Genomic DNA, 57671 nt, shown 5'->3' with positions numbered 1-57671 from the left:
GGATGTGGTCTTCAGTGTGCCAGAGCGTCTGTTTACCACGCTCGATATTAGCAACCGCAACTACAAACCGACGGTATTGCTTAACCATATGCCGGGGCGTGAATTTATTGCTGAATATAAAGAACATACCACCTCGACAACCTCGGCTTCCCAAACGTTCCAAGTGACACTGACGATGAAGCGTCCGGCGGATATGCCATTGCTTTCTGGTATCAGTGGGCGGGTAAGAATTAACTCTGGCAATCTGTCAGGGACTGACCACCCGACGATTGTCGTGCCAGTCGAAGCGGTATTTAACCCGGATAGCGCCCAGTTGAATGATGCTCGGGTTTGGGTCATCAAAAATGATGAAGGCCAGATGCACGTTGAGGAACGCAAAGTGCAAGTGGGCCAATTGACAGCGAACGGGATTCAAATCACTTCGGGGTTGGCTGATGGTGAGCAGATTGTCGCCGCAGGCACCGGTGAGCTTCGCCCAAATCAAGTTGTCCGGGCTTGGGTACGTGAGCGGGGTCTCTAATGAAACTGCTTGATAACTACATCAATAATAGTACCCGTATCTGGCTAACAATTTTGTTGCTGGGTATTGGGGGTATTATTGCCTATCTCAATATAGGCAGGTTGGAAGACCCCGCTTTTACCATCAAAACAGCGGTAGTTGTTACTCGTTATGATGGTGCGTCCGCGCAGCAGGTTGAGGAGGAGGTCACGTTACCTCTGGAGAATGCCATTCAGGAACTCTCTTATGTTGATGATGTGACGTCCATTTCCAGTGCGGGTTTGTCCCAAATTACTATCAATATTCGTGCGCAATATGGTGCGAATGAGTTACCGCAAATCTGGGATGAATTGCGACGTAAGATAAATGATAACAGCGTGCGGCTGCCACCGGGGGCCAGTGCGCCGATGGTCAACGACGACTTCGGCGATGTCTACGGCTTCTTCTTCTCACTCACTGGGGATGGCTACAGCAATCAGGATTTACGCAACTTCGCCGAGCAACTGCGGCGTGAGCTGGTACTGGTGCCGGGTGTGGGGAAAGTGGGGATCGTCGGTATCTTACCTGAAGAAGTTCAGGTCGAGATTTCTCGCGCCCAGATGACCGCGGCGGGCATTACGCCGCAGCAGTTATCCGATTTACTTGCGCGCCAGAACGTGGTGTCCGATGCGGGCCAGCTACAGGTGGGCAGTGAGTCGATTCGTTTGCATCCAACCGGTGAATTCCAAAGCGTCCAAGAGCTAGGGAACTTATTGGTTAGCCAGCCCGGCAGCCCGAAAAGTGTCTATTTACGTGATATCGCGACCGTGACACAAGGTTTTGGTCATTCACCGACCAATATTTACCGTGCTAATGGTAAGCCAGCATTGGCGCTAGGGATCTCATTCGCCCCGAATGTCAACGTGGTGAATGTGGGTAATGCCATTAAAGCCCGATTGGCGCAGTTGGAAGGCGAGCGCCCATCCGGCATGCATATCAATGTGTTTTATGATCAGTCCCATGAAGTTGAAGGGGCGGTCAATGGCTTTATTCTTAACTTCCTGCTAGCACTGTTGATTGTTGTTGTCACCCTGTTGATTTTCATGGGGGTGCGCAGTGGCGTCGTGATTGCCATCTCGCTAGCGCTGAACGTACTCGGCACCTTGCTCATTATGTGGCTGTTTAATATTGAGCTACAGCGGGTGTCGTTAGGGGCGCTGATTATCGCGCTCAGTATGCTGGTGGACAACGCCATTGTGGTGGTGGAGGGGATTGTGGTTGGCCGCCAGCGAGGTGAAAGCCTCTCTACGGCGATCAGCAATGTAGTGAAGCGCTCGATGATGCCGCTGTTAGGCGCGACTGTGATTGCCATCTTAGCTTTTGCCCCGATTGGCTTGTCCAACGATGCAACCGGTGAATACTGTAAATCGCTATTCCAAGTGTTATTGATCTCGCTGATGTTGAGCTGGATTACTGCATTGACGCTGACGCCGGTATTCTCCAAGTGGGCATTCCAGAACCAAAAACCGGCGAAAGTGGATGCTGATAAACCCGCCAAGCAACCTTATGATGGCTGGCTGTTCCGCTATTATCGTGTGGTGCTGAATAAATTACTGCAATATCGTGCGGTAACGTTGGTCCTGCTGGCAGCAATGTTAGTGGCCTCGGTCGTGGGCTTTGGTCATGTTCGCCAGAGCTTCTTCCCGCCATCAAACACGCCTATTTTCTTTGTTGATATTTGGCTGCCTAATGGCACGGATATCAGTTATACCGAAGGAGTAGCCAATAAGGTCGAACAGTATATCAAGCAGCAAAAAGGGGTGGCTGACACCATGGCGACGATAGGTCAGGGCGCGATGCGCTTTATGCTGACATATAACGCCCAGCGTCATTATCCTAACTATGCGCAGGTGATGGTTCGGACTGAACAGCTAGACCAAATCCCGGGTTTGATTAATGAAATCGAAGCCTATATGCATGACGAATACCCGCAAGTTGATGCGCAGATAAAACGTATCATGTTCGGGCCGTCAAACAACAGTTCCATTGAAGCTCGCTTTATTGGCCCGGATCCAGAGGTGTTACGCAGTCTGGCCGCACAGGCGGAGAAAGCGATCATTGCTGATCCGATGGCGGATGGCGCACGGCATGACTGGCAAGATCGTAGCAAAATGATCCGGCCACAATTCTCAGATTATCTGGGCCGCGAGCTGGGGGTGGATAAACGCGAGGTTGATGGCACATTGCGCATGAGCTTTGGGGGCTTGCCGGTCGGCTTATACCGCGATGGCACCCGTCTGATGCCGATTGTCCTGCGCACGCCAGATTCCGAGCGGCTCAATGCCGAACGGCTGAATGATGTGATGGTTTGGAGTCAGGCGCGACAAGCCTTTATCCCGATAGATAACGTCGTCACCAGCTTTGAAACCGAGTGGGAGGACCCACTGATTATGCGTTTAGATCGCAAACGGACATTGACGGTGCAGACGGATCCAACTCAGCAGGGCGGCGAAACTTCAGCTGAGTTATTGCGGCGCATCAGACCGGGTGTGGAAGCGGTTCAATTGCCACGTGGCTATGAGCTTGAATGGGGCGGTGACTATGAAAGTACCAAGGAAGCACAACGCGGTATTTTCATCAGTTTACCGATAGCATTCCTGATTATGTTTGTGGTGACCGTTTTGATGTTTAGCTCGGTGCGTAACGCGCTGGCTATCTGGCTGACGGTGCCATTGGCGCTGATTGGTGTGACGGTGGGCTTCTTGCTAACCGGTATTCCTTTTGGCTTTATGGCCTTATTGGGGCTGTTAAGTCTGAGTGGGATGTTGATCCGTAACGGTATTGTGCTGGTGGAAGAAATTGGCTTACAGCGGCAGGAAAAACCGCTGCGTGATGCCATTATTGATGCTTCTACTGCGCGTTTGCGCCCAATTATGTTAACTGCATTTACCACGGTGTTGGGGCTGGCTCCGCTGCTTAGCGATGCTTTCTTCCAAAGTATGGCGGTGGTCATTATGTTCGGTCTGGGCTTTGCTACCGTGCTGACATTACTGGTGCTGCCTGTGATTTACAGCTGCATGAACCCGGAACCTAAAGTAAAGTCACATGATGAACCGGTCAGTGAATAACAGATAGTGGTGTGTTATCGCACCTGAAGTCACCTCCGCAGCCCCATTATTGGGGCTGTTTTTTTTTTGCGCAACACCCAATGACCTTTATTCATCTTGGTGTTGCCAAAGCATTTTGTGCACTACCTCTCTTCCTCCTCACATTGCTGACGTTTTCGTTCCATAATGAAACACCATTGACCTATCATCGTTTCATTATGGAACGTTTTCACATTCGATTCTCAGCCTGTTTTTTGCGCTTATAGTGGTTCTAGTTTCATCAAATTAACCCTAAAAAAGATTCATTCTTACACTATCTGTTACGCTACAGGAGCAAGGTATGCTGAAAGTCATTCAATCTCCGTCTAAATATATTCAAGGTGCCAATGCACTACAGTCCATTGGTGAATTCGCTAAGTTACTGGCTAATAACTATTTTATTATTGCCGATGATTTTGTCATGAAGCTAACGGCAGATGCTGTTGGCACCAGTCTACAAGCCAGTGAGCTAGAAAATCATTTCAGCCGCTTTAACGGCGAGTGTTCCCGTCACGAAATTGAGCGTCTAACGGTTGAGCTGAAAAAAAATCACTGTAATGGTGTGATTGGTATTGGTGGCGGGAAAACCCTCGATACAGCTAAAGCGATTGCTCACTATCAGCACATCCCAGTGATTGTGGTGCCCACCATTGCTTCTACCGATGCACCAACCAGTGCGTTATCAGTGATTTATACCGAACAGGGCGAATTCGCCGAGTATCTGATTTACCCCAAAAACCCCGACATTGTACTGATGGATACCGCGATTATTGCCAAAGCGCCAGTGCGCTTGCTGGTCGCCGGTATGGGTGACGCGCTCTCGACCTACTTTGAAGCGCAAGCCTGTTTCGATGCCAAAGCTATCAGCATGGCCGGTGGAGCGTCGACATTAGCCGCAGTGACTCTGGCCCGTTTATGCTACGAAACCCTGCTGGCAGAAGGTTACAAAGCTAAGTTGGCGGTGGAAGCAGGCGTGGTCACCGAAGCGGTAGAACGCATCATAGAAGCCAATACTTATTTGAGTGGCATTGGCTTTGAAAGTAGTGGCTTAGCGGCGGCCCACGCCATTCATAATGGCTTCACTGTATTGGAAGAGTGTCACCATCTGTATCACGGTGAGAAAGTGGCTTTCGGCACCTTGGCGCAGCTTGTGCTTCAGAACAGCAGTATGGAAGAGATCGAAACCGTGCTTTCATTCTGCCAACAATTAGGTTTACCCATCACATTGGCCGAAATGGGGGTTTCACAAGATATCGAGCGCAAAATTCGTGCAGTCGCCGAGGCCAGCTGTGCCGAGGGTGAAACTATTCACAACATGCCGTTCGCCGTCACAGCAGACAGCGTTTATGCCGCTATTATTGTGGCAGACCGTTTAGGTCAGGCTTTCCTCAATTAACTTGCATGGCAGACAAGCTAATTGATAGACAAGCTAACTGACTGAGTTTGCCGGTGTTTCTCATCATCGGCAACCCTATTTGCCAGGCATTCCCGTTCGCGGAGCATAAAATGAAAAAATTAATTAACAGCGTTGAGAGTGTATTGCAGGAACAAATTAAGGGGTTGGTTGAAGCCCATCCTGAGCTGGTATTGCATCAGGAACCGCTTTTTATCACTCGGGCAGACGCACCGGTGATAGGGAAAGTCGCTTTGATGTCTGGTGGTGGCAGCGGCCATGAACCCATGCATTGTGGTTTTATTGGCGAAGGTATGCTGGATGGTGCTTGCCCAGGTGAGATTTTCACCTCACCGACTCCAGATCAAATGTATGAGTGTGGCCAAGCCATTGATGGCGGGCAGGGCGTGCTGATGCTAATTAAAAATTACACTGGCGATATTCTGAACTTTGAAACGGCGGCAGAGTTGTTACATGCCGGTGGAACGGCGGTTGGTACCCTGGTGATTGATGATGATGTCGCCGTCAAAGACAGCCTGTACACCGCCGGGCGGCGCGGGGTAGCCAATACAGTCATTATTGAAAAACTACTCGGTGCCGCGGCGGTCCGTGGTGATTCACTGGATGAATGTGTAGCGCTCGGCCAGAAAATCAACAATCAGGGGCACTCAATTGGTATCGCGCTCGGGGCCTGTACAGTGCCTGCGGCGGGTAAACCATCCTTTACCTTAGCTGAAAACGAGATGGAATTTGGGGTGGGGATTCATGGCGAACCCGGTATCGAACGGCGGCCGTTTATCTCTTTGAATGATACTGTGGATGCGATGTTCCAGACCTTGATTGACCACGGTAGCTACCAGCGCACATTGCGCCACTGGGACAGACAAGCAGAAGACTGGAGTGAAACACGCCAGACTAAGCAACCACTGGCGAAAGGCGATCGAGTCATTGCTCTGGTCAATAACTTGGGCGCGACGCCGCTATCCGAACTTTATGGTGTCTGGCATCGTCTGGCGGCCTGTTGTAGCGATTTTGGTTTGACCATCGAGCGCAAATTGATCGGCTCTTATTGCACCTCGCTGGATATGCAGGGCATGTCCATCACGCTGTTGAAGGTGGATGATGAGTTGCTGTCATTGTGGGATGCCCCCGTGAATACACCGGCGCTGGTTAAAAAATAATGCATCAGGAGAAGACCATGGGACTTACCAAACAACAAATTGTCAGCTGGTTACAGTTATGCGCTGAGGTTTTTAGCGAACAGCGAGATTTTCTGACACAGTTGGATACCGACATCGGCGATGGCGACCACGGCCTAAATATGAATCGTGGCTTTAATAAAGTGGTCGAGAAACTGCCCTCTTTTGCCGATAAAGACATTGGTTTTATCTTGAAGAACACCGGTATGACCCTGCTTTCCAGTGTCGGGGGGGCTAGCGGCCCCTTATTCGGGACTTTCTTTATTCGTGCAGCCCAAAGCACCAATGCTAAACAAAGCCTTGATCTGCCAGCAGTTTGTCAGATGTTTAAAGATGGGGTCGAAGGGGTGGTGATGCGCGGCAAAGCTGAGCCAGGCGATAAAACCATGTGCGATGTTTGGTGGGCAGTGGTCTCGCAACTTGAGCAAGCTAATCAACAGGATGTGCCGCTGGTGGATGCTTTGCAGCAAACCGTCGCAAGGGCCCAGCAAGCATTGGCAGAGACTATCACTATGCAGGCCCGCAAAGGCCGCGCCAGTTATCTTGGTGAGCGAAGTATTGGCCATCAAGACCCTGGGGCGACATCAGCAATGTTGATGATGCAAGCGCTATGGCAGGTTGCCAGCCACTAATGTGGCTCAGCCGATAAGGTTATCAGGAGGAAAGATGGTCAATCTCGTTGTAGTTTCTCATAGCGCGCTGCTGGCTCAGGGTGTGGCCGAACTGGCACAGCAAATGACACAAGGGGGCTGCCAGTTAGCGGTGGCCGCCGGTGTAGACGATGTGGATCATCCTATCGGCACGGACGCCATTAAAGTGATGGAAGCCATTGAATCGGTTTACTCCTCCTCGGGCGTATTAGTGCTGATGGATTTAGGCAGCGCATTACTCAGTGCTGAAACGGCGCTGGAGTTATTAGACCCAGAGATGGCAAAAAATGTGCAGCTTTGCGCAGCCCCGCTGGTCGAGGGGACTCTGGCTGCGGTGGTTGCCGCCTCGTCTGGGGCCTCATTGAGCGAGGTTCGTGCTGAAGCGATGGAGGCTCTGTCAGCTAAAGCCACTCAACTGGGTGAAAATATCAGCGCACCCACCACCAACCGCACTGCGGTTACCAAAGCGGCCCCCGATGCACAAAGTGTCAGTTGGGTGGTGCGCAATCCTAATGGGCTACATGTCCGACCGGCAGCAAAATTGGTCGAAGTATTAGCGCCATTTACCGCGGATTTACTGCTGGAAAAGAATGGCCAATGTGTGAATCCACGTAGCTTGAATCAGCTCGCTATTTTACAAGTACGCAAAGGCGATACTATCCGTTTGTTAGCCAGTGGTGACCAAGCGGGTGAAGCCTTGGATGCTTTTATGCAACTGGCACATCAGCACTTTGGCGAATCTATCTCCACTACTGACAGCGGATTTACTGGTGTAATGGTTCCTCGTGGGGCTATTACAGCACCCATATTCCAGTGGTTACCCGCTATTCCGGTATTCTTACCGCAGAGCATTAAAGCGGGGCAAATTGCTAACGAGCAACTGCGTTTGCATCAGGCTTTGGCCCACACCATGGCTGATTTACAGCAATTGGCACAGCAAGCAGAACACCAAATTAGCGCTCAGGCAGCGGCTATCTTTAATGCGCATGCCATGCTAATTGATGATGAAGAGCTCTATCTGGCGATGGATCGGCGGATAGAACAGCAGTTGGTGGGAGCAGAATCGGCATTGCAGGATGAGTTAATGAGCATGGCGGCAGACTATTTGGCTCTGGATGATGACTATCTGCGGGTCCGTGAACTGGATATTCGCGATATTCTGAATCGTACTCTCGGCCATTTGACGGGGTTACCGCCAGTCTCCATTACCCTAGACAGTGAGATTTTGCTATTAGCTGAGGAGTTATTCCCTTCACAAATGATCGGGCTGAATCGCCAGCAAGTAAAAGGAATCTGTTTAAGTAAAGGAAATATTTTCTCTCATAGTGCCATTTTGGCCACAGAATTAGATATTCCGATGTTAGTGGGGGCTGCCGGTTGCCTTGAAAGCAGCCATAATGGCCAAAAGGCTTTCTTGAATACCGCCACTGGAGAACTCAAACTCCAGTGAGCGGGCCCACTTAACTCTTTGAAATAGCAGCCTCAATTCAGGGCTGCTATTTGAGGGATTAAGCTACTCGGTGGCGTCAAAATCTGGCTTTTCCAGTTATATTGCTCTTCTATTAGTGTGGCGCCTGCCTGCCGAATGGTCTCCATTTCAAGCTCAGTTAATTGGCAGACATGGTGTATGACCTCCGCTAGATGAGCAGCATCTCCGGGAATATGCAGGAATCCATTAATACCGTGCTTAACCTGCTCACTCAGCCCCCCGGAGTCCGCCACAATTAATAATGCCCCCTGCTTTCTGGCTAACCAGCGCGACTCGATAGGAATTAATCCATTCGGTTCATTTTCGGCAGAAAGAACACACACGCGAGTATTACGCCACTGAATTAGGCAAGCCATCAATTCGCGATCAAACGAATTTATAATTGAAGTAGGAACATCCAACTGGCTAGCTAATGCTGATAATTCCGGCAAAACAGGATCACTCACGATAACGGCATGGATATCTTTACCTAGGAAACTGGCCGCCTGCAGTAACAAATCATAGCGCTTATAATACACGCCTCTCCCTAATGTAATAGCCAGCGGATATTCGAGTGATATTCCATAAGAGGATAGAGTGTTGCGGATCTCTTGCTCACTGCGTATTCGGAACCACGGGTCATTGATATTTATCCCCGCGGGAACCGGTATAAATGTGTTCGGATCAGCCCCATATTGTGAAACTAAATGGTTAGCCAGGAAGTTGCTGATAGTACCGAGTTTGATATTAGCATCAACCTTTGCCCATTGAATGGGTAATGATTCAGCCATAAGCCGTTCTGGATTGGGTAGTGGCATTTCATGATTAAAGGCGGTGCCGTGAGAAACATAAATAATCTTTAAATTTATCCCTTCTGTTGCAGTATGTAAGCTGGCAATTAAAGGCGTAAATGAGAAGGGCAGTTCATGGCAGAATGCCAGGGTAATATCATAATTCTCACTGATATCAATAATTTTTGCGGCGGCGGCGGCCGAAGATATTTTCCAGTTTTGTATATCGCCGAGAAAAGCATCACCGTAGGGCCATAAACATCCCGCTGTATTCTCTAATGTCATGTTGGGTACCGTAGAGAATGTACCGCCCATTTCATGAATCTTTCCTATATAGTGTGCGTGACTATCAGCATCAAAAAAAATATTATATTTACTATATGCAATCTCAATAAAATGTGGTTCCAGCTGGATGTCATGAACAGACAATAGGTCAATAATCTCAGGAAGTGCTTGAATTTGCCCTCTAATATAAGAGCCGACACCACCAACAAAAATTTGAATCCCTTCTGTAGATAGATGAATAATACCTATTTTAAGGTTATTTTTTTTGTGAAGTGGAAATATGTTTCCTTGCATATAAACCTCGAATTTTTAACGAGAAAATATGATGTATATAATTATTAGTTAGTAACCTATCCTTTTCGATACTCTATAATTATTGATAAATAAAAGATCTAAACTACAATTTAAAAACAAATCAATTGCATCTTTTGGTGTTTCTACAATGGGCATACCTTTAATATTCAGCGAGGTGTTAAGCAAAATGGGTATTTTAGTCTCTTCAAAAAAACAGGTTATCAATTTATGGAATTTTCTATTGATATCTTTTTTAACAGTTTGAACACGAGCACTGCCATCAACATGGACAATTGAGGGGAGATCCGTGCGGTATTGTTCTTTTACCTCGGCGATATAGAGCATGTAGTCACTGTCATGATTCAAATGGAAATAGTCATGCACTTTCTCATACAACACCGCGGGAGCAAAAGGTCGGAAATCTTCGCGAAATTTCACATTGGCATTAATGTGATCTCTCATCTGCGAGCTGCGGGGGTCTGCCAGAATACTTCTATTGCCTAAGGCGCGTGGACCAAACTCCGATTCCCCTTGGAACCAGGCAATAACCTGACCAGACGCAATAGAATCGGCCGCCATGGCTTCAATATCTTCACAATAAGTGTATTCAATTTTATCAGTATATTTTTCAAGTTCTGTTATTACGCTAATATCATTATAATTTTTTCCAAAATATGTCGATCCAGAATGTTTAACCCGCTCTTTCTTGAGGACTTCCAGCCAACCATAATAACAACACCCGATGGACAGCCCATTATCACCTGCTGCGGGTTGTATATATAAATTATCGAATTTACATTCATTAATGAGTTTTTCATTCGCTGTGGCATTTAACGCAACCCCACCGGCATAAGCAAAGTTCGCCATAGGATGAAGTTGATAGTAATAGTTGAACAGGTAAAATAAGGCTTCTTCAAGTTTGTTTTGTGCCCAATACGCCAGGTCTGCATAATATTGGAAGTTATCTTGAAAATGTGTCGGATGAGTATTCAGTAATGGGTCGATATTTGCCCACCAATCATTACGCAATATCACTTTCCCTGAATTGAAAAAGAAAGGCTGCCAGTTAATGATATTCGCTCTTCCATAGGGAGCCAGCCCCATTAATTTACCGGCACAGTCCAGCTCACCAAAAATATACAGGGCTATTCCTTCGTAGAATTCCCCAATAGAATTTTCTATTTCCCATGTTGAAACGGGATAGATTTTCCTGTCCTTCCTGTTAACCCAGCGAGAGAAATCTTTAAATATCGGCAACATTTTCCCGCTTTGATAGATATAGTAACTACAGGTTTCCCAGTAGCGATACCGATTATTAAGATGGATATCATCTGTGCCAGAGATATTCGCAATCATGTCATTACAACTATCTATACTGCCACCATGCCCATCAATAACAACAACTCCCATATCGTCATATGGGGATGTGCCTACCGCGCTATAAGCATGAGCTAAATGATGGGAAAGTGTGATAATAGGAACCATGGGAGGCAATGCCCTATTTTTTCGGTGTTCTAATTGTTCGCTAAAGAGTGGGTTATGAGAGTTTTGTTCTACAATTAATGAAAGATCATTATATTCAATACCGGCAGCATCTAAACAGTACTGAATAGTCGTATTATCATTAAATCCATCATGCTTTATTCTTGATATTCTTTCTTTTTCAATTGCAAATATAATCTCCCCATCCTTCATTAGACAGGTTGAGCCATCGTGTGATAAAGCTGTACCAAGGATGTAAATTGGTTTTTTCATAATTAATATCCTTATTAATTTGTAATAAATTTAGCTGGATCGTCAGTTAAGTAAATAAGCGAGTCGACGTGATAAAGCAAGTGTCGTTAATGATGGATTAGCTGCGCCTGGACGTGGAAATGTACTTGGGCCGATAGCAAATAGATTCTTAATATGATTAAATTCATGATTGTTATTTAATATCTCACCTAAAGGTAAAGTGCTACTTTCATGATTTTCTGTACCCAGAGGGCTGATCCAGGTTGTGGGTACATTGTAATTAGCGATCCTTGATGGTGAAAAAAACTGATTGTGAACATCTCCCATAGTACGAGCATGAATAATGAATCCTTCTTCAAAATCTAAAGGTTCAAATGGGATTTTTGTATCCTGACATACTTCACGCCAGAATATATTTAATTCATCCTTTTCTTTTTGTATTAGAGTATTGTCAGCATTGTTGAAATCACACGCAATAGCTAATGGCATGACTTCATCACTTGCTTCTACACTGATACTCCCGTGAATAGAGGGTATCTGCTCACCCATCGTCCATACTTCTAATTCAATACCAAAGTTTGATCTACTGACAGTGAAAAATAAATTAAATCTCTCCCCTGATAAACTAGGACTGAAAAATATAGTGTCTGGATGGCTCTCAATTAATTTCCCAATTTTTTCGGGAACTTTATTGTGTTTAAAAGTGACATTAAACCCTTGCACTATATGATCAACAAGGCCTGTTATTTTTTTCTCTATCAAATTGCCAGAGTCGTAAAGCACTTGAGTGGCTAAACGCGAATTTTCAATTGTACCTAAAGCAAGAACGCATTTATCTGCTAACACATTATATATATTGTTGTTTTTTATGTTTCTTAATTTAGCTCCGATACATTTACCATTTCTAATAATAAGGGTTTCCGCTTCATATTCAGACATAATGAGAGGGCGGCGACTAAATGAGTTATCTTCTTTCCAATAAGATAATGGGGTATAAGCCTCCCAACGGCCAGGTTCCCCGAGTATTCTGGTAACTTGAGGAGTTACCTTAAATTCAAAACCAGCAAAATTAAAATAATAGTCAACATCATAGCTCTTTTCTGCCCATGCTAAGATTTCGGACTGTACCTGTGTATAGAGAGGGGGGCCTTCTAACCAGCTCTCCGTTAAGTCACTGACAATTTTTGTAGGCCAATATTTAAGAATTTCGGCTTCTATTGGTAAAATAACGCCATGCCAATAAAGTGATCGGCCACCCACTCTTCGCCGTAAGCATGTTCCTTTTGAAAAATGAGGTTCACTTAAAGAGCACCATGAGCGATAAGCATATTTGTCTGAGTCTTCATTTTTCCAAAACTCATTAGCTCGTTGATATTCTTCGCCTGCATTTATATGATTGAAATCGTCAGCGGGGCCCGCCTCTATAACAACAACATTTTCAATTTCTCTATTATTTAAATGTTTGGCTAATTCTAAACCCGACATTCCTCCGCCTAATATCAGAATGTTAACTCTATCAGGGAGTTCTGTCACCTTTGCGGGTGTTATCGAATCTATAGTGTTCATTATGCGTCCTCTAATAAAAAGTATTTTATTTGAAAATTAATGGTTTTAAATTAAATCCATATAGTTCACTTTGTAGCTTATATATAAACTCTTGCCATGGGCCTTTAGGAAATCTTGACTGAATAAGAAGTTTATTACTGTTTAAGCGCATTTTAATCTCTGTATCTCCAGCAGCATGCATACGCATCCATTCAAATAACTGTTGTGCAGCATCTTCAGGATCAGTAGGATTGACTTTTATATGGTGATATTCGGAGCCATAAAATTCAGTGAAAGCGGTATATTCTGTCACAGCACAAGGGATACCGGCGATGGCTGCAAGCGCTGGCCCTAAACCGACACTTTCAACATTTTCTACATTCGGGGTAAATAAAACTGCACCCGATAGAGTATGACAAATGATGAGTAAATCTACTTCATCTAAAAACCATTTATTATTTTCATTCTTATAAGTTTGAAGCGGAACTTCATCTAAAAAGATAATGGCGTCATTAAGATGCAAGGCATTAACTTGCTCTTTTAGACAGTTTGCATATTCAGGATCTTCATTTAAATTCCCAAATATAAGTAGCTTCGGGGGCGATGAGTTTTTTGATTTATAGATTTCAATGAGTGCACCAAAAACATTAATTGATATCTCTATACCTTTGACTCTAAATACTCTTACAGGAACAATAATAACCGATGAACCCTTTACTATATTATGTTGATTTAAAAATTCACTGTGAATATCACTTAAACCATATTTATCTATGGAAGGTAATATATTGGGAATGATATCGGCTATCAGTTCCGTGGGATAGTCTCTACATTCATTTCTCAGTGCTTCAGATGCGACTATCCATTTAGTGTGAGTGTTACTCTGCGGTATTGGAGTCAACTTATTAGGTTTTTTTGGATATAATCTCTCGGTATTTTCATAAATAGCATAGCTACCAAAAAGATCATGTTCCCAGAAAATGACACCACCATGGCCTTTTTTTTCAAAATAAATTTTTGCAGCATTATGGATAGCCAGGTTAACTGGGACAGCATCAGAAAGTGTCATATTCAGACAGAAAACCCAGTCAATATTATTATTTTCAAACCAATTAATAAAATAGTCTTTATAGTATTCAGAAAGTAAATTTATTTTTTCTTCAACATCCATTATCTCTGCTTCAGTTAAAAATTCGTATTTGGCTATTTTATTCCTTATATCAATGAAATTACTACCAAAGTTCTCATTACACATTGAGTTTTGATAAAAAGAACTGAGTTTCATCCATGTTGGGTAGTGTGATTCAGCATTACCGTGAGGGAAAAATTTAACTTTATCTGGTCGCCATGAAAACCCAAGATCTGTGGGTATTTCATTTATTATCATATTGTTCATTATGGCTATTTCAGCCGCATTTCTAAATATAGTTAATAAACCACTGGTTGGTAGACCATCTCCAGATATAACTGCCCATTTCATTTTAGCCATTATTTTTTCCTAATATCAATTATCTAGCCGAATTGATTTCTCTGATAAAATATTAATTAACGAAAATATTAATACACAAACAATTAGTATGGCGATAAAAGCTATTCTCAGTGATGTCAAATCTGCGAATAAACCTATTAAAGGAGGTGTGATCAATAAACCCACTCTTGACATCCATGTGGCGAAAGTAATCCCACTTGTTGCATTTATATTAGATAATTGCCCAATAAAAGATATTGTTAATGGAAATATAACAGATATCCCTAATCCAATGAGAGAGAAACCAAGGATTGTAAAAATTGTAGAATGAAAGCTTATTATTGAAATTATTCCAAGTATAGATAATATAATCCCATATTTTAAAATAATCATTTTACCAAACTTATTTGTAAAGTGATCACCGAAAATACGACCAATAACGATACATAGTTGACAGGTGAGATAGGGTAAGCCAGAAATGACTGATGAAACGTTATAAATTTCCTTCATATATATGGCACCCCAGATACTCGCGGTCTCCTCTATACTGCATGTAAATACAAGTATAATTAAGGCTATAATATAAAGTTGTATTTCTGATATTCTTGCCCCTCGTTGAGTCTTTTTGCGAAAAGAAAACTTACTCTGCAAATATTCTTTTTTAAATAATAAAATGTAAATAACCAATGTTATTAAATTTAAAATGAGTAATGTAAGGTTAAATTTTTCCATTGAAGATCCTAACCCAATAGCGGCTACTGCAACGAGTCCTCCCCAGATTGTGCCGATACTACCAGCACCATGAAGCCGATTAATCAAACTTTTCCCATAAGATTGTTGTATATTGAGAGCCTGTACATTGATACAAGTATCCCCCCAAGAGTCAAAAATACCGAATATAAAAAGTAATAATGTTATTTCATACCATGATGATGAAAATGCTACTGTTGATATAAAAATGATTAGAAATAAAAAAGTTATATTTGTTGCTAAATATAATCCAATGAAATTTATAAACTTATTAGCGAACAATCCAAAAATTATTGATCCAGCCGGAATAGCTGAAATCATAATGCCAACCATATAATTACTGAGATTGAATTTTTCTTTTAAATCTGGAATCCATGGAACCAAACTGGCATAAGTAACGCCATGAATGAAAAATAGTAACGATAATATGATACTTTGTTTTTTTTGCATGTTATAAATTTATTTTGTATGAAGTTATAATTAAAGTATATAATTGAAATCAAAACCTAATATATTTCTATATCCTATTTCCATCGATGGTTTCTTTAGTTTTATCGGTGTCACCTGATGCCAAATAGTTGAGCCTTTATCTATATGGAATAACCCCTCACCCGGCTCTAATGTGTGTGATTTAATAAATTCATCTTTTTCTGTACAGTAAAGTTTACTTTCACCACCTTCAATATTATATTTATCAATAACTAATGCGGATACAATATAGTTGCTACCATCTTGATGTAAACCTTCAGGTGAATTGGACACTGAATGTATTGAGCTATCAATAATCAAAGATACTTGATGACAAGTGACTTCAATTTTTTTTAGTTCTCGTTTAGGTTCACATTCACATAGCATTTCTACGAAGTTCTTAATTAATATCCTCAATGTCGGAGATTCGATGGCGGCCCGGTCCATTGGTGGAAAACGGCGTATTAATTGCCTTAAATCTAACTGATGGTCAGCATGTTGAGTAAAATTGGTTAATGCGGGAAGATCAATATTATTTACCGCCCATTTATTATCAATATATTCGACAACGAATTGGCAAATTCCTCTTTTTCTAAAAGCCCTATAGGCGTGAAAGGTTTTTTTATCAGGTACAGATAAAGTAGATATCAGTGCTTGAATACCCTTGGGGGGCAAGTTGTTATCAAGATAGCGTTGGGCTTCCTGAATAATTATTTTCCTATTTTCAAAGCATTTACTGATAAGAAATCTCAATTGAGATAATTTTATATCATTAGTATCCCAAACTAAGTTTTCAAATGACAATTCATTTTGAATTGATTCAATATCCACACCAAATTCATTTATATTAAATTGAATGATTTTATATTTAATTCCCATGATAAAAATATCCTACCTTACTAGGTTGTTATTGATGAGAAATATTAATTAAAATAAATAATACAAAATAATATATATTAATTAAGTTTTTTTATAATGGTGTCTTAAATGTTTTTTTATTTCGCTGTTTTTATATCTCAAAGATCTCTTTTCGGCAAGCTTTTATAAATACCCATTGATATACATGTTTATCAAATTATAGTTTTTTGATGGTTTTTTAGCAGTTAATTTATAGGGATATATTTAATGAGTAACTATTATAAATAACAGGTTCTCTTTATTCATCTGCGTATTTGATGCATTTTAAATTTCTGTAAATCATGTTAAATAGATAAGTAATTATTTTTATTAATTCAATAATAAATTAAACCACACTCATAAAAATGAAATTAATTTTCATTTTTATATTATGCTCTGTTAACACAAAATTTCTCCAGAATGGACAGTAATACTATGCGGATTTAATCTGGTGAAAATTTGTCACTAAGGGGTGCTTCATAGAGGCTAAACTGGCAACGATTCACCGCCCTTGAATTGGTGGATATCGAGTCGGTGGAGTTTTACTTTTCGCCATAATGTTGTGCGGCTTATTCCCAATAAAATGGCCATTTCACTCAGTTGTCCCTGGCAGACTAATGCGGCGCGAATAATAGCCTGTCTTTCTAATTCTTGTAGTGATAAGACTGGCTGAGGTTGCGGCATATCTGGCTCTAATAACAATTTTTCGCCTAACAGATGCTCTGGCAAGTCATTGAGATTGATCCGGTTGTTGCGGCAGGCCATTGCGGCCCGCTCAACCACACTTTTAAGCTCCTGATCATTACCGGGCCATGGGTATTGGCACAATTGGCGAATAACATTTTCGTCTGGCTGATATTGGCAGTGAAAATGTTGACCAAGACTTGCCAGCGTATGCTGAACCAGCAGCGGAATATCTTGCTGTCGTTGGCGCAAAGGGGGGATATGGAGCTCGAAAGATTGCAGGGTATAGAACAGCTGGCGGCGAAAATGCCCTTGTTTTACTAACAAAGGCAGGTCTGCGCCAGTAGCTGTAATGATCCGCACATCCACTGGGATTACCCGATTAGAGTTTACTCGCATGACCATGCCGGTTTTGACAATTTGCAGCAGAGCAGACTGCATTTCTGGTGATAGATATTCGACTTGCTCCAGATATAAGGTGCCGCCGTTGGCTAACTCAAATTTGCTGGGTTGCCCAGATTCGCCTTCACTGGCATCGCAGCCAAGAAATTCCCGCGCCATAAGATTTTGTGGTAATGCCTGACAATTCAATACGATGTACGGGCCGGCTGCTCGATTGCTGGCATTATGAATCGCCTGTCCCAATTGTTGCTTCCCGACACCTTCTTCCCCATGCAGTAAAATGGGATGTCGGCCTTTGGCGGCCTGTTTGCCATAGCGAATTAAACGGCGCATTTCTAGTGACGCGACGGGCATGTCGTCAAAGGTATAACTGGCTCGCCCTAATTGGTTATGAATCATTTGCCGTAGTAATTCTTGCGGATGCAAAAGTGCAATAAAACCACAGCGATCGCCATCGGGAATGGGTTTGAGGGTCAATAGCGCAGAAATAAATTGCTGCTGATTTTCAAAGGTCACCTCCACATGGCTAAGAGGATTGCGGTGCAAAATAGCTTGGGTCAGCAAGGCGGGGAGGGTGAGTAAATCTGTGACGGGTTTGCCGAGGCTGCTGGTTTCATCGAGTTGCAAAATAGCGGCTGCACGGCGGTTAAGATACAGCAGACACCCCCGTTGATCCCAAGCCATTACACCATCTTCAACCCCATCAAGCAGGGCATTGAGTTCATTCAGATGACGGTTAGTTTCTGCCAATAAGGTGTCGGCATGGAGGTAATTGCCAATTTCTCGCGCAATGGCTAGTGTCAGCGGTAAATCACTGGCGGCGTTATCAACCAGTAAACTTCCCAGAACAATCACAGCCCGTTGACGGCCACTATTGTCATACACCGGGGTTGCACAAAATTGCCACGGGTGCAGCGCTTCCTTGAAATGTTGCTGGCCGCTGACCTGTATTGGATGCCCTTCAGCTATTGCCAGCGCAGGGGCATTGGTGCCGATTAATCCCTCAGTCCAATAACTGCCACTATCAATGCCCAATTTTTGTAACTGACTGATGGTCTGTGGATGGCCGCATTGCCACAAGGTGCAGCCACTTTCATCGAGAATTAGCAGAACACAATGGCGCGATTCCATGTATTCATAAGCATCTTCCAGTGCGGCTTGGCCTAACACCAGTAAGTCATTTTTTCGCTGACAAATTGACTGAAAAGTTGCCCCCACCGCCCGGTGAGGAACCCGCCATTGCTGGGCTTGCATCAGTTTTTGGCAGCGCTGCCACGACGCTACTAGCGCCGGAGTCGCAACCGGCTCAGCGCTGCTCATTGAGGAAAAAACCAGAGAAAATTATCTTCGGTAGCGTCAGCCAATTTGGCAATGTCATTGATGCTAATACGTTTATTGTTTTTCACAGGTTAATACTTTCACCGAGTGAATCAGTCGCTGTTAACTCATTCTAACTGGCCTTGATAGATAGCCGCAATGCGCGGAGTCACGTAATGCGTAGTTCTCAAATTATGTAAAATGACCTAATAACCCCTATTTTCCCCTCTTGAAAAGAATTTATCGCCACACTGCAGACAATGATTCAATTTCTCAAAAGATATGGATTATCATTAGCATTCAATTTTACCAAAGGACATTTCATGCTCGGTCGCATCGTTAGCCGGTTTTTATCCTTAGTCGCTGTGTGTCTGACGATAACAGCATCATTTTCTGTTTTAGCTGAGCCGATCGTGGTGACAGATGTTGCCGGCCGACAGGTGACATTAGCTCAGCCGGCTTCCCGCGTGATATTAGCGGATGCCAGGGCATTGATGGCATTGAATATTATCCATCCACAAACCCCGCTCAAAGGTATCATTGCCTGGGATAATTCACTTAAAGTGAAAGCTGCTGATCTGGTAGAGGCCTATGCTAAAAAATTCCCAGAAGTGAACAATATCCCCATATTCGATAATCCCTATGTCACTGATTTCAGTGTCGAACGGGCGGTTTCATTGCGACCGGATTTAATCATCTTTGATACCGGATTGCTGGCAAAACTCAAAGCCAGTGGCGTGTTGGCCCAGTTGGATAAATCGGGTATTCCAGTGTTGTTTATTGATTTCCGCCAGCAACCGCTGACTAACACCATTCCCAGTATGCAACTGCTCGGTAAGGTATTTGGCGAAGAGAAAAATGCCGAAGACTTTATCCAGTTTTATCAGCAACGGCTTAACTTGATTCGCCAACGGGTCGCCACCCTTAAACCAGAACAGCGCCCCAGTGTTTTCATTGAGCGCCACGCTGGAATGACGGGTGAGACGTGCTGCTCAACTTTCGGTAAAGGCAGTTTTGGGCAATTTATTGCCGAGGCTGGCGGGAATAATATGGGTAGCCAACTTTTCCCAGAAATGGGCGGCGAAATTAACGTCGAGCAACTCATTGCCAGCAACCCAGATTTTTATCTGATGACGGGCGCTGATTGGAGTCGGGGCCATAAAGGCTCGGTGGCCGTGCCCTTGGGCTACAACACGGATACTGCAACAACACAAACAAAACTGGCCCATTTAATGGGGCGAACGGGGGTCAGTATATTGAAATCCGTGCAGGATAAAAAAGTGATGGCGGTTTATCATCAGTTCTATGACAGCCCGCTCAATGTGGTCGCTGTAGAAGCTATTGCCAAATTCCTTCACCCAGAATTATTCGCCGATTTGGATCCACAGGCCGATTTGGAAATGATCCATCAAAAGTTTACCGCTATAGATTATAGCGGCGTGTTTTGGGTCACTGCCCTGCGCCCTTGACGCCGCAGCGTTGTTAGCTGCAACACCAATAGCTTTGGGCAGTCAAACAGCTTGCACCCTTGTCGCCGCAGCATGCTGCAATAACTCAGGGTAAGTTATTGCAGCGCTCGCTATGACACTTAACCCCTTATTTTTAGATGGTTTTTACTCCCGCACTTTTAGTTTTAATCACAAATAATAATCTGCTTATCTGCGATAAAATTTATTTACTTGGGAAAAGTAATCATTAAGATTAGCGTTTCCAAAAAAACACGTTCAGACACAACTCCTTTCGCAATAGGCCCAAAATGTTAATGTTTTACCGTTTATCCTTGCTGGCCGTCTCTGTCGCGCTGGCATTACCGGCTGTTGCCGCAGAGAAAAAGGCCTCACCAGAGGCTGATAACTCAGTTGAAGCTAAAACGAACAACAGTGACACACTCTCAGTCGTCGGCAACTGGCTTGATAATACTGATAACAGCACGGTTGTTTTAAATCACCCCGGCGCACGCACTATTGTTACCCAGCAACGTATTCACGAAAAGGGTGCTCAGACGGTGGGTGATTCACTGCGTGGTATTCCTGGTGTCCAAGTGCGCGAAAGTAACGGCACGGGCGGCAGTGATATTTCACTGAATGTGGGGGTTCGTGGCCTGACCTCCCGCTTATCTCCGCGCTCAACTATCTTGATGGACGGCATCCCGCTGGCAGTGGCACCTTATGGTCAGCCGCAACTCTCTATGGCTCCGCTTTCCATCGGTAATTTACAATCTATTGATGTCATTCGTGGTGGTGGGGCAGTACGTTATGGGCCGCAAAACGTAGGCGGTATCATCAACTTTAACACCAAGGTTATCCCGAAAGATTTCAGTGGAGCAGTCAGCGCCCAAACTCAGGGTGCCAGCCACGGCGGTTTAAAAACCTTGAGCAGCGCCTCATTGGGCGGTACCGCAGATAACGGTTTTGGCGCGGCGTTACTTTATTCTGGCCTGCATGGTCAGGGCTATCGCGATAACAATGATAATACTGATATCGACGATTTTATGCTGAAAACACGCTATCAGCTGACAGAACACGATGAATTACAAGCAAACTTCCACTATTACGAAGCACATGCTGGTATGCCGGGTGGATTAACCAGCGCACAATATGCCCAGAATCCTTTCCAATCAACTCGCCCTTATGATCAGTTTGATGGGCGACGCCGTGATATGTCATTCAAATATATCCATCAGGAAGATGATCGCCAATTTGAGTTGCTGACGTATTTCACTAAAAGCTTCCGGGGTAGCAATATTGAATCGGAAGGTACTGGCGCTAATCTCGGCCAACGGCGTATGGTGGCTTACCCGCGCAATTACACCACTTATGCTATTGAGCCAAGCTATTCACAGTTATTTAGAATGGGCAGCAGCGCCCATGAAGTTACTCTTGGTTACCGCTATTTGAATGAAACTGCGGATGAGAAAGCCTATCGCTCCCCTTGGTATAAGCCCGCGACTGTGACGTCGATGCCCGCCACGCCACAATATTACCAGCATACCTCGGGGGGGCACCGAAGCTCACGCCGTGTATATTGATGACGCAATTAACATCTCAAACTGGACTATTACCCCAGGTTTGCGTTATGAGAATATCCGCACCAATGTGGATGATTCTTTTGCTAATACGCACCGCGAGATGCAATACAGTGAACCATTACCTTCACTTAACGTGATGTACCATATGTCCGATGAATGGAAGCTGTTTGGTAATGCCAATACTTCATTTGGTAGTATGCAGTACTTCCAGCTCAGTCGGGGCGGCAAGGGGAATGCACCGGCACCGGGCCTGACGGCTGAAAAAGCTCACAGCTACGAACTTGGTACCCGTTTTGATGATACGGCTATCACCGGCGAACTGACATTTTTCTATATCGACTTTGATAATCAGCTGCAATACATCAGCAATGATATCGGCTGGACAAATCTTGGCGCGACGAGCCATAAAGGTGTGGAATTGGCGTTTAGTTATGATTTGAGTGAACTCAATTCAACGCTGAATGGCGTAAGCGTTTACTCCAGCTATACCTATACCAAAGCGACGACGAACGGCGGTGCTTTTGCCGGTAAAGATTTGCCGTTCTATTCACGTCAGGTCTATACCCTGGGCACTCGCTATGAAACCGGTAATTGGGTCTGGAATCTGGACAGCTATGCACAATCCCAGCAACAGTCACCGGGAACGGGTCCGCAGTATATTACGGCAGAAAGTGCTGATGGTCAGTTTGGTACCATCCCTGGGTATATGGTATGGAATACTCGTGCTGAATATAATTTCGGGCCAGCTTGGTCAAATTTGACCTTGGGCGCGGGGGTAAAAAACCTGTTTGATCAGCGCTATTTCACACGCTCCAATGATAATAACTCAGGTAAGTATGTCGGTGAGCCGCGGACTTTCTTTGTGCAGGGGTCAGTTGCTTTCTAATGTAGTGGTTTAGGATAAGCCCGGTAAGAGAGTCATTTGCCGGGCTTATATGTCCTCTTCTCGTTCCGTTTTGCACACTTTCCTTTAAGTTATCCTTATATAATATAAATGATAATCATTACTGATATTCCGGTATTGATTTCACCAATAGGTAACTTTATGGGAAGGAGTGATTGATGTTGAGATAGGAATAATAAAGTCAATGACAAACTAATTATGCTTTGATTGGGAAAGTTAGAATGATTAGATTAAATAATTCGAGTTGCAGGAAGGCGGTAATTGAAAGAGTCCCCAAGAGGCTTACATAAGTCAGTGATTAGGGAGAATAAACGCAGTTAACACAGATACAGTTTGCAGAATAAACGGGTATAGATGTTATCTACCGCCAGATGAGCGAGAGGGCTATTTTTGTATATGTAATGAAAGGATTTAATAACAAAATAAAAGAGAAATATAATACCGCAGTATTCAACTCAAGCATTCACATAAGAATTAATCATTAAGCGCTACTTTCAGCCATTTTGTCAGGGTGAAGATTCAATTTTTGATAATTCATCTTTGGCAAATGCGACCTTATTCCGGCCATCTTTTTTAGCCCGATAAAGCGCCTCATCTGCGGCTTTAAGTGAGGAGGCCAAATCATAGGATTGTAACGGCGAAATTCCGGCACTTAAGGTGACGGTTGTGGACACTTTATGATTGAAAACATGTGGAATATCAAGCCCTAAAACTCGCTGTCGTACGCGCTCAGCTAACTGTGTGGCATATTCTTCACTCACATGTGTCAGCAACACTAAAAACTCTTCGCCGCCATAGCGCACCACGATATCGCGCGAACGGACAGCATCACGAATAGCGGCCGCCACGCGCACCAATGCCTGATCTCCCATAGTATGGCCATAATTATCGTTATAGGCTTTAAAGTGGTCGATATCGAGTAGCAGCACGTAATGATTACCGGGAGACTGTGCGAGCAGTGTCTCTAGTTTATTTTCCAATCCTCGGCGATTATACAAACTGGTGAGCGGGTCTATCATGCTTAAATCACTGAATTTTTCTCTTTCGTTATAAAGGTGTGCCACGAGTTTGCGGGTGAAGTCATCACTGCGGCGCAGCATCAAATGATGTAAAGAAAAGCCAATCAGAGGCAACATGACAGTGAATATGATGCGGAAAATATTTTGAAAATCATCCAGAAAAATAACCGTAAGTGCAGAAGGGACGGTATGTAGACAAAAGGCAAGAAAGTTATCCGACAGCGCAATCGTGCTGATAAAGAAAATGGTAAACAGGCTAAGCAATAAGTAGTTATTTTCATTGGTACCCAGATATTCATATTTAAGAATGATTTGCCAGGCCCAAAGCACACCCATAGTAATTGAAAATAAATTCAATTTATCGACATAATTCTTCGAAATAAAAACCAAATACCCCGCTGCACTGAGGCTGATAATCGTGATCATAACGATAGGCAATGTCACTGCTGGCGTTTCAGGAGAGGGTAATATCATACTAAAAATAGCTGACGACGCATTAAGAAATAGAAAAAGCAGCAAAGAGAGCCGATGCTTACTTTTCAGAAGCTGGTCGTAGGAATAGCTATTCATATTTAATTCACTCTGCATAATGTCGTGCTGTCAGTAGACAAATAAACAATATCCTCATGAAGCCCTTTTATTTGAGCATCACGATAAATAGTTATTTTAAGTAATTATTTTTATTTGAAGCGTTTTAACATTGATCTAGGAATTTTCTTAATCAAAATTACCATTTTTGTTTCATCCTGTCATCATGATGTCGATCAACTAATCAATTTACTCTTTTCGTCTGATATATCGATGGTATCAATGCCACAGGATCAGTCAAATCAGGCGTTTTCTTGCAATAACTTCATGATGCAGATTGTGCCAGAGTGATATATGCTATTGGTTATCATTATCACTTGAGTGGGGCATTATGACTACAGCCAGATTTGCAGTTTACCGTTCATGGGGGATAAGCGGTTTATTGAGTCGTGGGATGTCCAGTGGCTGGGGGATGTTACTGCCTTTTGCTTTGTTACCGGTGCTGGGGTGGGCTGATATCACGGTGGGTCAGTTACGGGTTTTGATTATAGTCGCCATGCTGGCGACGGTGAGCATGCTGTATCACGCACGATTGCGGCATTTTCTGTTATTGCCATCTTGCCTGGCGCTTTTGGCGGGTATAGTCGCAGTCTTGATGCACCATTAATTTTACGTGATGCTACTGGTGTGTGTTGACAGAATATTGCTATAGGAAATGAGAGGTTGGCCGTGCTGAGATTAGAAATCATCGTGGTGCGAAGGGAGGGACTTGAACCCTCACGTCCGTAAGAACACTAACACCTGAAGCTAGCGCGTCTACCAATTCCGCCACCATCGCCCAAATGATTTCTTACTGCTTATCCCTTTCATACTTCTAATTGCATATGCGTTTACCGCATTCCTGCAACTTGAATTATTTAGGATATATCGTGAAAAGAGTAAAGCTTAGGATTTATATCACCAGCTTGGTGCGAAGGGAGGGACTTGAACCCTCACGTCCGTAAGAACACTAACACCTGAAGCTAGCGCGTCTACCAATTCCGCCACCATCGCATGTGCTGTGCAATATAAATCTGTACTACGGGGGCGAATTCTAGAGATTTTCGCGTTCAGGTCAATACTTATTTCCCCTCATTGGGGTGTTTGCTGTAAAAAGCATCATATATTGAGCAATTGATTTGATTACTGAAGTCTTTCTTCTTTTATGCTTTGTCCCCAAAGTCATCTGATTTGGCCGGATAATGGGCGAATAGTTCGATTAGCCAGTCAATTAGCACCCTAACTCTTGGCGCCAAAAAACGCCCCGGCGGGTACATGATAAACAGCGGCATCACAGGCGGCGGCAAATGGGAAAGTACTTCAATCAATTCGCCTTGTGCTAATTGGTGCTGAATTCCCGTTGTTGGTGCTTGAATCAATCCTAAACCCGCGACCCCTGCTGCAATATAAGCATCTGCACCACTGACACTTAAAATACTGGGCAAAACACGGTTTTCAACCTTCCCCTGATAAATAAATTCCAACGGATAATCGCGATTATTTAACTGTGAGAAATAGCCTACCGCTTGATGGCCCGTTAAATCATCTAGTGACATCGGAACACCGTATTTTTCCAAATAAGCCGGGGAGGCACAGGTGATTTGTGGTTGCTGACCAATATTACGTGCGGCCAATTGTTCATCGCGGGGCAACCAAGCTCGTAATACACAGTCTACCCCTTCGCGCAGCAGATCGATGGTGCTGTCATTTGCGCCAAGAATCAGGGTGATATGAGGATAACGCTGATAAAAATCACTCAAAACCGGGATGACCACATTGCGCGCCAGTGAGTGTGGCATATCAATGCGAACCTTCCCCTCCGGTTGCAACCGCTGGTGGCTGAACAGTGAGTCGGCTTCTTCAAACGCCGACAATAATTGCAGACACCGGTGATAATACAGTGTGCCTTCGGCGGTGATATTCACTTGCCGGGTGGTCCGCACCAGTAAGCGAACGCCTAAACGCTGCTCTAATCGCTTTAGGGTATGGCTGACCGTGGCGCGCGGTAATTGCAGTTTTTCTGCGGCGCGGCTGAAACTGCCCAATTCAACAATACGGACGAAAATCCGCATGGCTTGTATCTGATCCATAACTGCGCTCGCCTATTGTTGGTGTTTTTTGAACAGTGATGAGTGATCTGCATTATTTATCTTTCCTCGCTAAACAACCACACTTTCTTCCGACACCACTAATGGGGAGTATCGTAATGCAACAACGTCAATTAGGTTCAAATGGCCCACTGGTTTCTGCTTTGGGTCTTGGCTGCATGGGAATGAGTGATTTTTATTCTACTCATCAGGATGTTAATGAGTCCGTTGCTACGCTACATCGGGCATTGGAGTTGGGTGTGACGATGCTTGATACCGCCGATATGTATGGCCCCTTTACCAATGAAGAGCTAATTGGGCGGGCGATTAAGGGCAAGCGTGATCAAGTCTTTTTAGCCACCAAGTTCGGCATTGTGCGCGACCCGACAGATCCAACGGTTCGCGGTGTCAGCAGCCGCCCTGATTATATCCGCCAATCTGTTGACGGCAGCCTCAAACGCTTAGGTGTTGATGTTATTGATCTTTACTACCAACATCGTGGCGATCCGACGGTTCCCGTCGAAGATGTCATTGGGACGCTAGCTGATTTGGTCACCGCCGGTAAAATTCGCTACCTCGGCCTGAGTGAAGTCTCGGCAGCAACATTAGAAAAAGCCCATCAGGTACACCCGATTACTGCGGTGCAGAGTGAATACTCACTGTGGACGCGGGATGTGGAAACTTCGGTCTTGGCGACCTGCGAAAGATTAGGGGTAGGATTTGTGGCTTATAGCCCACTAGGTCGTGGTTTTCTGACTGGTGCGATACGCAGCCCGAATGATTTAGCCGCTGATGACTTTCGCCGTAATAACCCACGTTTTCAAGGCGATAACTTTGCTCTGAATCTAGCATTGGCCGATATAGTGACCAAAATGGCGCAAGATAAAGGGGTTAAACCGTCACAATTAGCATTAGCCTGGGTGCTGGCGCAGGGGAAATTCATCGTGCCAATCCCTGGGACCAAGCGGCGCAGTTATCTGGACGAGAATTTGGGATCATTGGATGTGGTGCTCACTGAGCAAGAGTTGGCGGCTTTGGATGCCGTATTCCCATTCCAAGCCGCAGCAGGGGAACGCTACGGCGCGGAAGGGATGGTTTATCTTAACGCTTAATATTACTGACTGATAATATTAACGTTTTTTCTTAGGATCGCGTGGCGGACGCCCGACAGTTGCTTGATAGACCTTAAAGCGGCCATTCTGCGCCAGCACTTCATGGCTGCCAAATGCGGCATCCAGCAGTGCAGGGTAAGGCAAGAAGGAGTTCGCCACGATACGCAATTTACCGCCCACATGCAGGTGCGCGGTTGCTCCACGGATCAGTAATTCAGCTGCCGTCAGGCTAGTTTGAATCCCATCATGGAAAGGTGGATTGGAAATAATCATCTCGAAGCGGCCTTTAATGTCAGAGTAGACATTGCTGGCAATCACTTGCGCGTCGATATTATTTGCCGCCAATGTTGCCCGGCTGGATTCAATTGCGGCCGCGGATACATCACTCAGGGTCCATTTGATTTTTGGCATTTTTGGGGCCAGCACCGAGGCCAACACGCCGGCACCACAACCCACGTCCAGTATGCTGCCTTTAAACGGCTCGCTAAAAGTGGAGAGCAGCAGATAGCTGCCAGAATCCAGCGAATCGCGGCTGAATACACCCGGCAGGGTTTTTACGATGACATCACCCACCTGATAGCTTTCCCACCAGGCATCGGCATCAAATTCCGGCTGTTTATCCAGGCGACCATGATAGAGGCCACAACGGCGGGCGCTATCAATTTTGGTTAATTGCGCAAACTCTGACAGCATTTCTTCTGCACTGCGCACTCCGCTACGGTTTTCGCCCACCACAAAAATATCGCAACCGACGGGCAGCAAGGACAGCAAATTCGCCAGTTGGAACTGAGCTTCCTGTTTGCTTTTGGGCCAGTAATAAACCAGCGTATCGCAGGTTGCAACTGTTTCGGGGGTTGCCACAAGACCGAATTGAACATTCTCTTCCAGCGTATTGCTCAGTAATTGCCAGTGGTGATATTGATTGGTGTGAACCCGTATCCCGGCTGCATCAAATTGCGCTGGCAGCGCATCTTGTAAATCACCGGCAAACAACACGTGGCGGGCTATAAATTCATCACTATGGCGCAGTATCACTTCACTGGCTGGGGTTAATGCAGACATCAGTCTTTGGCTCCTTAAGAATATAATCGGCGATTATAGAGGTTTGTTGGCTCAACCTCTATTTTTGTATTTTTTAGACAAAGTAGAGATGAGTATTAGTGCGACAAATTGTTGCATTTTGCGTTCTTCTGCCACACAATGACATTGTGTGTGATCTGTACATGAAATGGTGCGTTTACACGACGAAAAGTGCAGCTACGCACGTTAAAAATTGCGCAAAGAGGAGTAAAACTATGGCAATCAGTATTCGTCTGGATGAGGATTTTGTCACTGACGTTAAAATTCACGCTGAAGCATCGAGCCGTAGCGTACCGAAGCAGATCGAACACTGGGCAAAAATTGGTCGTATCGCTGAGGATAATCCTGATCTGCCTTACAACTTTATTCTGGAAACCTTACTGGCAAAAAGCGAAATAGAGAATAAGAAGGTGTCACGTTATGTCAGAAGAACCAAGCGGGATGAAAATTGATATTTATGAAAGTAGTCGCTTCTCTAAAGCGTTAGAACGACTTTCTGAACAACAACTTATGGTTGTCGAAGATCAAATCGAGTTAATCATTACGACCCCAGAAATGGGCGAATTAAAAAAAGGTGACCTAAGTTATCTTCGGGTACATAAGTTTCAACTCAATAATCAACTGGCGTTGTTGGGTTACAGTTGGATCGAACAGAAAATCGAATTATATCTTTTGAGTCTCAGTTCCCATGAAAATTTCTATCAGGAGCAAAAGCGCTTACGCAAAGCGGATTTGAAACTGATTAGCTAAATATATTTAGCACGAACATGTTTAAGGCACGGCTGATAAGCAGAGGTTTGTTGGCGCATGTTCTATGGGTTTGCTAGCATAGCGCTGAAATACGGGTCGCTTTGACAGGAAAGGGCATGGCATCAAGACGAGACTTGCTGTTACAACAGCTTGGTATTACGCAGTGGACATTGCGCCGCCCGGCCGTCTTGCAGGGCGAAATTGCCATACGCTTGCCCGATGATACCCGCTTGTTGATTGTGGCCGATCCGCTTCCTGAGCAGGACGATCCGCTGTTGTGTGATGTGTTGCGCAGCCTCGGGCTCACTCCCCGTCAAGTTTATGTGCTGACGCCGGATCAGGTGGCGATGTTACCCGAAGAGACACAATGTAACAGTTGGCGATTGGGCATCAGTGAACCGCTTGCGGTTGCGGGTGCGCAGTTACACAGCCCGGCATTGACCGGACTTTATCAAGACGCGAGCGCTAAGCGCGCACTTTGGCAGCAGATTTGTCATCATGAAGCAGATTTCTATCCTGACGCCGGCCGATCTGGCCACCGCGTACCAAATTGAGCAAGCCAGCCATGCTTTCCCGTGGACGGCAAAAACCTTAGCCAGCAATCAAGGTGAGCGCTACCTCAATTTCAAACTGAGTGTTGGGGAGCAAATGGCAGGTTTTGCTATCACCCAAATTGTATTGGATGAAGCAACGCTATTTAATATTGCTATTGATCCGCAGTATCAGCGCCAAGGCTGTGGTCGTTTGCTGCTTGAGCATGTCATTGCGCAGTTGGAAACGCGCAATATTGTCACGCTGTGGCTCGAAGTTCGGGCCTCAAATTCACGTGCAATAGCATTGTATGAGAGCCTTGGCTTTAACGAGGTTTCCGTGCGCCGCAACTATTATCCCAGTGCAGATGGCCGCGAAGATGCCATTATGATGGCCTTACCGATGGGATAGTGCCTTTTTGCCGATTTTCTGTCTCGAATAATGACTGTTTGTCTTGAAAAAATTGTCTATCCCGCATAAATCAGGGAAAATACCGCGCTATAACCACTTATACCCAAAAGTGATAGGAGTCGCTGCGTATCACGCGGCTTTTTAAGTAAAAGGGTATAGCGCCATAATCAATGCCTTGCTTTGCTTGGGCCGCATATCAATGAGATATGCGGCCCAGAGCAGGGCGGCCTAAAAGTAGAATTTCAAACTATGTCTCCAAGTGAATACGCACTGGAAGTTGCGAAAAGACGTACTTTCGCCATCATTTCCCACCCCGATGCCGGTAAAACTACCATTACCGAAAAAGTGTTGTTGTTCGGGAACGCCATTCAGACCGCCGGTACAGTAAAAGGCCGTGGCTCAAGCCATCATGCCAAATCTGACTGGATGGAAATGGAAAAGCAACGCGGTATCTCCATCACCACTTCTGTGATGCAGTTTCCTTATGGCGGTTGCCTGGTTAACTTACTTGATACCCCAGGGCATGAAGACTTCTCCGAAGATACTTACCGTACTCTGACCGCCGTTGACTGCTGTTTGATGGTGATTGATGCGGCTAAAGGGGTCGAAGACCGAACCCGCAAGCTGATGGAAGTTACCCGTCTGCGTGATACGCCGATTCTGACCTTTATGAACAAATTGGACCGCGATATTCGTGATCCGATGGAAGTGCTGGATGAAGTGGAACGTGAGCTGAAAATTGCTTGTTCACCAATAACTTGGCCGATTGGCTGTGGTAAGTTGTTTAAGGGGGTTTACCACCTTTATAAAGACGAAACTTACCTGTACCAGACCGGTAAAGGCCACACTATCCAGGAAGTGCGCATTGTTAAAGGGCTGAATAACCCGGATCTGGATATTGCCGTAGGTGAAGATCTGGCTAAACAGTTCCGCCAAGAGCTGGAGCTGGTTCAGGGGGCATCTCATGAGTTTGACCATGAAGCTTTCCTGTCGGGTGATTTAACCCCGGTATTCTTTGGTACCGCTTTGGGCAACTTTGGTGTCGACCATATGTTGGATGGCTTGGTTGAGTGGGCACCGGCACCAATGCCGCGTAAAACCGATACCCGCGAAGTAGTGGCTGCTGAAGAGAAATTCACCGGTTTTGTCTTTAAAATTCAAGCCAATATGGATCCGAAACATCGCGACCGTGTGGCTTTCTTGCGCGTGGTTTCTGGTCGCTTTAATAAAGGAATGAAACTGCGGCAGGTGCGCACTAAGAAAGATGTGGTGATTTCAGACGCGCTGACCTTTATGGCTGGTGACCGTTCTCACCTTGAAGAAGCCTATGCAGGGGATATTATCGGCCTGCATAACCACGGTACTATTCAGATTGGTGATACTTTCACTCAAGGCGAAGATATGAAGTTCACCGGTATTCCGAACTTTGCCCCTGAATTGTTCCGTCGTATTCGTCTGCGTGACCCATTGAAGCAGAAGCAATTGCTCAAAGGATTGGTTCAATTGTCAGAAGAGGGCGCGGTGCAAGTGTTCCGCCCACTGACCAACAACGATCTGATTGTCGGGGCCGTCGGTGTGCTACAGTTTGAAGTGGTTTCTTCACGACTGAAAAGCGAATACAACGTGGAAGCGGTGTATGAATCGGTTAACGTATCAACCGCGCGTTGGGTTGAATGTGACGATGTGAAGAAATTCGAAGAGTTTAAACGTAAGAATGAGGTTAACCTGGCACTGGATGGCGGTGATAATTTGAGCTATATCGCCCCAACGATGGTCAATCTTAATATTACGCAAGAGCGCTACCCGGAAGTCCGTTTCCGTAAAACGCGCGAGCATTAATCAAGCTGCAAGCCGCATTCTGTCGGGGTACTCCGTGCCCCGATTCATAAATTTCTCTCATTATTATTTCTCTAAGATAACTCCTACTTAATCATAATATTCTGACTTTAGGCCGATTCCGACTGTAATTCTCCTGGGATGCTCTATCTTTATAGATACCGGCAGGACAGGCTTGTATTAAATTCGAGTCAGCTAACCTGCAATAATCGTAAAGTATTCATCAAATGCCCACCCATATAAGGTGGCGTAAGGATCCGAGAGCTGGGGAAGTTATTCCAGTTTTGGATTCCAAACAAAAAGGAAGAAATCGATGACAAACACAAAATTTGCCCGTTCAATGATGGCTGTTGTTTTAGGTACCGCACTGATGAGTGGTAGCGTGTTCGCTGAAGACACCATGCTTAATAAGACTGACAACGTTGTGGACAGCGCCGGTGCGAAACTCGATAGTTCGATGAAGAAAGTTGATAACTACATGGGTGACAGTGCCGCAACAGCTAAAGTAAAAAGTGCTTTGCTGGAAGAAAAAACCCTTAAAAGCACTGATATCTCAGTTGAAACTAACCATGGTGTAGTGACGCTGAGTGGTTTTGTCACTTCTCAGGCTGAAGCTGAAACCGCAGTAGATATCGCCAAAAATATTGAAGGCGTTAAATCCGTCAGCGATAAGTTACATGTGAAAGATCAGAAATCACAATCAGTCAGCGAATATGCCGGTGATGCGGCAACCACCAGTTCAATTAAAGCCAAATTATTGGCAGATGACATTGTCCCATCACGTAAAGTTAAAGTAGAAACCACTGATGGTGTAGTGCAATTGTCCGGTAATGTTGAGAATAAAGCTCAGGCCGAACGTGCCGAAAGTATTGCTAAAGCCGTTGATGGCGTAAAAAGCGTTAAAAACGACCTCAGCATCAAGCCTTAATTGTTATCAAGCTGATGGGTGTTTCGTGGGGCCGCAATATAACCCACGAAATACCGCTTAACTTAATAAGTTTGTCAGCTAAATAACTCATCCAATAAATCCAAATAATACGACTTCTGCCAAATACGCTACTGTTAAATAGGCAGAAGGGTTAAAGAGTGATTTTTGAACGCGAGTTTACATACCTTAAATCATTCGAGTTGCAGGAAGGCGGCAAACGAGTGACTCCCGATGAGCTTACATTGGTAAGTGATTCGGGTGACAAATCTGCCGGGAGTAGATTTGAACGCTGTTTGCAGCGGCCTCGCAGAGGCGAGGCCCATGGACGGGCCGAGTAACGAGTGCAGCTAACACACCTGTAGCTTGAAGTATGACGGGTATAAAGTCATTTTTTTAAACGGGAAGGAGAAGCTTATGTTTCGCTGGGGCATTATATTTCTGGTTATTGCGTTAATCGCGGCAGCACTAGGTTTTGGTGGGCTAGCCGGTACAGCAGCCTGGGCCGCAAAAGTTGTTTTTGTCGTCGGTATTATTCTATTCCTTATCAGTCTGTTTACAGGACGTAAGCGTCTTTAGACAGGTGCGAGGGTTACAGCACCGGTAAGAAGAGGTATTCTCAACATCTGCTGTAACGGAATTAAGGATGGATGGTGGGATACAGAATACCTATCACGCTCGGTAATATTGAGCCCCTCGCCTATAAACCATACCAACCCGGTAAAATGGCGTTGGTTTGCGAGGGCGGCGGGCAGCGGGGAATTTTTACAGCCGGTGTGCTGGATGAATTCCAGCGCGCCCGCTTTAACCCTTTTGATCTCATGATTGGCACCTCCGCTGGCGCGCAAAATCTCTCTGCTTTTATCTGCGGTCAACCCGGCTACGCGCGTCGCGTGATTACCCGTTACACTACCACCGCTAATTTCTTCAATCCATTGCGCTTTGTTCGTGGTGGGCACTTAATTGATCTCGACTGGCTAGTGGATATTACCTCCCAGCAGTTACCGCTGGCGATGGATCAAGCTGAACAGCATCTCCGTGAGGGCCGTGAGTTTCTTATGTGCGCTTGTCGCAGTGATGATTTCGAACCTACCTATATATCCCCCACGCGAGAAAGCTGGTTACCGGCAATTAAAGCCTCCAGTGCCATTCCGGGTCTATATCGCCAAGGGGTTGATTTAGATGGTGTTAGTTACCAGGATGGCGGTATTAGTGATGCTATTCCGGTGGAGGAAGCTTATCGTCGTGGAGCCGATACGATCGTGGTCATCCGCACTGTCCCTTCGCAAGCTTATTATACGCCGCAATGGATGAAGCGGATGGAGCATTGGCTGAGTGAAAGCAGCTTGCAGCAACTGGTGCGAATTATGCAGCAGCATGAGCAGAGTTATCATCGTATTCAGCAATTTATTGAAAAGCCACCAGGTGACTTGCGCATTTTCGAGATTTTTCCGCCTAAACCGCTGGCCAGTAATGCTCTGGGTAGCCGGATTGCGGCTCTGAATCGTGATTATCATTTAGGGCGTCGTTGTGGCCGTTATTTTCTGGCAACAGTCGGGCACTGGCTGCTGCCTCGGGATCAATTGGAGCAGTCGGAGAGCAACGGTGAGAAAACCTCGATTTCTCTTTCTCGCCGGATGATCCAGCCGCAAGATATTAACCAACCAGATGATATGGCCGACTTGATTGATAATGATGATTATTCATTTGATATCACTCAATCGCCGGATATCATCGCGCCGCCTGATGCTGCGAAAATCACGCATCACTCTCTTCCGCCGCAGATGACAGTGGCGGGCAGTGGGCTGATTATTCCGACCACGACACAGAGCAAAAAGAAGTCGCTGCAAGCGGAGGTTATCTTGCCGCCAGAAGCGGCGAAAACCAAAGGTGATAGCGCGTAATGGCATTGATTAGTGGGCAAGTGCCTAATGTTATCGATACGCACTATTTTATCGATACACACTGTCATTTTGATTTTCCGCCCTTCAGCGGCGCAGAAACAGCCAGCTTAATGAGTGCCGCGCAAGCCAATGTCAGGCAAATTATTGTGCCTGCCGTCAGTGCGAATTATTTCCCGCGTATTCTCGATTTGGCAGCTCACTATCCGCCACTATTTGCGGCACTGGGCCTACATCCGTTATATATTGCGCAGCATCAGGAAGCTGATTTAGCCGCTTTAGCCGCAGCGCTGGCGGATAAAACAGAAAAACTGGTCGCGGTGGGGGAAATTGGCTTGGATCTCTATATGGATGAGCCGCAATTACCCCGCCAATTGGCATTTTTAAACGCCCAGTTGAAGCTCGCCAGGCAGTATGATCTCCCGGTTATTTTGCATTCGCGCCGTTCGCATGATCAACTGGCCGCAGCATTGCGTAAAGCAGCTTTGCCACGTGCAGGGGTGGTACACGGTTTTGCGGGCAGCTTAGTGCAGGCGCAGGCATTTATTCGCTTGGGTTATTACATTGGTGTGGGCGGAACCATCACTTATGAACGGGCGCAGAAAACGCGAAATGTCATGGCTGAGTTACCGCTATCTGCGTTATTGCTGGAGACGGACGCGCCGGATATGCCACTCGCCGGTTTTCAGGGACAACCTAATCGGCCAGAGCGAGCGGCTAATGTGTTCGCTGCATTGTGCGAGTTACGCCAAGAAGCACCCGAAGAGATTGCTACTCACCTTTTGCACAACAGTCAGCGCTTATTTCAATTGCCGCCAGTCGATAAATCCGCACGCTAAATTTTTATTTCACCGAGTAAACCGCACTAATAGTTAGCGAACTATGCTTTATTTATTATTTTAATGTGATTTCCATCACGTTAATTACCTTACGGTTACTTTTAGTTGTGTTTATTTGTGACAGAGATTGTTTGAACGCCAGATCATGCCGGTATAATCCACGCCACATTATTTCAATACAAATCATTAACAGGATTATCGGCATGCTCATGAGTTTAGTCGGAATGGCAGTACTGATATTAATAGCCGTGCTTCTTTCAAGTAATTTTAGGGCGATTAATATCCGCACTGTAGTTGGGGCATTTATTCTTCAGGTGGGTATTGGCGCACTGATTTTATATGTACCGGTAGGCCGTCGCATCCTGGGTGGTATGTCTGAAGGTGTGGCGAATGTTATTGCTTACGGCAATCACGGGATTTCATTTATGTTTGGCGGTTTGGTTTCCGACAAAATGTTTGAAGTCTTCGGCGGCGGTGGTTTTGTATTCGCCCTGCGAGTATTACCCGTCATTGTATTTTTCTCCTCATTAATTGCCGTCTTATATTATATCGGCGTAATGCAGTTGGTGATTAAGGTATTAGGCGGCGGCTTACAAAAGCTATTGGGGACTTCGCGTACTGAATCCCTCTCCGCGACCGCCAATATTTTTGTTGGGCAAACTGAAGCTCCATTAGTGGTGCGTCCCTATATTGCCACCATGACCCAATCCGAATTGTTCGCCGTAATGTGTGGTGGTTTGGCTTCGGTTGCCGGTTCGGTGTTAGCCGGTTATGCGCAAATGGGCGTACCCTTAGAATATCTGATTGCCGCCTCCTTTATGGCCGCCCCCGGTGGGTTACTTTTTGCCAAACTGATGGTGCCGGAGACTGAGAAAACTCACGATAATGTGGATGCTGCCACCTTGATTGCTGAAGATGATCGCCCGGCGAACATCATTGATGCTGCGGCGTCTGGCGCGGCTTCTGGTCTGCAACTGGCGCTGAATGTCGGGGCGATGTTACTGGCCTTTATTGCATTGATTGCATTACTAAATGGTATTCTCGGCGGGATTGGTGGCTGGTTCGATTATCCGCAACTCTCTCTGGAACTAATTCTGGGCTGGGTCTTCTCGCCGATTGCCTATCTGATCGGGGTTCCGTGGAGTGAAGCTATGGTCGCTGGCTCATTTATCGGCCAAAAGATTATCGTGAACGAATTCGTGGCATTTATGAATTTCGGTCAGTATCTACAGGCGGAAGAGCTGGTGCGCGCGGCCGGTTTGCAGGTGCTTTCTGACCATACCAAAGCCATTATCTCCTTTGCATTGTGTGGTTTTGCCAACTTGTCCTCGGTCGCCATCTTGTTGGGCGGGTTAGGTAGCATGGCCCCGAACCGCCGCCATGATATCGCGCGTTTTGGCTTGAAAGCGGTGGCCGCAGGGACTCTGTCGAATTTGATGAGTGCCACCATCGCCGGCTTCTTCCTGGCCTTGTAATTTTGCCCATGAGCCATCTTGATGAGATGGCTCATAATCAGGCGTATTCCTGCCCATAAGCTATTCTTGATGCAAGTGGGCATATTAATGTCAGTAAGCTATAAATCAGGTTATTTTGTGATTTTAATCACATATAATCTCAGTTCGTTACAAGTTACTCTTGATTAATGTGAATCCGAACACATCTCATGTGCTGATAACGTGTTCAAATAGAGCGACAAGTTAGTGCGGTGAGATGGATCTCAATTGCTACCTAAGGGTTTTCCCATGGGGCTATCTTCAAGGAACCAAGTCCGCTCGCCAACGTATTGAGCTGGAACCATGTGGCTCATAAATAAATGCTCAGTCTTGGCAAAGTGCCGGGGCTGAAATAGTGTTGGAGAGTTTTATGACCGATTTAACCGCCTGCGCGAATCTCAATGATTATGCCAAACGCGCGCTGATTTTAATGGATTTAACCACCCTGAATGACGACGATACCGATGATAAGGTGATTGCTCTGTGTCATCAGGCTAAAAGCCCGGCCGGTAATACTGCGGCAATCTGTATTTATCCTCGCTTTATTCCTATTGCGCGTAAAACATTACGCGAGCAGGGAACACCTGAAATCCGCATTGCTACGGTGACCAATTTCCCTCACGGCAATGATGATATTGCTATCGCGTTAGCTGAAACCCAGGCGGCGATTGCCTATGGCGCTGATGAAGTGGATGTGGTTTTCCCTTATCGCGCCTTAATGGCGGGTAACGATAAAGTCGGCTTCGAACTAGTGAAACAGTGCAAAGACGCCTGTGCCGCGGCTAATGTGCTGCTGAAAGTTATCATTGAAACTGGGGAGTTAAAGCAAGAGCATTTGATTCGACAGGCTTCTGAGATTGCTATCAAAGCTGGTGCAGATTTCATCAAAACCTCCACCGGTAAAGTGCCGGTTAATGCCACGCTGGAAAGTGCCAGCATCATGATGCGCACCATCCGTGACTTGGGTGTGGCGAAAACCGTGGGCTTCAAACCGGCGGGTGGGGTGCGCACTGCGCAAGACGCGGCACAATTCCTACAGTTGGCAGATCAATTGATGGGGGAAGGTTGGGCTGATGCTCGCCACTTCCGTTTTGGCGCGTCCAGTCTGTTAGGCAGCTTGTTGACGACCTTGGGTCATCAGAGCAACAGCAAAACCACTGGCTACTAATCATTATCTCAGTCATTGAACTGAGCAGATGCACCGCGGGCTATTTTGTCCGCTGTGCTGCTTTTATTTCATAAGCAGGGGGATACCTTGTTTCTCGCACAAGAAATTATCCGTAAAAAACGCGACGGCCAGGCACTGAGCGAAGAAGAAATTCGTTTCTTCGTCAATGGGATCCGCGACAATGTTGTTTCTGAAGGCCAAATTGCTGCTCTGGCGATGACCATTTATTTCCATGATATGAGTATGCCAGAACGTGTGGCGCTCACTATGGCAATGCGCGATTCAGGCACAGTGTTGAACTGGAAGAGCCTAAACCTTAATGGCCCGATTGTGGACAAACACTCCACCGGCGGCGTGGGTGATGTGACTTCCTTGATGCTCGGCCCAATGGTGGCGGCTTGCGGCGGCTATGTACCCATGATTTCGGGCCGTGGTTTGGGCCACACTGGCGGGACTTTGGATAAACTGGAAGCTATCCCCGGTTTTGATATTTTCCCCGATGACAGTGCATTCCGCAAAATCATTCAGGATGTTGGCGTCGCCATCATCGGCCAAACCAGCTCGCTGGCACCGGCGGATAAACGTTTTTATGCGACTCGCGATATCACCGCCACGGTGGATTCCATTCCGCTCATTACCGCCTCTATCCTGGCTAAAAAGCTGGCTGAAGGGCTGGATGCGCTGGTGATGGATGTCAAAGTGGGGTCGGGTGCATTTATGCCGACTTATCAGTTATCTGAGGACTTGGCCAAGGCCATTGTCGGTGTCGCCAATGGGGCGGGGTGCAAAACTACCGCGCTGCTGACCGATATGAATCAAGTATTGGCTTCCAGTGCCGGTAATGCGGTCGAAGTGCGCGAAGCGGTGCGCTTCCTGACTGGCGAATATCGTAATCCGCGTCTGCTGGAAGTGACCATGGCGCTGTGTGTCGAGATGCTGCTGTCCGGTGGATTGGCGCAAGATGATGCCGATGCCCGTGCTAAGCTGCAAACCGTATTGGATAACGGCAAAGCGGCGGAAATCTTTGGGCGCATGGTCGCCGCGCAAAAAGGCCCGAGCGATTTTGTCGAGCGCTATGACAGTTACTTACCCGCTGCTCTGTTGAGCAAGCCAGTATTTGCTGAACGGTCAGGAATCATCACTGCCATGGATACCCGAGCATTAGGTATGGCTGTGGTTTCCCTCGGTGGTGGTCGCCGTCGTGCAACTGACCCAATTGATTACAGTGTGGGCCTTACCGATATGGCCCGTCTGGGTGCCCGTGTTGATGGTCAACAACCATTAGCGGTGATTCATGCTAACAATGAAGATGACTGGCAGCAGGCGGCTGATGCGGTGCGGACAGCAATCACCCTGGGCGACAAAGCACCAGAAGAAACCCCGGTGGTTTATCGCCGCATCACTGAGTAAATACTCTATTTTAAAGGTGTCGCACAGCGTGTGAACCTATGCAGGAGAAAATGATGAAACGTACATTTATTATGGTATTAGACTCATTTGGTATTGGCGCAAGCGCTGATGCTAAGAAATTTGGCGACGAAGGAGCCGATACACTGGGCCATATCGCCGAGGCCTGCGCCCGCGGTGAAGCTGATGTTGGCCGTAGCGGCCCATTGAAGCTGCCGAACCTGAGCCGCTTAGGGCTAGGTAAAGCCGCTGAAGAATCGACCGGTAAGTTCCCGGTCGGGCTGGATAAGAATGCAGAAATCATTGGCGCTTATGGGTATGCCAGTGAGCTATCTTCCGGTAAAGACACCCCATCGGGCCACTGGGAAATTGCCGGTGTGCCGGTCTTGTTCGATTGGGGTTATTTCAGCGATGTGGAGAATAGCTTCCCAGCGGAATTGCTGGAAAAACTGGTCAAACGCGCCAATTTGCCGGGTTATTTGGGTAACTGCCACTCTTCTGGCACCGTGATTCTTGATCAACTGGGCGAAGAGCATATGAAAACCGGGAAACCGATTTTCTATACTTCTGCGGACTCGGTATTCCAGATTGCTTGTCACGAAGAGACTTTTGGCTTGGATCGCTTGTATGAACTGTGTGAAATCGCCCGCGAAGAGCTGACTGAAGGCGGTTACAATATTGGCCGTGTCATTGCGCGCCCATTCATTGGTGATAAGCCCGGTAACTTCCAGCGTACTGGCAACCGCCATGATCTGGCTGTTGAACCGCCAGCGCCAACTGTGTTGAAAAAACTGGTAGAAGAAAAGAGCGGCGAAGTGGTTTCTATCGGTAAAATTGCTGATATCTACGCCCACGTCGGGATCACGCAGAAAGTGAAAGCGACCGGCCTGGATGCTCTGTTTGATGCCACCATCGAAGAGATGAAAAAAGCCGGTGACAACACCATAGTTTTCACTAACTTTGTTGATTTCGACTCTTCTTATGGTCACCGTCGCGATGTTGCGGGTTATGCCGCCGCACTGGAATTGTTTGACCGCCGCCTGCCAGAGCTGATGGCGCTGGTAAAAGAAGATGACATTTTGATCCTGACCGCTGACCATGGTTGTGACCCAACTTGGCCGGGTACCGATCATACTCGTGAGCATATTCCGGTCTTGGTTTACGGCCCGAAAGTGAAACCGGGTTCATTGGGGCACCGTGAGACCTTTGCCGATATTGGGCAGACGGTCGCCAAGTATTTCGACCTGTCCCCAATGGATTATGGGAAGAATATGCTGTAAGTCATTCAGCTAAGCTGAGCGCTGGCCGTGTCCAAACGGTCTGTGCTCATCTACGCTGGTGATGGCTGATTTTCTCTGAACTGTGCAAAGTAGCTCAGACCTAAAGACAGTTTGGTAATACAAATTTAATTCTCTGATTTTTAAGGAAAGTGATTATGGCAACGCCACATATTAATGCTGAAATGGGTGATTTCGCTGACGTTGTACTGATGCCAGGGGATCCACTGCGTGCGAAGTTTATCGCAGAAACCTTCCTGAAAGATGTGCGCGAAGTGAACAATGTGCGTGGCATGTTGGGTTTCACCGGCACCTATAAAGGGCGCAAAATCTCAGTGATGGGCCACGGCATGGGTATCCCGTCTTGCTCCATTTACGCGAAAGAACTGATCACTGATTTCGGCGTGAAGAAAATCATCCGTGTGGGTTCATGCGGTGCGGTTCGTGCTGACGTTAAACTGCGTGATGTGGTTATTGGTATGGGCGCTTGTACTGATTCCAAAGTGAATCGTATGCGCTTTAAAGACCACGATTATGCAGCGATTGCAGATTTCGAAATGACACGCAATGCCGTGGATGCCGCTAAAGCAAAAGGCGTAAATGTTCGCGTGGGTAACATCTTCTCCGCTGACTTGTTCTACACACCAGATCCACAAATGTTTGATGTTATGGAGAAATACGGCATTCTGGGTGTAGAAATGGAAGCGGCGGGTATCTATGGTGTTGCGGCTGAATTTGGCGCGAAAGCTCTGACTATCTGCACCGTGTCTGACCATATCCGCACCGGTGAGCAAACCACTGCCGCTGAGCGCCAGACCACTTTCAATGACATGATTGAGATTGCATTGGAATCTGTTTTGCTGGGCGACCAAGAGTAATATTAACCCTATTTTACAGAGCCGTATCACGGTGTTACGGCTCTGTTCTCAATTTTATTTTATCCCCATATTTCTATTCACTAATCTGCTTGTATTTTATAAATCAGCTTTACATATCAGGTTATTATCGCTATATATCTATTCATTATTCTATTCACTATTCTATTCACGGATCTATTCAAATGCTTTCTCTGGAAATGTTATTACGACAAGGTCCAACGACGGCAAGCTCCTTGGCACAGGCAATGGCGACCAGCCAACCAACGATTTCTCGTCAATTAAATAGGTTGAAAGACCGGGTAATAAAGATCGGGAAAGGAAAGTCTACCCGCTATGCTTTACTTCGCTTGGTTGCTGATGTGGGTGAATTTCCGCTCTACAGAATTGATCTTGACGGCAATGCCCACCATTTTGCCAATTTATATCCTATATATCCGGCTGAAATGTGTTGTGTACATCAAGTGGATGACGATACATGGCAGCTATTCGACAGCCTCCCTTGGTACTTGGCGGATATGCGGCCGCAGGGGTTTCTTGGCCGGATTTGGGGGAAGTCTGCTGCTGAGTTATTACAACTTGATAAAGATATTCGTGGATGGAATGAAGATCATATTCTGATTGCCTTATCCCGTATGGCGGATGATGTAAATGGCAACATTCTTATAGGGCAGGGAAGTTATCAGCAGTGGTTGGATAAGCCTAATGCTATTCCCATTCACCCATCAGATAAGCCACAACGCTATAATCAATTATCCCTGATGGCGCTGGCTGGTGAACTGGTGGGTTCATCGGCAGGTGGAGAGCAACCGAAATTTACCTGTTATGCCGGATATAAGGGGAAGCCCCCATCATATGTCATTGTTAAATTTACCGCTGTGCAGGATAACCCAAATGCACGGCGCTGGGCGGATTTACTCATTGCCGAGTCTTTGGCGCTGAATACATTAAAGGATGCGGGTTATTCAGCAGCTTTCAGCCATGTCTTGCAACATGAGGATAAGCAAACTTTCCTGGAAATTGAACGCTTTGACCGACAAGGCCAGCGGGGCCGTATTGGTATGGTGTCTTTAGAAGCCGTGAACGCTGAATTTATCGGCATGCCAGTTGCCAGTTGGCCCAAAGTATGTCGTGAACTGGCTGCAAAAGGGTTGCTGAGCCAGGCTGAACTGGAACAAGTACGTTTGATTTGGGCTTTCGGGGTATTGATTGCGAATACCGATATGCATCATGGAAATCTATCATTCTTGCATCCCGAAAACCGGCCTTTATCACTCGCCCCTATTTATGACATGTTGCCAATGGCGTTTGCTCCATCAGGCACGGGAAATATGCGGAAAGCAGCGCCTGATATTACGTTATCGGCGGATGTCAGCCGTGAACATTGGGTGCGGGCACAACAACTGGCGGGGCAATTCTGGCAAGCCGTGAGTCGTCACCCAAATATCAGTGTGGGGTTTAAAGCTATAGCCGGTCAGATGCAGGAAAAACTGCTTTTACTGGCCCCTCTCATTGGGCGCATGGCCTAATTCCCTGCGCCCTTGCTGCCGCAGCTTTGTTGGCAGCTCTCGCTTACCCGAATCACTGACCTGAGTCAGCTCATCGGGCCTCACTCATTTGCCGCCTTGCTGCAATACCAATGGCTTTGGGTATTCCCTGCGCCCTTGCTGCCGCAGCTTTGTTGGCAGCTCTCGTTTACCCGAATCACTCATTATTACTTATCATCCGGTTTCTTGTCTGACTCTGCCGTTTCCTCTTCATTTTCATCCTCTTTGACTGGCGTATTGGCGGTCAACAGATAAGGTGATTGTTGCCAGCGGCTACGGCGGCCTTGCAGCAAGGTGCGAGCCAGAATAATGCCAACAGCCAGCGCCACCAGTATCATCAGCCGCAGTAAATTGGTGGTATTATCGACTTGCTTGGATTCTGTGGCGAGTACGTGGGTATCGAGTGTCATGCGCAGAAACCCCGTTGGCCCGCTTTTGCCGGGGATCAATTCCACAATCTGGTGATTGAAATAACTGCCCGGGCGCTTCCCATCCAAAGCCAACCTATCACGAACTTTGACATTCTCTCCCGCGCTGGCAACCAACGTACCGTCAATCTGATATACACTGGCATCCAATATGCGGCTTGACTGAGTCAATTGCTGCAGAATTGCATCAACTTTCTGGCTATCAATATCATCATCGCTGGTATCCATCAGGGGTGACAGACTGAAAGTGACTTGTTTTGCCAGCGTTTTTGCCAGTTCTTCAACCTGCTCCGAGCGGGCGAGTTGATGACTGAGGCTGAAATAGGATGCACCTTGCATAAGCAAAACCAATAATGCCAGGCAAATCAACACAATGGCGGTGCGGTGCAATCGGAATTTTAATTTAGCCTTGGCCATGCAGGTTCCTTGCCGTATTTGATGACTTTATGTTGCCAGAAGCAAGGGCGATAGGATAGCTTGATGCGTCCTTTTGTCTTGCCTTTACCCCGTTTTTACAGGAGCCATTCATGTCTAATAGTCTGACCTATTGCGATCTTCCCGCAGAGATCTATCAATGGCCGGGTCTGCCACTTTCACTCAGTGGCGACGAAGTTATGCCGCTGGATTATCGTGCTGGTCATACAGGTTGGCTGTTGTACGGCAGAAAACTGGATAAAAAGCGCATTACTGATTTCCAGCGCCAACTGGGCGCGGCAATGGTGATTGTCTCTGCCTGGTGTGTGGAAGATTATCAAGTTATCCGCCTGGCGGGCAGTTTGACCCCGCGAATTAAAACGCTGGCTGATGAAAGCGGGCTGGATGTGGCCCCATTGGGTGCGATCCCGCATTTGCGCACCCCTGGCCTGTTAGTCATGGACATGGATTCCACTGCCATCCAAATTGAGTGTATTGATGAGATTGCCAAACTAGCCGGTGTCGGTGAAGAAGTGGCGGCGGTCACTGAGCGCGCGATGCAAGGCGAGCTGGATTTCTCCGCCAGTTTGCGCCAGCGGGTAGCAGCCCTGAAAGGGGCGGATGCGAATATTCTCAAACAGGTACGTGACGAATTGCCATTGATGCCGGGGCTGACCAGCTTAGTGCGCAAGCTTCAGGCGCTGGATTGGCATGTGGCGATTGCTTCCGGCGGTTTTACCTATTATGCCGAATACCTGCGCGACAAACTGCGGCTGGTTGAAGTCGCCGCCAATGAGCTTGAAATTAAAGACGGCAAACTGACCGGAAAAGTGTTGGGGCCGATTGTCGACGCACAATACAAAGCTGATATTCTGCTTAAACTGGCCGAAAAATTGAATATCCCGGTGGCGCAAACCGTGGCGATTGGCGATGGTGCCAACGACTTAAAAATGATGCAAGCTGCTGGTCTGGGGCTGGCTTTTCATGCTAAACCAAAGGTTTACGCCAAAGCAAAAGTGGCTATCCGCCACGGCGATTTGCTGAGTGTGCTGTGTATCCTGACCGGCAGTCTGAAACACGAAGAACGCTAATCTCCTTCGTCCTTGGCACTACAGCGTTGTTAGCGGCACTTGCTTACCCGAATCACTTACTAGAGTAAGCTTATCGGGATAAGTTCGCTTGCTGCCTAACTGTAGTACCGATGTCTTTGGGGGTGTTTATTGTTAAATTGAGGTGAGACGTGGCTAAAGCACCAAAACGGGCATTCGTCTGTAATGAATGTGGGGCTGATTACCCGCGCTGGCAGGGGCAATGCAGCGCTTGTAATGCCTGGAATACTATTACCGAGATTCGGCTGGCGGCGGCAACCTCCTCGACTCGCAATGAACGTTTTGGCGGCTATGCCGGTGATGCGGGAGTCAGTCGGGTTCAGAAATTATCTGATATCAGTTTGGACGAATTACCGCGCTTCTCAACCGGTTTTCTTGAGTTTGATCGGGTGCTGGGTGGCGGAGTGGTGCCCGGCAGTGCCATTCTGATTGGCGGGAACCCCGGTGCGGGGAAAAGTACCCTGTTGCTGCAAACAATGTGTAAATTGTCTGAAAACATGAAAACCCTGTATGTGACGGGCGAAGAGTCACTGCAACAGGTGGCAATGCGCGCGCATCGTCTGGGGTTACCCACTGCTGGCCTGAATATGCTGTCTGAAACCAGCATTGAACAGATTTGCCTGATTGCCGAACAAGAACAGCCCCGCCTGATGGTGATCGACTCCATCCAGGTGATGCATATGGCGGATATCCAATCATCGCCGGGCAGTGTGGCGCAAGTGCGTGAAACCGCCGCTTATCTTACCCGTTTTGCCAAAACCCGCGGTGTCGCCATTGTGATGGTGGGCCACGTGACCAAAGACGGTTCGCTGGCGGGGCCGAAAGTTTTGGAGCACTGCATTGACTGCTCGGTGATGCTCGATGGCGACGGCGACTCACGTTTTCGCACTTTGCGTAGTCACAAAAACCGCTTTGGTGCGGTCAATGAATTGGGTGTATTCGCCATGACCGAGCAAGGTCTGCGTGAGGTCAGTAACCCGTCGGCGATCTTCCTGAGTCGGGGGGATGAAGTGACGTCGGGCAGTTCCGTGATGGTGGTATGGGAAGGGACGCGCCCATTATTGGTAGAGATTCAGGCGCTGGTGGATCACTCGATGATGTCGAACCCGCGCCGGGTGGCGGTCGGGTTGGAACAAAACCGGCTGGCAATCTTGTTGGCCGTGTTACACCGCCATGGCGGTTTGCAGATGTCAGACCAAGACGTGTTCGTCAATGTGGTCGGCGGTGTTAAAGTGACAGAAACCAGTGCCGATCTGGCCTTGCTGATGTCGCTGGTCTCCAGTTTGCGTGACCGCCCCCTGCCGCAGGACTTAGTGGTATTTGGTGAGGTCGGGCTGGCCGGTGAAATTCGCCCGGTGCCCAGTGGTCAGGAACGTATTTCCGAGGCCGCCAAGCACGGGTTTAAACGCGCTATCGTGCCTTATGCCAATATGCCAAAGAAACCGCTGCCCAATATGCAGGTTTTTGGGGTGAAAAAACTGGCGGACGCGCTGGCGGTGTTGGAAGATTTATAGCGCCTCATTTAGTCATGTTCATCGCGCAGCATACTGTGTTATTTTTGTTTAGTGCGCTAAACAAGGAGGCGGTATGCTGCAATTCGACTATCTCAAAACAGCAATTAAGCAAAAAGGCTGTACTTTACAGCAGGTGGCTGATGCCAGCGGCATGACCAAAGGTTATTTAAGCCAGCTACTCAATGACAAAATCAAAAGCCCCAGTGCACAAAAGCTAGAAGCCCTACACCGCTACCTTGAGCTGGAGTTTCCGCGCCGTGAGAAAAAAGTCGGTGTGGTGTTTGGTAAATTTTACCCCCTGCATACTGGCCATATCTATCTCATTCAGCGTGCTTGTAGCCAGGTTGATGAGCTGCATATCATTCTCTGCTTTGATGAGCCCCGTGATCGCGAATTGTTCGAGAACAGTTCTATGTCGCAGCAGCCAACAGTCAGCGACCGCTTGCGCTGGTTATTACAAACTTTTAAATATCAGAAAAATATTCATATTCATTCATTTGATGAGCATGGCATTGAACCTTATCCCCATGGCTGGGATGTCTGGAGCCATGGCGTCAAAAAGTTCATGAATGAGAAAGGCATCGTCCCGAACTTCATCTACTCCAGCGAAAGCCAGGATGCGCCGCATTATAATGAGCAGTTTGGCATTGAAACTATTCTGATTGATCCGCAGCGCTCCTTTATGAATATCAGTGGCCGCCAGATCCGCCGTGATCCTTTCCGCTACTGGGATTATATCCCGACTGAAGTGAAGCCATTTTTCGTGCGCACCGTGGCGATATTGGGCGGCGAATCCAGTGGAAAATCCACTCTGGTCAATAAGTTAGCCAATATCTTCAATACCACCAGTGCGTGGGAATATGGCCGTGACTATGTTTTCTCTCATTTGGGCGGCGATGAGATGGCGCTGCAATATTCCGATTATGACAAAATTGCACTGGGTCAGGCGCAATATGTTGATTTTGCGGTGAAATATGCCAATAAAGTGGCATTTATCGATACCGACTTTGTCACCACGCAGGCATTTTGTAAGAAATATGAAGGGCGGGAGCACCCCTTTGTCCAGGCGCTGATTGATGAATACCGCTTTGATCTGGTGATTTTGCTGGAAAACAACACGCCGTGGGTGGCGGATGGCTTGCGGAGTTTGGGCAGTGACCGTGACCGCAAATCTTTCCAGACCTTACTCGAGCAGATGCTGCGCAGCAATAATATAGAATATGTTCATGTTGAATCGGCGGACTATGATGCGCGCTTCCTGCGCTGTGTCGAACTGGTGCAACAGCTATTGGCCGCCGATTTGCAAAGATTGGCCCGCCCTTCAGTATTGGCCGAAGCGCGGGAAGGATAATCTTAGTAAGCAATCACAATCTTGCCCTGCATATGCCCGCCCGCAACTTGCGCATGGGCAGCTTTCAGATTCTCAACTGTCAGGCCATGCAGTGTTTCACTCAGTGTGCCTTGCAGTTTGTCCTCATCGACTAACTGGCTCACCTGTTTTAAAATTTCCCCTTGCTGGGCGATATCCGGCGTCGAAAACATGCTGCGGGTAAACATAAACTCCCAATGCAGGGCGGCACTTTTTAGTTTCAATTGATTCTGATCCAGCGGTTTTTCATTCTCCACAATGGTGCAGATTTGCCCCAGCGGGGCGATCAATTCACTGATGGCGGGCCAGTGCCCATCGGTATCATTCAGACAAAGAATATAATCAACTTTATCGATACCTTCTTTTGCTAACTGCGCTTTCAGGTCACGGTAATCCACAGTCAGGTCGGCACCGCGTTCAAGACACCAGGCGGCTGACTCTGGGCGTGAGGCGGTCGCAATCACTTTGACTGGGCTGCGTAAGGCCGCCAACGGGATTGCCAGAGAGCCCACGCCACCGGCACCGCCGATGATTAGCAGGCTTTGATCCGCGCTAGCGTGTTGAATTTTCAGGTGTTCGAACAGCGCTTCCCACGCGGTAATGGCGGTGAGTGGCAGGGCTGCGGCCTGTGCCCAATTCAATGAGCGCGGCTTATGGGCGGCAATGCGGGCGTCGACCAACTGCTGAGTGGCGTTGCTGCCGGGGCGGGTGATATCACCGGCATACCAAACTTCGTCACCGACACGGAAACCGCTAACTTTCTCCCCCACACTGACTACCACACCTGCGGCATCCCAGCCCAGAATGCGCGGCTGTGGCAAACCATTCTTTTTCAAGCCGCCATGTACCTTGGTATCCACCGGATTGATGGATGCGGCTTTGACCTCAACCAGCAAATCAAATGCGCCGGGGGTGAGAGCATCCAAAGTGATTTCAATAAAATCAGCGGGTTGTTGCGGGTTTACCGCGATAGCTTTAATTGTCATGGTGATATTCCTGCTCCTGTTTAGCCTATTCACTGAGTCTAGACCTTTCTAAGCAAGCTGATAAGATGGACAATCACTAACGCAGTGTTCGTCTGAGATAAACAATCATGTTTAAGCCCTTCAATTATGTTTAAACAACTCAATTATGTTTAAACAACTACAGGATATGGCGCTGTTTGCCCGAGTCGCCGAATGCGGCAGCTTCACCCGCGCCGCTGAAATGGTGGGTTTGCCTAAATCGAGCGTTAGCCAGCGGATCAGTCAGTTAGAGCAGAGTTTGGGGATCCGCTTACTCAACCGAACTACCCGACAACTGAATCTGACTTTCGCCGGTGAGCGCTATCTGGTGCATTGCCAGGAGATGCTGCAAGCTGCCGAACGCGCCGATTTGGCACTGCAACGGCTGAAGGATAACCCCAGTGGCCGTTTGCGCATTTCGACCCCCGCAGGGCTGGGAGCAACGTTGTTGGCGCAGTTGGCGACGGATTTTCAGCGGCAATATCCCGATGTGCTGCTGGAGGTTTTAGTGTCGGATACTATGGTGGATTTGGTCGAGGAGGGCTTTGATGTGGCGTTGCGCACCGGCAAACCGCAGGATTCGTCACTGATTGGTCGGCGGTTAGGATATGCGCCGCGTTATCTGCTGGCTTCCCCGGCTTATCTGGCCCAACACCCGCCCTTAGTGCATCCACGCCAGCTCGATACCCACCGCTGCATTGCCCATCGCGCCTGGCAAGCGCTGATTTTACGCCGTGAAGACGAGTTTTATCGCTGGCAGGTTCCTGCGCTGCATGTGACTGATAATCTGTTATATGCCCGTGAATGTGCGCTGAGCGGCGGGGGAATTACGCTATTGCCCGCATTTTTAAGCCGCGAAGTGGTTGCCAGCCGGCAGTTGATTGAAGTTTTGCCGCAGTGGCAAGCTGAGGGAAATGAGCTGTATTTGGTGTATCCGAGTCGCAAGCTGAACTCGCCGGCACTCAGTTGCTTTATAGATGTAGTTATTGGGCACTCGGTATTTGAGGATTATGTGCAAGGGCTGGAAATATCTTGAATGTTGGGCGCTTTTCTATGAAAAAGGCCTGCAATGGCAGGCCCTTAGTCTAGATCAAACTCAAAAGCTATCTGGTTATTAACTATTTTGTTATTAACTACTTAGTCATTTTCTTATACTTGATACGGTGTGGTTCCAGAGCTTCGGCACCCAGAGTGCGTTTTTTCCACTCTTCGTATTCAGTAAAGTTGCCTTCGAAGAATTCCACTTTACCTTCATCTTGATAATCGATGATGTGAGTGGCAATTCGGTCAAGGAACCAACGGTCATGGGAAATAACCATGGCGCAACCTGGGAATTCCAGTAAGGCGTTTTCCAGTGCGCGTAAGGTTTCGATGTCCAAGTCGTTGGTCGGTTCATCGAGCAGCAACATGTTGCCGCCCACCTGGAGCAATTTGGCCAAATGGATACGGCCGCGCTCACCACCGGACAGTTCGCCCACCCGTTTGCCCTGATCAATACCTTTGAAGTTAAAGCGGCCAACATAGGCGCGGCTTGGAATTTCAAAGTTGCCGATCTTCATGATGTCTTGGCCGCCGGAAACTTCTTCCCACACGGTTTTACTGCCATCCATGTTGTCACGGAACTGATCAACCGAGGCCAACTGCACGGTATCACCCAGTGAAATGGTGCCGGAATCCGGTTGCTCTTGGCCCGATAACATGCGGAACAGGGTTGATTTACCGGCACCGTTCGGCCCGATGATCCCGACTATCGCGCCTTTTGGCAGCGCAAAGGTCAAATCGTCAATCAGCACACGGTCGCCGTAAGACTTGCTCAGATGCTCAACTTCCAACACTTTATCACCTAAACGTGGGCCAGGCGGAATAAACAACTCGCTGGTTTCGTTACGTTTTTGGTATTCAACGCTGTTAAGTTCTTCAAAGCGAGCCAGACGCGCTTTACCTTTCGCCTGACGGCCTTTAGGGTTTTGGCGAACCCATTCCAACTCTTTCTCAATAGATTTACGGCGTGCGGCTTCAGAAGAGGCTTCCAACGCCAGACGGGCATCTTTTTGCTCCAGCCATGAGGAATAGTTGCCTTCCCATGGAATACCTTCACCACGGTCGAGTTCCAGAATCCAACCCGCCACGTTATCGAGGAAGTAACGGTCATGGGTGATGGCGACCACAGTGCCTTCATAATCATGCAGGAAGCGCTCCAGCCATGCCACGGATTCAGCATCCAAGTGGTTGGTGGGTTCATCCAGCAGCAGCATGTCTGGTTTTTCCAGCAGCAGGCGGCAGATGGCGACACGGCGGCGCTCACCACCGGACAGATTGGCAATTTTTGCCTCCCAAGGCGGCAGACGCAGAGCATCAGCCGCACGTTCTAACTGGTTATCCAGATTATGACCGTCGTGGGATTGAATAATTGCTTCCAGTTCACCTTGCTCTTTCGCTAACTTATCGAAATCGGCATCAGGATCGGCATAGAGTGCATAAACTTCATCCAGGCGGGTCAGCGCGCGTTTAACTTCGCCGACGGCTTCTTCAACCGACTCACGCACCGTTTGTTCAAGATTCAGTTTGGGTTCCTGTGGCAGGTAACCGATTTTGATGCCAGGTTGTGGGCGAGCTTCGCCTTCAATGTCGGTATCAATGCCAGCCATGATGCGCAGCAGGGTGGATTTGCCGGAGCCGTTAAGACCCAGCACACCAATTTTTGCCCCAGGGAAGAAACTCAGGGAGATGTTTTTCAGAATATGTCGTTTCGGCGGAACAACTTTACCGACACGATGCATAGAATAGACGTATTGAGCCACGTTGTTTTGAGCCTCGCTATATTGGTTTTTATAAAATGCGAGTGTAGCCCGTTTTACTATACCCGTCATCTTTCAAGTCGCAGGTGTGTTGGCTGCTCTCGCGCACCCGAATCACTGACCAGTGTCAGCTCCTCGGGATTTTCTCGTTAGCCGCGCTCGCTATTTGGCCCGTCTATGGGCTTCACCTCTGCGAGGTTACTGTTAGCTCGGTTTAAGGCGCGGTGACTATCATTGCTACGCGGCGGTTTTCTGCCCGGCCTTTGGATGTGCGGTTATCTGCTACCGGCTCTAGTTTTCCGCGGCCATGAACTTCAATATTCGCCCGTGGAATGCCGATCGCCGCCAAGGAGTCTGCCACCGCTGAAGCCCGCTCATAAGAGAGTTTCTGGTTATAGCCATCTTCACCCATTGCATCGGTATGCCCATCAACCCGCATATGATTAATCCCGACATTGTGTAAAGCGCGGCCAATGTGTTGGACAGTTTGCACGCCCGATGCGTTTAATTTCCTGACGTCACTGTCGAATAACACTTTATTGGCTAGCCCAAACTCCCAGCCATTATCGGTTAATTTAAACCCTTGCTCTTGTAACGCCGCAATTTGTTCTGGGGTCAGCCCTTGGTGTGGCTTGGCCTGACAGCCCACTAATACCAACAAACAAAGTGCAAAAAAACTAAACCAAAGAGGATTTTTTTGACGATTATTTTGTAAACTCAGCATGTTACCTACCCTAAATTTTCTGTGTGAGTAATTTCTGGATGCTTATTTTCTGAATAAAGAAAGTCCGACAGATAAACGATGCTCTGTTCATATAACCGGAAACCTTTCTTTGCCTGATACATTGCTTCATCAGCCCGTTGTAATAACTCATCCGGCGTTTGTGCATGGTCAGGATAAATAGCAACACCAATACTGAGTGAGGTGGTTATTTCTTGCCCATCACTCAGGACTATGGGGTGCGTCATACTTTTTATAATATTGTTAGCAATGGTGAGCACATCATCAGTGTCATGAATGGGAGCCAACAATATGGCGAACTCATCGCCGCCCAAGCGAGCGACTAAATCGCTTTCACGTAATAATGCGCGCAGGCGGTCAGCAATGCTTGTCAGCACCACATCGCCTGCAGCGTGACCATAGTTATCATTGATTTCTTTAAAGTGATCGCCATCGAGGAATAAAACCGCAGCGTGTTGGTTAGTTTTGCAATCATTGATAATTCGGTTCAAACGGCCTTCAAAAAAGGCGCGGTTTGCCAGCCCGGTCAAGCTATCGTGGGCAGCGCGATGGGCGAGAGAGTCATTTTCCCTGGTGAGGTGTTCTTGCCAAATTTCCAGTTCTTCCAGTAACCCATTGAAATCCTGACTCAACTCATTCAATTCTGCGATTTGAGCAGAGGGAACGCGTTGGCCAAAACTGCGGTGGCGGCTGACATTATGGGCAACCTCAGTAATCCGATTCAATGCGCCGGTAATGCGACGGAGCATACGGCGAGACAGAAATAACGCCACCGCCGTGCTCAGGATCAAGCACGCCAACAGGCCGGTTAATCCTTGCAGCAGAAAGCGTAGCAGGCTGCCGCCGTGGCCGACAATGACCACTGTGCCGATTTCGTTACCGGAGTGAACGATGGGTAAAACCACGGGTTCAGGTAATGCCCAGCGGGCAACACTTTGCTCCAGCTGATGCATTGGGCCGTCATTGGGCAGTGTCCATTGCGCGACGACTCGGCCATTCACATCCAGGATTTTCGCCTCAGCCACTTCTTCATTCGCGGCAATCATTGCCAGCGCTTCACTCGCCGCATCAGTATCACCAAAAACAACAGCCGCTTCAGTGGTATAGCTGATTGAACGGGCGATCAAGTGCAGGTTATGGTCAGCATAAACCCGTAATGCAAACAGGGCGGCTAAGGTCAGAAAAATACCGGCTGTCGCTACTGATACCAATGCCACAATTAAATGTACTCTGCCCAAAACACGGCCAAGTGTCGGGAGTTTATGAGCATTAGTTTTATTTTTTATCTGGCCAGCAGATTTATTTTTTATTGAACTCATAATGCGTCAGCCTTTTTACGGGCAAGTTGCAACACATTGGGGTGAACTCGTACCCCGGTGCGTGCTAATGCATCCATATTAACTTTGAAAGAGGCTTGTTTATCTTCCAGCAGCAGACAAAACGCACTGCCCAGAGTGCATTCAACATAATTTTCGCTGATGGTCAGAATCGGATACCCCGAAAGTTGGGTCGTCAGCTCCTGACGCTGTTGCTCCCCCATATTGCCCAGATAAGCCACATCACAGTTGCTTGCCAGCGAAGCATCGGGCAGTGAATAACGCTGTGTTTTAATCGGATGTGCGGTTTGCATTAATGCCGGATTAAAAAGCTCTTCGGCATAGTTTGTTGGGGCAATGACACACAAACGAATCACTGGCGGAGGGGTTGGCCAGCGCGAATAACTGATAATTCCCAGCACCATCTTTGTCGCAGCATCACTACGCTCATGAATAAGTTCTTCGCTTAAGTTATTTACGCCACTTAAGTTATTTGCCGCCATTGAGGGCATTGATATGAATAAAATTAAGAGAAATAATAATGTAAGGGCATAGCTCTGCCGCCAGATATGCCGTGGTGGCACTAGCTTGGGCAGATAATGATCTTTTTCATGGTTGATGCCGTTAATTGCGCAAGGTGCAGTGTTCATTTTTTGCGCTTCCCGTTGGCGGCATGGCTCACATGTTAATCACGGCATCGTGTAATTAATCGCCGCCAATCTATTATAAGAATTAATTGGCGTATTAATAGTCATGGTATCGGCAATGTGAGATTTATCTTAAATTCTCTTTGCGAAGCATAAAAAAAGCCCGGCTGAGTCGCCGGGCTTGAAGGGAGTACTGATTGATATCAGACAGGATTCGAGTTGCGCTTGAAGCGCCCGATGACCCATTTTTCGACTTCTACAATTAAGAAGATGGCGATAGAAACCAGCAGTGTGATGCCCCAGTAATAAGCCGGTAATGGCTCGGTACCGAAAGCAGTGTTCATAAATGGCAGATAGATAATGGCTAACTGCAACAGAATCAGCACACCAGAAACTAACCACAGCCCCTTGTTAACAAACACTTCTTTGTTCAGCGGGAATCTGTCCATCACCCGGCAGTTAAACATGTAAATCCACTGCGCGGTCACCAAGGTTTGCATCAACACGGTGCGGATAAATTCAGTGCTGTAGCCGCGTGGTTCCATATAGGCTTCCAGGGCGAATGCACTGCACGCAATCAAGGTACCGACGAATGCGATACGCCAAATAGCATGACCGTCTAACACGTGTTTGGATGGGTCACGCGGGTTGCGGCGCATAATGCCTCTTTCTGCCGGTTCAAATGCCAAACCGAATGAAAGCGTGGTGGACGTCGCCATGTTTATCCACAGGATTTGCAGTGGCGTCAGGGGAATAACCGCACCAACCAGAATCGCGAAGATGATTAACAGCCCTTGCGCCAGGTTAGTCGGCAACACAAACAGAATGGTTTTCTTCAGGTTATCGTAGACCCGGCGGCCTTCTTCAACTGCGTGGGCAATAGTGGCGAAGTTATCATCCGATAGCACCATATCGGCAGCTTCTTTTGTTACCTCGGTGCCTTTGATGCCCATGGCGATGCCCACATCGGCTTGTTTCAGCGCCGGTGCATCGTTCACGCCGTCGCCGGTCATTCCGACAATTTCGCCTTTCTCTTGTAACGCTTTGACCAGGCGCAGTTTGTGCTCAGGGCTGGTACGGGCAAAAATATCATAACGAACAGCGGCTTCCGCCAGTTCTTTATCATCCATATGCTCCAGCTGGCCGCCGGTAATGGAGTCTTTTCCATTGCCGATGCCCAGCATAGCACCAATCGCCATCGCGGTTTCCTGATGGTCGCCGGTGATCATCTTCACGCGAATCCCTGCCTGTTGGCAGGTGGCAATGGCGTCGATAGCTTCAGGGCGAGGTGGGTCCATCATGCCGGCGATGCCGACAAACACCATGCCTTGCTGGATATCACTGTGTTCCAACTCGCTGACCGTTTGTTCAGTTGGGCGATAAGCCGCCGCCAACATGCGCAGGCCCTGCTTGGTGTAGCGCGTCATCTCGGCATCCCAGTAATCACGGCGGAAAGGGATTACGCCCTTATCCGTCAGTTCTTGCTGGCAGAAAGTAAACAGCACATCGGGTGCGCCGGTCAGGAAGATACAGCTTTCAGACTCAACCTGATGGCTGGTGGCCATGTATTTATAGGCAGAATCGAAAGGAATTTTACCGTGCTGAGTCACCTGGCCCAGCTCAATACCTGATTTGGCCGCCAAGACTTTCAGTGCGCCTTCAGTGGGGCCGCCCACAATAATCCAATGGCCTTGGTCATTTTTTTGAATCTGGCTGTCATTACATAAATTCACCGCAGTGATAAATGTTTTTAACGGCCCGGCAAGAACGGCTTGCTGGTCACTGCCTTCCGGATAAATATTACCCACTGGCTCATAACTTTCACCAGTGACCCGATAGCAATTGTCAGCCAGAATCACTGCTTTGACGGTCATTTCGTTCATCGTCAGGGTGCCGGTTTTATCGGAACACACGACGGTCATGGCACCTAAGGTTTCTACCGTTGGCAGCTTGCGAATAATCGCGCGGTTGCGCGCCATTGCTTGCACACCCAAAGACAGAATAATCGAAATAATGGCCGGTAACCCTTCAGGAACCGAGGCCACAGCCAGGCTTATCAGCGCCAGCAGCAACTCATCCACTGGCAAGTCGCGCAGGATAAAGGCGAAGACAAACAAGAATGCCATCATCACCAGAATCAGGATGAAAATTGCTTTGCCCAGTCGGTCCATTTGTTGCAGCAGTGGGGTGCGGGTGGCTTCAACCGTCGACATCATTTGGTTGATATGACCCAGTTCGGTATCACCGCCACTGGCAATGACGACACCTTTCGCTGTACCGGCACTGATAGTGGTGCCCGAAAACAACAGGTTTTTGCGGTCGCCAATCACTGATTCGTTTTCAATCACTCCAATTTGCTTCTCAACCACGGTTGATTCACCGGTCAAGATAGCTTCTTCAATCTGGAGGTTGTGGGCTTCGAGTAACCGTAAGTCAGCCGGGATTTTATCCCCCGGTTTCAATGTGACGATATCACCCGGTACCAAATCCTGTGCATCAATGGTTTTTGCATTGCCATCACGGATGACTACCGCTTTACTGGAGAGCATATTTTGAATGCTTTTCAGTGACTTCTCGGCTTTATTTTCCTGAACATAACCAATC

45 protein-coding genes, 2 tRNA genes and 1 pseudogene (2 of these 48 only partly in view) are annotated in these 57671 nt (G+C 47.0%); 29 read left to right on the top strand and 19 right to left on the bottom strand.

Going from position 1 to position 57671, the window contains the following annotated elements:
- The 6 genes from DX162_RS03180 to dhaM all read left to right on the top strand — a co-directional run.
- Nucleotides 1-520 carry the 3' end of an efflux RND transporter periplasmic adaptor subunit gene (locus DX162_RS03180; RefSeq protein ID WP_032819330.1) on the top strand. It extends 563 nt beyond the left edge of the window, so 520 of the gene's 1083 nt are visible here — the last part of the coding sequence; its start codon lies off the left edge, out of view; it ends in the stop codon at nucleotides 518-520.
- A complete protein-coding gene (locus tag DX162_RS03175; protein ID WP_004389351.1) occupies nucleotides 520-3606 on the top strand; it encodes an efflux RND transporter permease subunit in 3087 nt (1028 codons plus the stop codon). Before DX162_RS03180 ends, DX162_RS03175 begins: the two co-directional genes overlap by 1 nt.
- 319 nt (nucleotides 3607-3925) lie before the next feature.
- A complete protein-coding gene (locus DX162_RS03170) occupies nucleotides 3926-5020 on the top strand; it encodes a glycerol dehydrogenase (protein WP_004389352.1) in 1095 nt (364 codons plus the stop codon).
- 110 nt (nucleotides 5021-5130) lie between these two features.
- Nucleotides 5131-6198 (top strand): dihydroxyacetone kinase subunit DhaK, encoded by a 1068-nt coding sequence (dhaK, locus tag DX162_RS03165; protein WP_032819332.1) that lies wholly within the window; start codon nucleotides 5131-5133, stop codon nucleotides 6196-6198.
- A gap of 17 nt (nucleotides 6199-6215) precedes the next feature.
- Nucleotides 6216-6848, top strand: coding sequence for a dihydroxyacetone kinase subunit DhaL (gene dhaL / locus DX162_RS03160; protein ID WP_032819334.1), 633 nt, complete (start codon nucleotides 6216-6218; stop codon nucleotides 6846-6848).
- A gap of 34 nt (nucleotides 6849-6882) precedes the next feature.
- Nucleotides 6883-8316 (top strand): dihydroxyacetone kinase phosphoryl donor subunit DhaM, encoded by a 1434-nt coding sequence (dhaM, locus tag DX162_RS03155; protein ID WP_004389354.1) that lies wholly within the window; start codon nucleotides 6883-6885, stop codon nucleotides 8314-8316.
- A 32-nt stretch (nucleotides 8317-8348) separates the two neighbouring features.
- On the opposite strand, the gene DX162_RS03150 is transcribed toward dhaM, so the two are convergent.
- From DX162_RS03150 to dhaR, 7 genes are all read right to left on the bottom strand, one after another.
- Nucleotides 8349-9704: a glycosyltransferase family 4 protein gene (locus DX162_RS03150; protein WP_172460424.1), complete on the bottom strand. Its 1356-nt coding sequence runs from the start codon at nucleotides 9702-9704 to the stop codon at nucleotides 8349-8351.
- Between the two features lie 48 nt (nucleotides 9705-9752).
- Complete coding sequence (locus tag DX162_RS03145; protein ID WP_098080999.1) at nucleotides 9753-11459, bottom strand: carbamoyltransferase family protein; 1707 nt, start codon at nucleotides 11457-11459, stop codon at nucleotides 9753-9755.
- A 42-nt stretch (nucleotides 11460-11501) separates the two neighbouring features.
- A complete protein-coding gene (locus tag DX162_RS03140; RefSeq protein ID WP_004389358.1) occupies nucleotides 11502-13004 on the bottom strand; it encodes a GMC family oxidoreductase in 1503 nt (500 codons plus the stop codon).
- A 25-nt stretch (nucleotides 13005-13029) separates the two neighbouring features.
- Nucleotides 13030-14472 (bottom strand): glycosyltransferase, encoded by a 1443-nt coding sequence (locus tag DX162_RS03135; protein ID WP_004389359.1) that lies wholly within the window; start codon nucleotides 14470-14472, stop codon nucleotides 13030-13032.
- Between the two features lie 15 nt (nucleotides 14473-14487).
- Nucleotides 14488-15651, bottom strand: a complete 1164-nt coding sequence (locus DX162_RS03130; RefSeq protein WP_004389360.1) for an MFS transporter — start codon at nucleotides 15649-15651, stop codon at nucleotides 14488-14490.
- A gap of 30 nt (nucleotides 15652-15681) precedes the next feature.
- Nucleotides 15682-16548, bottom strand: a complete 867-nt coding sequence (locus tag DX162_RS03125) for a 2OG-Fe dioxygenase family protein (protein WP_004389361.1) — start codon at nucleotides 16546-16548, stop codon at nucleotides 15682-15684.
- Nucleotides 16549-17052: 504 nt separating this feature from the next.
- Nucleotides 17053-18972 (bottom strand): dihydroxyacetone kinase operon transcriptional regulator DhaR, encoded by a 1920-nt coding sequence (gene dhaR / locus DX162_RS03120; RefSeq protein ID WP_004389362.1) that lies wholly within the window; start codon nucleotides 18970-18972, stop codon nucleotides 17053-17055.
- A 320-nt stretch (nucleotides 18973-19292) separates the two neighbouring features.
- On the opposite strand from dhaR, the gene DX162_RS03115 reads away from it, so the two are divergent.
- Entirely contained in the window at nucleotides 19293-20438 is a 1146-nt protein-coding gene (locus tag DX162_RS03115; RefSeq protein ID WP_032819336.1) for an ABC transporter substrate-binding protein, read from the top strand.
- Between the two features lie 287 nt (nucleotides 20439-20725).
- A pseudogene (locus DX162_RS03110) lies at nucleotides 20726-22883 on the top strand (TonB-dependent receptor family protein).
- A gap of 524 nt (nucleotides 22884-23407) precedes the next feature.
- On the opposite strand, the gene DX162_RS03105 reads toward DX162_RS03110, so the two are convergent.
- A complete protein-coding gene (locus DX162_RS03105) occupies nucleotides 23408-24508 on the bottom strand; it encodes a GGDEF domain-containing protein (RefSeq protein ID WP_004389368.1) in 1101 nt (366 codons plus the stop codon).
- Between the two features lie 331 nt (nucleotides 24509-24839).
- On the opposite strand from DX162_RS03105, the gene DX162_RS03100 reads away from it, so the two are divergent.
- On the top strand, nucleotides 24840-25115 hold the full coding sequence (locus tag DX162_RS03100; RefSeq protein ID WP_050413790.1) for a DUF1435 domain-containing protein: 276 nt from the start codon (nucleotides 24840-24842) through the stop codon (nucleotides 25113-25115).
- A gap of 84 nt (nucleotides 25116-25199) precedes the next feature.
- On the opposite strand, the gene DX162_RS03095 is transcribed toward DX162_RS03100, so the two are convergent.
- The 3 genes from DX162_RS03095 to DX162_RS03085 all read right to left on the bottom strand — a co-directional run bounded on the left by DX162_RS03095 (nucleotide 25200) and on the right by DX162_RS03085 (nucleotide 26577).
- Nucleotides 25200-25286 (bottom strand) — tRNA-Leu (locus DX162_RS03095).
- 128 nt (nucleotides 25287-25414) lie between these two features.
- Nucleotides 25415-25501: transfer RNA gene (locus tag DX162_RS03090), tRNA-Leu, on the bottom strand.
- A gap of 149 nt (nucleotides 25502-25650) precedes the next feature.
- The gene (locus DX162_RS03085) at nucleotides 25651-26577 is read right to left on the bottom strand and encodes a LysR family transcriptional regulator (RefSeq protein ID WP_004389370.1); all 927 of its coding nucleotides are present in this window, start codon (nucleotides 26575-26577) and stop codon (nucleotides 25651-25653) included.
- 116 nt (nucleotides 26578-26693) lie between these two features.
- Here DX162_RS03085 and DX162_RS03080 point away from each other — a divergent pair, with 116 nt between their 5' ends.
- Nucleotides 26694-27686, top strand: a complete 993-nt coding sequence (locus DX162_RS03080; RefSeq protein WP_004389371.1) for an aldo/keto reductase — start codon at nucleotides 26694-26696, stop codon at nucleotides 27684-27686.
- A gap of 18 nt (nucleotides 27687-27704) precedes the next feature.
- Here DX162_RS03080 and rsmC read toward each other — a convergent pair whose 3' ends face one another.
- Entirely contained in the window at nucleotides 27705-28748 is a 1044-nt protein-coding gene (gene rsmC, locus DX162_RS03075) for a 16S rRNA (guanine(1207)-N(2))-methyltransferase RsmC (protein ID WP_004389372.1), read from the bottom strand.
- Nucleotides 28749-28981: 233 nt separating this feature from the next.
- Between rsmC and DX162_RS03070 the strand changes: the two genes are divergently transcribed.
- From DX162_RS03070 to yjjJ, 15 genes are all read left to right on the top strand, one after another.
- Nucleotides 28982-29218: a TA system antitoxin ParD family protein gene (locus tag DX162_RS03070; protein ID WP_004389373.1), complete on the top strand. Its 237-nt coding sequence runs from the start codon at nucleotides 28982-28984 to the stop codon at nucleotides 29216-29218.
- Nucleotides 29187-29516: a type II toxin-antitoxin system RelE/ParE family toxin gene (locus DX162_RS03065; protein ID WP_032819337.1), complete on the top strand. Its 330-nt coding sequence runs from the start codon at nucleotides 29187-29189 to the stop codon at nucleotides 29514-29516. Before DX162_RS03070 ends, DX162_RS03065 begins: the two co-directional genes overlap by 32 nt.
- A 116-nt stretch (nucleotides 29517-29632) precedes the next feature.
- Nucleotides 29633-30070, top strand: a complete 438-nt coding sequence (locus DX162_RS03060; protein ID WP_032819338.1) for a DNA polymerase III subunit psi — start codon at nucleotides 29633-29635, stop codon at nucleotides 30068-30070.
- The gene (rimI, locus tag DX162_RS03055) at nucleotides 30015-30458 is read left to right on the top strand and encodes a ribosomal protein S18-alanine N-acetyltransferase (RefSeq protein ID WP_032819340.1); all 444 of its coding nucleotides are present in this window, start codon (nucleotides 30015-30017) and stop codon (nucleotides 30456-30458) included. Before DX162_RS03060 ends, rimI begins: the two co-directional genes overlap by 56 nt.
- Before the next feature lie 249 nt (nucleotides 30459-30707).
- Nucleotides 30708-32297, top strand: a complete 1590-nt coding sequence (gene prfC / locus DX162_RS03050) for a peptide chain release factor 3 (RefSeq protein WP_049562052.1) — start codon at nucleotides 30708-30710, stop codon at nucleotides 32295-32297.
- A gap of 310 nt (nucleotides 32298-32607) precedes the next feature.
- Nucleotides 32608-33222, top strand: coding sequence for a molecular chaperone OsmY (gene osmY / locus DX162_RS03045; RefSeq protein ID WP_049562054.1), 615 nt, complete (start codon nucleotides 32608-32610; stop codon nucleotides 33220-33222).
- Nucleotides 33223-33636: 414 nt separating this feature from the next.
- On the top strand, nucleotides 33637-33798 hold the full coding sequence (locus tag DX162_RS03040) for a DUF1328 domain-containing protein (protein WP_004389381.1): 162 nt from the start codon (nucleotides 33637-33639) through the stop codon (nucleotides 33796-33798).
- Between the two features lie 71 nt (nucleotides 33799-33869).
- Complete coding sequence (locus DX162_RS03035; RefSeq protein ID WP_004389382.1) at nucleotides 33870-35123, top strand: patatin-like phospholipase family protein; 1254 nt, start codon at nucleotides 33870-33872, stop codon at nucleotides 35121-35123.
- Entirely contained in the window at nucleotides 35123-35959 is an 837-nt protein-coding gene (locus tag DX162_RS03030) for a TatD family hydrolase (protein WP_032819341.1), read from the top strand. The genes DX162_RS03035 and DX162_RS03030 overlap by 1 nt, the downstream gene beginning before the upstream one ends.
- A gap of 203 nt (nucleotides 35960-36162) precedes the next feature.
- On the top strand, nucleotides 36163-37434 hold the full coding sequence (locus tag DX162_RS03025) for a NupC/NupG family nucleoside CNT transporter (protein ID WP_072076380.1): 1272 nt from the start codon (nucleotides 36163-36165) through the stop codon (nucleotides 37432-37434).
- 388 nt (nucleotides 37435-37822) lie between these two features.
- On the top strand, nucleotides 37823-38620 hold the full coding sequence (gene deoC / locus DX162_RS03020) for a deoxyribose-phosphate aldolase (protein ID WP_004389384.1): 798 nt from the start codon (nucleotides 37823-37825) through the stop codon (nucleotides 38618-38620).
- Nucleotides 38621-38707: 87 nt separating this feature from the next.
- Complete coding sequence (gene deoA, locus DX162_RS03015) at nucleotides 38708-40030, top strand: thymidine phosphorylase (protein ID WP_032819342.1); 1323 nt, start codon at nucleotides 38708-38710, stop codon at nucleotides 40028-40030.
- 53 nt (nucleotides 40031-40083) lie between these two features.
- Nucleotides 40084-41307 (top strand): phosphopentomutase, encoded by a 1224-nt coding sequence (deoB, locus tag DX162_RS03010; RefSeq protein ID WP_032819345.1) that lies wholly within the window; start codon nucleotides 40084-40086, stop codon nucleotides 41305-41307.
- 155 nt (nucleotides 41308-41462) lie between these two features.
- Nucleotides 41463-42182, top strand: a complete 720-nt coding sequence (gene deoD / locus DX162_RS03005) for a purine-nucleoside phosphorylase (protein WP_032819346.1) — start codon at nucleotides 41463-41465, stop codon at nucleotides 42180-42182.
- 182 nt (nucleotides 42183-42364) lie between these two features.
- A complete protein-coding gene (yjjJ, locus tag DX162_RS03000; protein ID WP_032819347.1) occupies nucleotides 42365-43708 on the top strand; it encodes a type II toxin-antitoxin system HipA family toxin YjjJ in 1344 nt (447 codons plus the stop codon).
- 185 nt (nucleotides 43709-43893) lie between these two features.
- Here yjjJ and DX162_RS02995 read toward each other — a convergent pair whose 3' ends face one another.
- On the bottom strand, nucleotides 43894-44571 hold the full coding sequence (locus DX162_RS02995; RefSeq protein ID WP_004389389.1) for a YtjB family periplasmic protein: 678 nt from the start codon (nucleotides 44569-44571) through the stop codon (nucleotides 43894-43896).
- A 110-nt stretch (nucleotides 44572-44681) separates the two neighbouring features.
- On the opposite strand from DX162_RS02995, the gene serB reads away from it, so the two are divergent.
- The 3 genes from serB to nadR all read left to right on the top strand — a co-directional run bounded on the left by serB (nucleotide 44682) and on the right by nadR (nucleotide 48542).
- Complete coding sequence (serB, locus tag DX162_RS02990; protein WP_004389390.1) at nucleotides 44682-45659, top strand: phosphoserine phosphatase; 978 nt, start codon at nucleotides 44682-44684, stop codon at nucleotides 45657-45659.
- Nucleotides 45660-45808: 149 nt separating this feature from the next.
- Entirely contained in the window at nucleotides 45809-47191 is a 1383-nt protein-coding gene (gene radA, locus DX162_RS02985; RefSeq protein WP_004389391.1) for a DNA repair protein RadA, read from the top strand.
- Between the two features lie 73 nt (nucleotides 47192-47264).
- Nucleotides 47265-48542, top strand: a complete 1278-nt coding sequence (gene nadR / locus DX162_RS02980; protein WP_004389392.1) for a multifunctional transcriptional regulator/nicotinamide-nucleotide adenylyltransferase/ribosylnicotinamide kinase NadR — start codon at nucleotides 47265-47267, stop codon at nucleotides 48540-48542.
- A gap of 2 nt (nucleotides 48543-48544) precedes the next feature.
- Here nadR and DX162_RS02975 read toward each other — a convergent pair whose 3' ends face one another.
- Nucleotides 48545-49546 (bottom strand): zinc-binding alcohol dehydrogenase family protein, encoded by a 1002-nt coding sequence (locus DX162_RS02975; RefSeq protein ID WP_004389393.1) that lies wholly within the window; start codon nucleotides 49544-49546, stop codon nucleotides 48545-48547.
- A 145-nt stretch (nucleotides 49547-49691) separates the two neighbouring features.
- Here DX162_RS02975 and DX162_RS02970 point away from each other — a divergent pair, with 145 nt between their 5' ends.
- Nucleotides 49692-50600, top strand: coding sequence for a LysR family transcriptional regulator (locus DX162_RS02970; RefSeq protein ID WP_004389394.1), 909 nt, complete (start codon nucleotides 49692-49694; stop codon nucleotides 50598-50600).
- 97 nt (nucleotides 50601-50697) lie between these two features.
- On the opposite strand, the gene ettA is transcribed toward DX162_RS02970, so the two are convergent.
- From ettA to DX162_RS02945, 5 genes are all read right to left on the bottom strand, one after another.
- A complete protein-coding gene (gene ettA, locus DX162_RS02965; protein WP_032819367.1) occupies nucleotides 50698-52365 on the bottom strand; it encodes an energy-dependent translational throttle protein EttA in 1668 nt (555 codons plus the stop codon).
- Nucleotides 52366-52576: 211 nt separating this feature from the next.
- The gene (yfiB, locus tag DX162_RS02960) at nucleotides 52577-53086 is read right to left on the bottom strand and encodes an outer membrane lipoprotein YfiB (RefSeq protein ID WP_004389396.1); all 510 of its coding nucleotides are present in this window, start codon (nucleotides 53084-53086) and stop codon (nucleotides 52577-52579) included.
- Nucleotides 53087-53091: 5 nt separating this feature from the next.
- Nucleotides 53092-54423, bottom strand: a complete 1332-nt coding sequence (gene dgcN, locus DX162_RS02955; RefSeq protein ID WP_032819349.1) for a diguanylate cyclase DgcN/YfiN — start codon at nucleotides 54421-54423, stop codon at nucleotides 53092-53094.
- Entirely contained in the window at nucleotides 54420-55070 is a 651-nt protein-coding gene (gene yfiR, locus DX162_RS02950; RefSeq protein ID WP_004389398.1) for a regulatory sequestration protein YfiR, read from the bottom strand. The genes dgcN and yfiR overlap by 4 nt, the downstream gene beginning before the upstream one ends.
- A 200-nt stretch (nucleotides 55071-55270) precedes the next feature.
- A protein-coding gene (locus DX162_RS02945) for a cation-transporting P-type ATPase (protein WP_004389399.1) crosses the window boundary here: on the bottom strand, nucleotides 55271-57671 show its 3' portion. The gene runs 317 nt beyond the window's last position; 2401 of the gene's 2718 nt are visible here — the last part of the coding sequence; the start codon falls outside the window, past its right edge — the gene reads right to left on this strand; it ends in the stop codon at nucleotides 55271-55273.

Source organism: Yersinia kristensenii, assembly GCF_900460525.1.
Classification (GTDB): domain Bacteria; phylum Pseudomonadota; class Gammaproteobacteria; order Enterobacterales; family Enterobacteriaceae; genus Yersinia; species Yersinia kristensenii.
The sequence above is the reverse complement of the archived record's forward strand: the minus strand, read 5'-3'. Positions and strand labels throughout refer to the sequence as shown.

Coding starts and splice junctions, on each gene's coding strand:
- DX162_RS03130 (WP_004389360.1), bottom strand. CDS start 15,651: ATGCAAAAAAAACAAAGTATCATATTATCGTTACTATTTTTCATTCAT.
- DX162_RS03115 (WP_032819336.1), top strand. CDS start 19,293: ATGCTCGGTCGCATCGTTAGCCGGTTTTTATCCTTAGTCGCTGTGTGT.
- serB (WP_004389390.1), top strand. CDS start 44,682: ATGTCTAATAGTCTGACCTATTGCGATCTTCCCGCAGAGATCTATCAA.
- deoB (WP_032819345.1), top strand. CDS start 40,084: ATGAAACGTACATTTATTATGGTATTAGACTCATTTGGTATTGGCGCA.
- osmY (WP_049562054.1), top strand. CDS start 32,608: ATGACAAACACAAAATTTGCCCGTTCAATGATGGCTGTTGTTTTAGGT.
- yjjJ (WP_032819347.1), top strand. CDS start 42,365: ATGCTTTCTCTGGAAATGTTATTACGACAAGGTCCAACGACGGCAAGC.
- DX162_RS03030 (WP_032819341.1), top strand. CDS start 35,123: ATGGCATTGATTAGTGGGCAAGTGCCTAATGTTATCGATACGCACTAT.
- DX162_RS03085 (WP_004389370.1), bottom strand. CDS start 26,577: ATGGATCAGATACAAGCCATGCGGATTTTCGTCCGTATTGTTGAATTG.
- DX162_RS03170 (WP_004389352.1), top strand. CDS start 3,926: ATGCTGAAAGTCATTCAATCTCCGTCTAAATATATTCAAGGTGCCAAT.
- dhaL (WP_032819334.1), top strand. CDS start 6,216: ATGGGACTTACCAAACAACAAATTGTCAGCTGGTTACAGTTATGCGCT.
- nadR (WP_004389392.1), top strand. CDS start 47,265: ATGCTGCAATTCGACTATCTCAAAACAGCAATTAAGCAAAAAGGCTGT.
- deoC (WP_004389384.1), top strand. CDS start 37,823: ATGACCGATTTAACCGCCTGCGCGAATCTCAATGATTATGCCAAACGC.
- deoD (WP_032819346.1), top strand. CDS start 41,463: ATGGCAACGCCACATATTAATGCTGAAATGGGTGATTTCGCTGACGTT.
- DX162_RS03175 (WP_004389351.1), top strand. CDS start 520: ATGAAACTGCTTGATAACTACATCAATAATAGTACCCGTATCTGGCTA.
- prfC (WP_049562052.1), top strand. CDS start 30,708: ATGTCTCCAAGTGAATACGCACTGGAAGTTGCGAAAAGACGTACTTTC.
- rsmC (WP_004389372.1), bottom strand. CDS start 28,748: ATGTCTGCATTAACCCCAGCCAGTGAAGTGATACTGCGCCATAGTGAT.
- dhaM (WP_004389354.1), top strand. CDS start 6,883: ATGGTCAATCTCGTTGTAGTTTCTCATAGCGCGCTGCTGGCTCAGGGT.
- DX162_RS03140 (WP_004389358.1), bottom strand. CDS start 13,004: ATGAACACTATAGATTCGATAACACCCGCAAAGGTGACAGAACTCCCT.
- yfiR (WP_004389398.1), bottom strand. CDS start 55,070: ATGAACACTGCACCTTGCGCAATTAACGGCATCAACCATGAAAAAGAT.
- DX162_RS03135 (WP_004389359.1), bottom strand. CDS start 14,472: ATGGCTAAAATGAAATGGGCAGTTATATCTGGAGATGGTCTACCAACC.
- DX162_RS03060 (WP_032819338.1), top strand. CDS start 29,633: ATGGCATCAAGACGAGACTTGCTGTTACAACAGCTTGGTATTACGCAG.
- yfiB (WP_004389396.1), bottom strand. CDS start 53,086: ATGCTGAGTTTACAAAATAATCGTCAAAAAAATCCTCTTTGGTTTAGT.
- DX162_RS02970 (WP_004389394.1), top strand. CDS start 49,692: ATGTTTAAACAACTACAGGATATGGCGCTGTTTGCCCGAGTCGCCGAA.
- DX162_RS03035 (WP_004389382.1), top strand. CDS start 33,870: ATGGTGGGATACAGAATACCTATCACGCTCGGTAATATTGAGCCCCTC.
- dhaR (WP_004389362.1), bottom strand. CDS start 18,972: ATGAGCAGCGCTGAGCCGGTTGCGACTCCGGCGCTAGTAGCGTCGTGG.
- DX162_RS03105 (WP_004389368.1), bottom strand. CDS start 24,508: ATGCAGAGTGAATTAAATATGAATAGCTATTCCTACGACCAGCTTCTG.
- DX162_RS03040 (WP_004389381.1), top strand. CDS start 33,637: ATGTTTCGCTGGGGCATTATATTTCTGGTTATTGCGTTAATCGCGGCA.
- dhaK (WP_032819332.1), top strand. CDS start 5,131: ATGAAAAAATTAATTAACAGCGTTGAGAGTGTATTGCAGGAACAAATT.
- DX162_RS03070 (WP_004389373.1), top strand. CDS start 28,982: ATGGCAATCAGTATTCGTCTGGATGAGGATTTTGTCACTGACGTTAAA.
- DX162_RS03025 (WP_072076380.1), top strand. CDS start 36,163: ATGCTCATGAGTTTAGTCGGAATGGCAGTACTGATATTAATAGCCGTG.
- DX162_RS02995 (WP_004389389.1), bottom strand. CDS start 44,571: ATGGCCAAGGCTAAATTAAAATTCCGATTGCACCGCACCGCCATTGTG.
- DX162_RS03125 (WP_004389361.1), bottom strand. CDS start 16,548: ATGGGAATTAAATATAAAATCATTCAATTTAATATAAATGAATTTGGT.
- dgcN (WP_032819349.1), bottom strand. CDS start 54,423: ATGAGTTCAATAAAAAATAAATCTGCTGGCCAGATAAAAAATAAAACT.
- DX162_RS02975 (WP_004389393.1), bottom strand. CDS start 49,546: ATGACAATTAAAGCTATCGCGGTAAACCCGCAACAACCCGCTGATTTT.
- DX162_RS03100 (WP_050413790.1), top strand. CDS start 24,840: ATGACTACAGCCAGATTTGCAGTTTACCGTTCATGGGGGATAAGCGGT.
- rimI (WP_032819340.1), top strand. CDS start 30,015: ATGAAGCAGATTTCTATCCTGACGCCGGCCGATCTGGCCACCGCGTAC.
- DX162_RS03080 (WP_004389371.1), top strand. CDS start 26,694: ATGCAACAACGTCAATTAGGTTCAAATGGCCCACTGGTTTCTGCTTTG.
- DX162_RS03150 (WP_172460424.1), bottom strand. CDS start 9,704: ATGCAAGGAAACATATTTCCACTTCACAAAAAAAATAACCTTAAAATA.
- DX162_RS03145 (WP_098080999.1), bottom strand. CDS start 11,459: ATGAAAAAACCAATTTACATCCTTGGTACAGCTTTATCACACGATGGC.
- DX162_RS03065 (WP_032819337.1), top strand. CDS start 29,187: ATGTCAGAAGAACCAAGCGGGATGAAAATTGATATTTATGAAAGTAGT.